Origin of the sequence: Flavobacterium aureirubrum, from assembly GCF_038739835.1 — a bacterium.
Classification (GTDB): Bacteria; Bacteroidota; Bacteroidia; order Flavobacteriales; family Flavobacteriaceae; genus Flavobacterium; species Flavobacterium aureirubrum.
On sequence record NZ_JBCGDO010000012.1, the window covers coordinates 1 to 57671 of the forward strand.

Annotated in this window: 56 protein-coding genes and 1 pseudogene (1 of these 57 running past the window's edge); 27 read left to right on the forward strand and 30 right to left on the reverse strand. The window is 32.3% G+C overall.

What is annotated here, in order from left to right; genetic code table 11:
- Positions 1-221: 221 nt before the first annotated feature.
- The 9 genes from WFZ85_RS09730 (at position 222) to WFZ85_RS09770 (ending at position 8130) form a co-directional block, all read left to right on the forward strand.
- Positions 222-659: a DoxX family protein gene (locus WFZ85_RS09730; RefSeq protein ID WP_342696104.1), complete on the forward strand. Its 438-nt coding sequence runs from the start codon at positions 222-224 to the stop codon at positions 657-659.
- Between the two features lie 41 nt (positions 660-700).
- On the forward strand, positions 701-853 hold the full coding sequence (locus tag WFZ85_RS09735) for a hypothetical protein (protein WP_342696105.1): 153 nt from the start codon (positions 701-703) through the stop codon (positions 851-853).
- Positions 854-1330: 477 nt separating this feature from the next.
- Positions 1331-1969 (forward strand): Crp/Fnr family transcriptional regulator, encoded by a 639-nt coding sequence (locus WFZ85_RS09740; RefSeq protein ID WP_342696106.1) that lies wholly within the window; start codon positions 1331-1333, stop codon positions 1967-1969.
- A gap of 289 nt (positions 1970-2258) precedes the next feature.
- Entirely contained in the window at positions 2259-4643 is a 2385-nt protein-coding gene (locus WFZ85_RS09745; protein WP_342696107.1) for a TonB-dependent receptor, read from the forward strand.
- 97 nt (positions 4644-4740) lie between these two features.
- A complete protein-coding gene (locus WFZ85_RS09750) occupies positions 4741-5157 on the forward strand; it encodes a cyclic nucleotide-binding domain-containing protein (protein WP_342696108.1) in 417 nt (138 codons plus the stop codon).
- A 24-nt stretch (positions 5158-5181) separates the two neighbouring features.
- Entirely contained in the window at positions 5182-5760 is a 579-nt protein-coding gene (locus tag WFZ85_RS09755) for a Crp/Fnr family transcriptional regulator (protein ID WP_342696109.1), read from the forward strand.
- Between the two features lie 2 nt (positions 5761-5762).
- Positions 5763-6335: a Crp/Fnr family transcriptional regulator gene (locus WFZ85_RS09760; RefSeq protein ID WP_342696110.1), complete on the forward strand. Its 573-nt coding sequence runs from the start codon at positions 5763-5765 to the stop codon at positions 6333-6335.
- On the forward strand, positions 6325-7500 hold the full coding sequence (locus WFZ85_RS09765) for a BamA/TamA family outer membrane protein (protein ID WP_342696111.1): 1176 nt from the start codon (positions 6325-6327) through the stop codon (positions 7498-7500). The genes WFZ85_RS09760 and WFZ85_RS09765 overlap by 11 nt, the downstream gene beginning before the upstream one ends.
- Positions 7501-7668: 168 nt before the next feature.
- Complete coding sequence (locus WFZ85_RS09770) at positions 7669-8130, forward strand: hypothetical protein (protein WP_342696112.1); 462 nt, start codon at positions 7669-7671, stop codon at positions 8128-8130.
- A 3-nt stretch (positions 8131-8133) separates the two neighbouring features.
- On the opposite strand, the gene WFZ85_RS09775 is transcribed toward WFZ85_RS09770, so the two are convergent.
- From WFZ85_RS09775 to WFZ85_RS09785, 3 genes are read right to left on the reverse strand one after another with little or no spacing between them, the layout of a single operon-like run.
- Positions 8134-8349, reverse strand: a complete 216-nt coding sequence (locus tag WFZ85_RS09775; RefSeq protein ID WP_342696113.1) for a hypothetical protein — start codon at positions 8347-8349, stop codon at positions 8134-8136.
- A gap of 7 nt (positions 8350-8356) precedes the next feature.
- A complete protein-coding gene (locus WFZ85_RS09780) occupies positions 8357-8776 on the reverse strand; it encodes a nucleotidyl transferase AbiEii/AbiGii toxin family protein (RefSeq protein WP_413789736.1) in 420 nt (139 codons plus the stop codon).
- The gene (locus tag WFZ85_RS09785) at positions 8776-9504 is read right to left on the reverse strand and encodes a DUF6088 family protein (RefSeq protein WP_342696114.1); all 729 of its coding nucleotides are present in this window, start codon (positions 9502-9504) and stop codon (positions 8776-8778) included. Before WFZ85_RS09785 ends, WFZ85_RS09780 begins: the two co-directional genes overlap by 1 nt.
- A gap of 1436 nt (positions 9505-10940) precedes the next feature.
- Between WFZ85_RS09785 and WFZ85_RS09790 the strand changes: the two genes are divergently transcribed.
- The gene (locus tag WFZ85_RS09790) at positions 10941-11363 is read left to right on the forward strand and encodes a DUF6943 family protein (protein WP_342696115.1); all 423 of its coding nucleotides are present in this window, start codon (positions 10941-10943) and stop codon (positions 11361-11363) included.
- A gap of 127 nt (positions 11364-11490) precedes the next feature.
- Here the strand turns inward: WFZ85_RS09790 and WFZ85_RS09795 are convergent, their stop codons facing one another.
- The 7 genes from WFZ85_RS09795 to WFZ85_RS09825 form a co-directional block, all read right to left on the reverse strand.
- Complete coding sequence (locus tag WFZ85_RS09795; RefSeq protein WP_342696192.1) at positions 11491-12246, reverse strand: ATP-binding cassette domain-containing protein; 756 nt, start codon at positions 12244-12246, stop codon at positions 11491-11493.
- A gap of 21 nt (positions 12247-12267) precedes the next feature.
- A complete protein-coding gene (locus WFZ85_RS09800; protein ID WP_342696116.1) occupies positions 12268-13356 on the reverse strand; it encodes a serine hydrolase in 1089 nt (362 codons plus the stop codon).
- A gap of 101 nt (positions 13357-13457) precedes the next feature.
- Positions 13458-14003 carry a DUF4199 family protein gene (locus WFZ85_RS09805; RefSeq protein ID WP_342696117.1) on the reverse strand — a complete coding sequence of 182 codons (546 nt, stop codon included), beginning with the start codon at positions 14001-14003 and terminating at the stop codon, positions 13458-13460.
- A 262-nt stretch (positions 14004-14265) separates the two neighbouring features.
- Positions 14266-14622, reverse strand: a complete 357-nt coding sequence (locus tag WFZ85_RS09810; protein WP_342696118.1) for a DCC1-like thiol-disulfide oxidoreductase family protein — start codon at positions 14620-14622, stop codon at positions 14266-14268.
- On the reverse strand, positions 14594-15502 hold the full coding sequence (locus tag WFZ85_RS09815; RefSeq protein WP_342696119.1) for a hypothetical protein: 909 nt from the start codon (positions 15500-15502) through the stop codon (positions 14594-14596). The genes WFZ85_RS09810 and WFZ85_RS09815 overlap by 29 nt, the downstream gene beginning before the upstream one ends.
- 3 nt (positions 15503-15505) lie before the next feature.
- Positions 15506-16135, reverse strand: coding sequence for a hypothetical protein (locus tag WFZ85_RS09820; protein ID WP_342696120.1), 630 nt, complete (start codon positions 16133-16135; stop codon positions 15506-15508).
- Positions 16136-16141: 6 nt separating this feature from the next.
- Positions 16142-16465: a hypothetical protein gene (locus WFZ85_RS09825; protein WP_342696121.1), complete on the reverse strand. Its 324-nt coding sequence runs from the start codon at positions 16463-16465 to the stop codon at positions 16142-16144.
- 243 nt (positions 16466-16708) lie between these two features.
- Between WFZ85_RS09825 and WFZ85_RS09830 the strand changes: the two genes are divergently transcribed.
- Positions 16709-17083 carry a helix-turn-helix domain-containing protein gene (locus tag WFZ85_RS09830; protein ID WP_342696122.1) on the forward strand — a complete coding sequence of 125 codons (375 nt, stop codon included), beginning with the start codon at positions 16709-16711 and terminating at the stop codon, positions 17081-17083.
- A 279-nt stretch (positions 17084-17362) separates the two neighbouring features.
- Positions 17363-17758, forward strand: coding sequence for a DUF6943 family protein (locus tag WFZ85_RS16470; RefSeq protein WP_413789737.1), 396 nt, complete (start codon positions 17363-17365; stop codon positions 17756-17758).
- Between the two features lie 42 nt (positions 17759-17800).
- Here the strand turns inward: WFZ85_RS16470 and WFZ85_RS09835 are convergent, their stop codons facing one another.
- From WFZ85_RS09835 to tpx, 11 genes and pseudogenes are all read right to left on the reverse strand, one after another.
- Entirely contained in the window at positions 17801-18322 is a 522-nt protein-coding gene (locus tag WFZ85_RS09835) for a hypothetical protein (RefSeq protein WP_342696123.1), read from the reverse strand.
- Positions 18323-18422: 100 nt separating this feature from the next.
- Positions 18423-18599 (reverse strand): hypothetical protein, encoded by a 177-nt coding sequence (locus WFZ85_RS09840; protein ID WP_342696124.1) that lies wholly within the window; start codon positions 18597-18599, stop codon positions 18423-18425.
- A complete protein-coding gene (locus tag WFZ85_RS09845; RefSeq protein ID WP_342696125.1) occupies positions 18586-18801 on the reverse strand; it encodes a hypothetical protein in 216 nt (71 codons plus the stop codon). The genes WFZ85_RS09840 and WFZ85_RS09845 overlap by 14 nt, the downstream gene beginning before the upstream one ends.
- A gap of 3 nt (positions 18802-18804) precedes the next feature.
- Positions 18805-19107 (reverse strand): DUF5675 family protein, encoded by a 303-nt coding sequence (locus tag WFZ85_RS09850; protein ID WP_342696126.1) that lies wholly within the window; start codon positions 19105-19107, stop codon positions 18805-18807.
- A gap of 132 nt (positions 19108-19239) precedes the next feature.
- On the reverse strand, positions 19240-19998 hold the full coding sequence (locus tag WFZ85_RS09855; protein ID WP_342696127.1) for a hypothetical protein: 759 nt from the start codon (positions 19996-19998) through the stop codon (positions 19240-19242).
- A gap of 914 nt (positions 19999-20912) precedes the next feature.
- Positions 20913-22046 (reverse strand): 3,4-dihydroxy-2-butanone-4-phosphate synthase, encoded by a 1134-nt coding sequence (gene ribB, locus WFZ85_RS09860; RefSeq protein ID WP_342696128.1) that lies wholly within the window; start codon positions 22044-22046, stop codon positions 20913-20915.
- 473 nt (positions 22047-22519) lie between these two features.
- Positions 22520-23929 (reverse strand): annotated as a pseudogene (locus WFZ85_RS09865) (LptF/LptG family permease); the annotation flags it as partial.
- Between the two features lie 9 nt (positions 23930-23938).
- The gene (locus WFZ85_RS09870; protein ID WP_342696130.1) at positions 23939-24589 is read right to left on the reverse strand and encodes an outer membrane lipoprotein periplasmic chaperone LolA1; all 651 of its coding nucleotides are present in this window, start codon (positions 24587-24589) and stop codon (positions 23939-23941) included.
- Complete coding sequence (locus tag WFZ85_RS09875; RefSeq protein WP_342696131.1) at positions 24582-27017, reverse strand: DNA translocase FtsK; 2436 nt, start codon at positions 27015-27017, stop codon at positions 24582-24584. The genes WFZ85_RS09870 and WFZ85_RS09875 overlap by 8 nt, the downstream gene beginning before the upstream one ends.
- A gap of 34 nt (positions 27018-27051) precedes the next feature.
- On the reverse strand, positions 27052-27426 hold the full coding sequence (locus WFZ85_RS09880) for a diacylglycerol kinase (protein WP_342696132.1): 375 nt from the start codon (positions 27424-27426) through the stop codon (positions 27052-27054).
- Positions 27427-27433: 7 nt separating this feature from the next.
- On the reverse strand, positions 27434-27931 hold the full coding sequence (gene tpx, locus WFZ85_RS09885; RefSeq protein ID WP_342696133.1) for a thiol peroxidase: 498 nt from the start codon (positions 27929-27931) through the stop codon (positions 27434-27436).
- A gap of 135 nt (positions 27932-28066) precedes the next feature.
- Between tpx and WFZ85_RS09890 the strand changes: the two genes are divergently transcribed.
- From WFZ85_RS09890 to arsB, 4 genes are all read left to right on the forward strand, one after another.
- Positions 28067-28390, forward strand: coding sequence for an ArsR/SmtB family transcription factor (locus tag WFZ85_RS09890; protein ID WP_342696134.1), 324 nt, complete (start codon positions 28067-28069; stop codon positions 28388-28390).
- A 36-nt stretch (positions 28391-28426) separates the two neighbouring features.
- Positions 28427-28900: a DUF6428 family protein gene (locus WFZ85_RS09895; RefSeq protein ID WP_342696135.1), complete on the forward strand. Its 474-nt coding sequence runs from the start codon at positions 28427-28429 to the stop codon at positions 28898-28900.
- Between the two features lie 78 nt (positions 28901-28978).
- Positions 28979-29593, forward strand: a complete 615-nt coding sequence (locus WFZ85_RS09900) for an arsenate-mycothiol transferase ArsC (RefSeq protein WP_342696136.1) — start codon at positions 28979-28981, stop codon at positions 29591-29593.
- 1 nt (position 29594) lies between these two features.
- Positions 29595-30626 (forward strand): ACR3 family arsenite efflux transporter, encoded by a 1032-nt coding sequence (gene arsB, locus WFZ85_RS09905; protein WP_342696137.1) that lies wholly within the window; start codon positions 29595-29597, stop codon positions 30624-30626.
- Positions 30627-30686: 60 nt separating this feature from the next.
- Here arsB and lpdA read toward each other — a convergent pair whose 3' ends face one another.
- Positions 30687-32090 carry a dihydrolipoyl dehydrogenase gene (gene lpdA / locus WFZ85_RS09910; protein ID WP_342696138.1) on the reverse strand — a complete coding sequence of 468 codons (1404 nt, stop codon included), beginning with the start codon at positions 32088-32090 and terminating at the stop codon, positions 30687-30689.
- A 376-nt stretch (positions 32091-32466) separates the two neighbouring features.
- Between lpdA and pckA the strand changes: the two genes are divergently transcribed.
- On the forward strand, positions 32467-34071 hold the full coding sequence (gene pckA / locus WFZ85_RS09915) for a phosphoenolpyruvate carboxykinase (ATP) (protein WP_342696139.1): 1605 nt from the start codon (positions 32467-32469) through the stop codon (positions 34069-34071).
- A 71-nt stretch (positions 34072-34142) separates the two neighbouring features.
- Positions 34143-35810 (forward strand): putative transporter, encoded by a 1668-nt coding sequence (locus WFZ85_RS09920; protein WP_342696140.1) that lies wholly within the window; start codon positions 34143-34145, stop codon positions 35808-35810.
- A 2-nt stretch (positions 35811-35812) separates the two neighbouring features.
- On the opposite strand, the gene WFZ85_RS09925 is transcribed toward WFZ85_RS09920, so the two are convergent.
- A complete protein-coding gene (locus WFZ85_RS09925) occupies positions 35813-36265 on the reverse strand; it encodes an Lrp/AsnC family transcriptional regulator (protein WP_342696141.1) in 453 nt (150 codons plus the stop codon).
- A 173-nt stretch (positions 36266-36438) separates the two neighbouring features.
- Between WFZ85_RS09925 and WFZ85_RS09930 the strand changes: the two genes are divergently transcribed.
- From WFZ85_RS09930 to WFZ85_RS09960, 7 genes are all read left to right on the forward strand, one after another.
- On the forward strand, positions 36439-37641 hold the full coding sequence (locus WFZ85_RS09930; RefSeq protein ID WP_342696142.1) for an aminotransferase class I/II-fold pyridoxal phosphate-dependent enzyme: 1203 nt from the start codon (positions 36439-36441) through the stop codon (positions 37639-37641).
- A gap of 98 nt (positions 37642-37739) precedes the next feature.
- The gene (locus WFZ85_RS09935; RefSeq protein ID WP_342696143.1) at positions 37740-39086 is read left to right on the forward strand and encodes a M28 family peptidase; all 1347 of its coding nucleotides are present in this window, start codon (positions 37740-37742) and stop codon (positions 39084-39086) included.
- 215 nt (positions 39087-39301) lie between these two features.
- On the forward strand, positions 39302-39433 hold the full coding sequence (locus WFZ85_RS09940; RefSeq protein WP_342696144.1) for a hypothetical protein: 132 nt from the start codon (positions 39302-39304) through the stop codon (positions 39431-39433).
- A gap of 68 nt (positions 39434-39501) precedes the next feature.
- Complete coding sequence (locus WFZ85_RS09945; protein WP_342696145.1) at positions 39502-39684, forward strand: CAL67264 family membrane protein; 183 nt, start codon at positions 39502-39504, stop codon at positions 39682-39684.
- Positions 39685-39745: 61 nt separating this feature from the next.
- A complete protein-coding gene (locus WFZ85_RS09950; RefSeq protein ID WP_342696146.1) occupies positions 39746-40903 on the forward strand; it encodes a DUF481 domain-containing protein in 1158 nt (385 codons plus the stop codon).
- A gap of 70 nt (positions 40904-40973) precedes the next feature.
- Positions 40974-42668: an energy-dependent translational throttle protein EttA gene (gene ettA / locus WFZ85_RS09955; protein ID WP_342696147.1), complete on the forward strand. Its 1695-nt coding sequence runs from the start codon at positions 40974-40976 to the stop codon at positions 42666-42668.
- Positions 42669-42744: 76 nt separating this feature from the next.
- A complete protein-coding gene (locus tag WFZ85_RS09960) occupies positions 42745-44952 on the forward strand; it encodes a response regulator (RefSeq protein ID WP_342696148.1) in 2208 nt (735 codons plus the stop codon).
- Here the strand turns inward: WFZ85_RS09960 and WFZ85_RS09965 are convergent.
- Both WFZ85_RS09965 and WFZ85_RS09970 read right to left on the reverse strand, forming a co-directional pair.
- Positions 44949-46199 carry a DEAD/DEAH box helicase gene (locus WFZ85_RS09965; protein WP_342696149.1) on the reverse strand — a complete coding sequence of 417 codons (1251 nt, stop codon included), beginning with the start codon at positions 46197-46199 and terminating at the stop codon, positions 44949-44951. The genes WFZ85_RS09960 and WFZ85_RS09965 overlap by 4 nt on opposite strands.
- A 146-nt stretch (positions 46200-46345) precedes the next feature.
- Positions 46346-47383: a formimidoylglutamase gene (locus WFZ85_RS09970; RefSeq protein WP_342696150.1), complete on the reverse strand. Its 1038-nt coding sequence runs from the start codon at positions 47381-47383 to the stop codon at positions 46346-46348.
- A 96-nt stretch (positions 47384-47479) separates the two neighbouring features.
- Here WFZ85_RS09970 and WFZ85_RS09975 point away from each other — a divergent pair, with 96 nt between their 5' ends.
- Positions 47480-48364: a GAS domain-containing protein gene (locus tag WFZ85_RS09975; RefSeq protein WP_342696151.1), complete on the forward strand. Its 885-nt coding sequence runs from the start codon at positions 47480-47482 to the stop codon at positions 48362-48364.
- A 54-nt stretch (positions 48365-48418) separates the two neighbouring features.
- Here WFZ85_RS09975 and hutI read toward each other — a convergent pair whose 3' ends face one another.
- The gene (gene hutI / locus WFZ85_RS09980; protein ID WP_342696152.1) at positions 48419-49657 is read right to left on the reverse strand and encodes an imidazolonepropionase; all 1239 of its coding nucleotides are present in this window, start codon (positions 49655-49657) and stop codon (positions 48419-48421) included.
- Positions 49658-49725: 68 nt separating this feature from the next.
- Here hutI and corA point away from each other — a divergent pair, with 68 nt between their 5' ends.
- The gene (corA, locus tag WFZ85_RS09985) at positions 49726-50796 is read left to right on the forward strand and encodes a magnesium/cobalt transporter CorA (RefSeq protein WP_342696153.1); all 1071 of its coding nucleotides are present in this window, start codon (positions 49726-49728) and stop codon (positions 50794-50796) included.
- 1 nt (position 50797) lies between these two features.
- On the opposite strand, the gene nhaA is transcribed toward corA, so the two are convergent.
- The 4 genes from nhaA to WFZ85_RS10005 form a co-directional block, all read right to left on the reverse strand.
- Positions 50798-51937 (reverse strand): Na+/H+ antiporter NhaA, encoded by a 1140-nt coding sequence (gene nhaA, locus WFZ85_RS09990; RefSeq protein WP_342696154.1) that lies wholly within the window; start codon positions 51935-51937, stop codon positions 50798-50800.
- A 63-nt stretch (positions 51938-52000) separates the two neighbouring features.
- Positions 52001-53944 (reverse strand): OmpA family protein, encoded by a 1944-nt coding sequence (locus WFZ85_RS09995; RefSeq protein WP_342696155.1) that lies wholly within the window; start codon positions 53942-53944, stop codon positions 52001-52003.
- Between the two features lie 13 nt (positions 53945-53957).
- Positions 53958-54869: a PorP/SprF family type IX secretion system membrane protein gene (locus WFZ85_RS10000; protein ID WP_342696156.1), complete on the reverse strand. Its 912-nt coding sequence runs from the start codon at positions 54867-54869 to the stop codon at positions 53958-53960.
- Positions 54870-54922: 53 nt separating this feature from the next.
- Positions 54923-57671 carry the 3' end of a gliding motility-associated C-terminal domain-containing protein gene (locus tag WFZ85_RS10005; RefSeq protein ID WP_342696157.1) on the reverse strand. 4784 nt of this gene lie beyond the right edge of the window, so the window shows 2749 of its 7533 coding nt (coding positions 4785-7533); its start codon lies beyond the right edge, outside the window — the gene reads right to left on this strand; the stop codon is at positions 54923-54925.

Genomic DNA, 57671 nt, shown 5'->3' on the forward strand with positions numbered 1-57671 from the left:
TTATTGGTATATCCATAAAAGTTATTACTTTTAGAATGATTTATTAACATGAAGAGCCGTATGAAGGGAGACTTTCACGTACGGTTCTGTGGGAAGGCAAGGGTGCGATTCCCTTGCCTGACCCGATTATATATTGTAGTTTATACCATTTACTAAAAAAAATCCTGTAAGAATCTAAATTCTGTTAAGGGGAAGTCAACAAATTTCAAATAATACTAATTATGATTTTATTTAAAAGTAAACGATTTTTAAAAAAGGTTGCATTACCAAAGGCCTGGTCGTATAATATAGGCCTGCTATTATTGCGGTTCAACTGTGCTTTAATGTTATTTCACGGCTGGTCAAAATTTAACAATTTTGCAAAGGACAGTGCTGAATGGCCTGATCCATTTAATTTGGGTTCAACGTTTAGTTATTCCTTTACTGTTTTTTGCGAGTTAGTTTGCACGCTTTTCTTAGTTTTTGGACTGTTTACCCGTTTTGCTCTTTTTCCTCTTATCGTTCTTCTGTTGGTGATTGTTTTATTCATTCACGAGGGCGAGCCTATAGCAGACCGAGAACATGCGATACTCTATTTGCTACTCTATGCTGCGCTATTTTTTACGGGCCCAGGCGAATACTCTCTAGATAGACTTATATATAAGAAAGATTACAAGTAACACCATAAACCCATAAATAAAGTAAAATGGAGCATCAGTGTATGAAAAAAATTTTAATATGTGATAAGAATAAAGCTTTAGCCAATTATGTTAAATCGAGGTTGAAACATTTGTTCACCATCGAAAAATATAGTAGAGACAAGGTTGAGATGATGGCAGAGTCCTATTTGGCGTGTATTTTAATTGTTTTATGATAAAGTCGATTTATTTGAGCTAATAACAATTACCAAATACCATAAAAATGTTATCATAGGCACTTCTTCTAAGGAGATAATTGAGCATTTAAAACAGGAGAAAGAAGATATAGCTTTTTTTGATTTTCGTGATACTAAGTACGATATCGGTAAAAAAATTGAGAGCATAATTCACTTATTTGACCAGTAGTAGTGCGGGATTTTTACTTTGTGGGTGTGATTACAGGACTTACGATTGCTTAACTAATTTGCTTCCTGGATTTAATGATTGAAAAGTGTTAGTAAGGTTACGTTTTTTATCAACTCTAATATATTGACTTTAGTCAATTTTGATCAAACTTTTTTCAATTTATTTTGTTAAAATTAATTCAATAAAGAGAGTCGCGTTTTTTTGATTTCTGTTTCTCAATTATTAAAGGATTTCAAGGCGCAAACAGGACCACTTTAAAGCATTTGTAATTATTAACTTATTGAAAATTGATAACAGCTATTCATACTTACTTGCATTCAATTAAAGTGGTTTGTCCGCAAGTTACGCAAATAGCACTAGATTATATTGAGAGTGGCTTGGTAGTTTCTAAAGTATCGGCCAGGCAACTATATAGTTCTCCGAATACTATGCAAAAAGAAGTTGGATTTTTGTATTCGGGATTGATTAGAGTATATTATATCGAACATTTTGGAAATCAAATTTCTGTAAAATTCATCAAGGAAAATGAATTTGCAACACACTTCTCAGCTTTTATTACAGAGAACCCAACTAAATATTACTTTCAATGTATAGAGCCGAGTATCATAGTTAAAATCCCTTTTAGCCACATTGAAGCAGGCTATGAAACGTTTCCGGTTCTAGAGCGCTATGGTCGGTTAGTTGCAGAGGAGGCATTGAAAATTCATCATCGTCGTATTGAAAGCTTTCTCTTTGATACAGCTGAAGAGCGCTACTTAAAGTTTATGAAAGAGCATCCTGATTTACTTGAGCGAATATCCATAACCAATTTGGCGTCTTACCTTGGAGTTGAGCGGCAAACGCTAACCCGTATAAGAAAGAGGATAGCTGTTACTGGGTTGTTAGATTCAAGAGAGTCTATAAAAACAGCTGATCTTACTCCTTGATTGAATCATAGAATCTGTTGTTTTGTTTGTTTATTTTGAATCTCAATTTTTTTCGAGGTATTTGTCAATGAGTAATTGTTGCGATGCTGCTAAATAATACAAATACCTGATAAGTCTTGAAGTAGTACCTGTTTTATAATTCTTAAATGTTTCCCGTCAGAGTATTGATTTACTTATTGCGATTGACTGGTAAAAGTATTGTTTAAAGTGAAAATTGTTTTATTGACTTTCATCAATTTATACCATTTCTGTTTCAAATTACTTTGCACTAATCTAAAACATACAACAAATGAAGAAGTTATTAATTTTATTTACATTATTTATTAGTGCAGTATCTTTTGCACAAACTGGAGTAATAAGAGGGACTGTAACTGATAAGCAGTCTGAAAAAAGCATTGCTGGTGCTACTATTGAATTATTAAGCTACCCAACTAAAGGAAGTACAACTGATGATAAAGGAAATTTTGAATTATCAAATGTTCCTTTGGGCAGACAAACCATAAGAGTAAGTTTTATTGGTTATGAAAGTTCGACGGTGCCAGATATTGATGTTACAACCGGAAAAGATGTTATCATTTCAGTTTCATTAATTGAAAAATTTGATACTTTAGAAGAAGTTATTATTGTTAGTGATGGTAACAATAAAGCAAAATCCATTAATAAATTAGCCGCCGTATCGGTTCGACAATTTTCTCCAGAAGAAGTTAACAGATACGCTGGTGGAAGAAGTGATGTAGCACGATTGGCTTCAAACTTTGCAGGTGTTTCTACTGCTGATGATAGTAGAAATGATATTGTTGTTAGAGGTAACTCTCCAACAGGCTTACTTTGGAGATTAGAAGGAATTCCAATTCCTAGTCCAAATCACTTTGCAACATTAGGAACTACAGGCAGTCCTGTTTCTGCACTAAATCCAAATTTATTGGCCAATTCCGATTTTATAACTTCTGCATTTCCTGCTGAATATGGTAATGCCATTGGTGGTGTTTTTGATTTGGGACTTAGAAAAGGTAATAACAAAGAATATGAGTACTCTGTTGGAGTAGCTGCATTTCCAGGAGCAGAATTAATGGCAGAAGGTCCTATGGGTAAAAAAGGAGGTTCGTTTTTAGTGGCTGGTCGCTATGGAATTGTTGGTGCATTAGGCTTGGCTGGAACGGCAGCACAACCTAATTATAATGACATATCATTTAATTTAGATTTTGGAAAAGGAAGGTTAGGTAATTTTTCTGTTTTTGGAATTGTTGGTAATTCAAATATTGACTTAATTGGAAAGGATGTTGAGTTAAGTAGTGATGATCTTTTTGCAACTAGAGATGAAGATAGTTTTGTAACTTCTGGTTTTGGTGTTTTTGGATTAAAACACACTATAGACATTGGTTCTAAATCATATTTAAAAACCATAATAAGTGGCTCTACAACTAGCGAGACTTTTGAGCGAGACAGGTATTTTAATTTAGAAACACCTGCTGAATTCAAAGTACGTTGGACAGAAGTTGACAATTCTGAAAACAGATTTACATTTTCTACACTTTTCAACTCTAAAATTTCTAAGAAAATAACATTTAGAAGTGGTTTGTTATTTGAGAATTTTTCATTAGAAAACAAGTTAACAGATAGAGATAGACAAGACGATAATGATGGCGATGGTCAACCCGATTTCGTGAATTTGATTGATAATGATGGCTCCTACTCTATTATTCAACCGTATGCCATGGGACAATTCAGATTAACTGAAAAATTAACCTTTAATGCCGGTTTACATGGACAATATTTTTCTTTAAATGAAGAGTTTGTTTTCGAACCAAGAACAGCTTTGACTTATGCCATCAATAATAAAAGTTCTTTAAACATAGGATATGGTTTACACCATCAAAATGTAGCTGCTCCATTATTATTTTTAAACGAAAACATCGGTGGAAATCTAGTCCAAAGTAATAAAGAATTGGATTTGGTAAGAAGTTCTCATTATGTTTTAGGATATGACCTAAGATTTGCAGATAAATGGAGAGCTAAATTTGAAGTGTATTATCAAGCTATTGACAAAGCAGCAGTAGAAAAAACACCATCAAGTTATTCATCACTTACCGAAGGTGCAGATTTTGGTTTTTCTACAGACAAAAACTCTTTAGTAAGTACAGGTGAAGGATTTAATCAAGGTATTGAATTTACATTAGAAAAGTTTTTTAGTAAAGGATACAACTTACTCTTCACAACTTCACTTTTCGAGAGTAAATATACAGGTAGCGATGGAATTGAAAGAGACTCACCATTCAATAACGGATATGTAATAAATGCCTTAGCAGGAAAAGAATTCAAAATTGGAAAAGCCAAAAAGAATGTGTTTTCTATCAATACCAAATTTACAACTGCTGGAGGTCGCTATTATACACCAGTAGATTTGAATGCCTCAATTGCTGAAGGCTTTGAAGTAAGAGATGAAACTAAAGCATACAGCGAACAATATGATGCTTATTTGCGTTTGGATTTAAAATTTGCCTTTAAATTTAATAGTAAGAAAAAGAAGAGCTCACATCAATTTTATATAGATTTACAAAACCTTACTGGTAACGAAAATGTTTTTTCAAAAGATTATAATAGATTAACACAACAAGTAAATCAGATAAATCAAATTGGATTTCAACCAGACTTTGGTTATAGATTCCAGTTTTAAGAGTAGTTAGTTTCATGTTTGATTTTGTTGATTTAGAGTTTGTAAGCACCAAAATGCGATGCAAGCTCTATTTCTATAATTTTTTAAAAGTAATAACATGCTTCATAGTTTAGAACAGTTTACTAAAAAATATGTTGAGTTTAATTCTACTGAATTATTTACATTGGCAAGTTTATTTAAACCTGTATCATTTAATGAAAATGATTTTATAATAAAAAAAAGTCAACGTGTATCAAATATTTATTTTCTAGATAGTGGCGTTTTGAAATCATACATTGAAAACAATAACAGAATGTACAATGTTAAATTTTATTTTAGTCCTATCTTTTTTTCAGATCTAAATGGAATAATTAACAAAAAAGGAACCAATAGAAATTTTACTTCAGTCAAAAAATCTAATATTTTTATGGCTAGTTTTGAGGACATTAAAAAACTAAATACAATATCAGAAAAACACAAACATTTTTTTAAAATGATTTTTGAAGATGACTATATGTTCAATTATATTTTTTAACAAGCTAGTTCAATTTATAATAAAATGACAGATAATTTAAGATTTTTTCTTTCACGATTTGCTAAATTAAGTGATGAAGAATTAGAAGCTTTTGTAGCAATTTTTACTCCTTTAAGTATTAAGAAATTAGACCATCTTTTTTTAGAAAATGACATGGTATCGCATATCTACTTCATAAATGATGGAACTATGAGAGGTTATTACAATAGAAGAAATACTGAAATTACTACTAACTTCTACTTTGGACCTACCATTGTGACCGATTTAATTGCTGTTCGCACTAAAGAACCTACTAAAATGAATGTTCAAGCGCTCAAATACTCGAATTGTATGGTTGCTAAATTTTCTGATTTAGATGATTTAATTGATAAATATCCAAATATAGAAACTGTTTTTTTTAAATTTTTAGAACATTTATACCTATTTGGTGTTATGAGGCAACATTCATTTATTTTTGATACACCTCAAGAGCGCTATGTGAAATTATTTGGTGAACGTCCAAAAGTTGTCGCAGAAATTCCGCAACGGTATATCTCTTCTTACTTAGGCATAAAGCCTGAAACTTTGAGTCGTATTAGGAAGCGTATCTTTAAAAGTCTGTGATTATGGAGAACTTTAAAATGTTTACCACAAATTTTGTTGAGATGTCTGAAAATGAGCTCTCCTTATTACAGGAAGTGTTTCAGCCTATAAAAGTAAAAAAGATGGATCATGTTTTCTCGGCAGGCTCCTATGTTACTGAATTGTTTTTTTTTGATAGTGGTGTTTTTAGGGCGTATGCATTGAAAGATGGTGAAGAATTTACCACAAAGTTTTTGTTTGGGCCAACCATATATGCTGAACTCTTTTCAATTCGAAAACATCAACCTACTTTTATAAATATTCAAGCGTTGAGTGATTGCGAATGTTATAAAGCCAATTTTATTGCCATTGAACGTTTAATGATTCATCATCCAGGTATAAGAAGGCTCTTTCTAAAGCTATATGAAAATATTTACATGACTGGAGTGAAAAGGCAGGTTTCTTTTATGATTGACTCGCAAGCAAAGCGTTATACTGATTTGATAGCAGAAAACCCAAAAATACTTGAGCAAGTTCCGTTGCAATACATCGCTTCATTTTTAGGAGTAAAACCAGAAACACTCAGTAGAATAAGGAAAAACAATAATGACATTTAACCTTAAAATTTCAACATATTCTTTAATAGGATTATATGTTAAACCATTTATAATCATAACTTTAATTTGTAGCGTGACAACTTTAAATGCGCAAAGTTTTTTTAAAAAATACTTTAACAATCTTATTAATAATAAAAGTGATATAGAACAACCACAACTTTTGTTATATCCTACGGTTTCTTATGCTCCTGAAACAACCTGGGAGATAGGCTTGAGTTCTTTGTATGTTTATTATGCCAAGCGTGACACCATTAACAGATTGAGTGAGATAAGTGGTTTTACTTTTTTTACTTTAGAACAACAATATGGATTGTGGTTAGACCATGCCATATATTCAGACAGCGATCGTTGGTTTTTATTGGGGAAATTACGCTTCCAAAGTTTTCCATTGTATTATCATGGAATTGGTACAAATACGCCCAAAGAATATACTGCTCGTGTAGATGCTAATCAAGTTTTCATAAAAGAAAGAATTTTAAAAAAAATAAAGAAAAATTTATTTTTAGGATTAGAAATAGATTATCAAAGTCTATCTGCTGTCGATTTTGTTTTAGCAAAATCCATGAATAATAATTTTAAATTTCCATTAGGTAGTAATGGCTCTAATAATTTAGGATTGGGAGTTGGATTAGTTTATGATAGTAGACACAATGTTTTAAATGTTAGAGATGGTTTTTTTTCAGAGTTAGGTATTCTTAATTCTAACTCAGTTTGGAGTAGTAATTATAATTTTACTTCTATTTATTCCGATACTCGTTTTTATAAACCGATGGGTAGTAAAAATGTATTAGCAACCCAGTTGTTAGGTCAATTTAATTTTGGTGATATACCATTTAATCAACTCTCACAATTAGGAGGCGAAAGTATGATGAGAGGATATTACTATGGTAGATATAGAGATAATCATCAATTGGCTGCTCAAGCTGAATATAGATTTTTACCCATTCCTTTTCATTTTACTAACAGAATTGGTGCAGCTGTATTTGCCAGCACGGGAACAGTTTTTAATAAAATTGAGAATTTATCAATTCATAATTTAAAATTTTCAGCTGGTGCAGGTCTTCGCTTTTTATTATTTCCAAAAAAAGACATTTGGACAAGAGTAGATTATGCGTTTACAAGAGAGGGAGGAGGCTTTTACTTATTTATCGGAGAGGCTTTTTAGTTTAAGCACCAAAAAATATTAGGTACCTACATTAATCTCAAAATTATATTTTAATTGTAAAAAATAAAGCTAAATTCTAAAAAAATCAGCTTTAAACGATAATAAGCTTTTAGAGTTTTCATAAAATACATGCTTCTTTTTACAAAACATCCTTTTACTAATTGACATATGATAAAAAAAGAAATAGAAAAAATAACTGAAGTTGTTGCAAATTTCTTATCAGGAATTTTGACAGAAGAATATAGCATTCTATTTGAAACCAAAGCAGCTTATTGGAATTTTGAGTATAACAATTATAAATCAAAAAAGATTTTTCAATCTCAAGTAATAGAAATTAGTTTATTAATTGAAGAGGTTGAAAAAAAGTTAGTTACACTTGATTATTTTATTACTTTTTCTCAAAATGATTGTTTTGACTATACTTCATCAGATATAAATTTTAAAAAATGGAGTAAGGTTGAAATCTTAAAAAAGAATATTGCAAAGCAAGAAAAATTGATTATTAAAGTTGATGAGTTTAAAGACTTAATTAAATATCAACTTGATGTTGATACAGAATTGATTCTACTTAATATACAAAAAAAACATAAAGAACTTATTAAGCAACTGAAAAAATCAAAAATAACTTAATTTCTAATCGATGATAGAAAAAATTAAACAATTAGATAGCGAATTGTTTCTGTTTATTAATGGAAATAATAATCCTTTTTTCGATGTAATGATGTATTGGTCTAGCGACAAGTTCGTAATTAATTCAATATTGGAAGTTGTTTTGATATATTCTGCAATCAAACTGCGAAGTGATTTAGTTAAATTAGGTTCAAAATTTCCAAGATGTGATACTTCCAAAGTAATATCATCTTTTTACTTCTCCATATTTACCTTTTACACCTACTTTGGGATAAGAATAAACTATCTTTCTCAAACTACCTTTCTTGTTAGTATTAGGATGATTAGGAACTATATCAAGAATTGAATTATCAATTATAGTGGTAACTTCTTTTAGTTTTCTTTTAAGATCATTTCCGGTGTCAGTGCTATTTTTTACTATCACCATATCAATATCTTCTGAAAATCGTTGTATAACATTATAGCATTTTGATAATGATGTACCACCTTTAAAAACAATCAAATCTTTCACATCCGAATGAAAAAGTTGATGCAAAGCATAAGTAACCCAATAATCTTTTTCAATAAAAATCTCAGGAATTTCAAAGTATTCTGCAGCAGCTACGATGGCTCCTTCAAAATTGTTTTTATCTAAATGTAAATTCATTATACTATATTCCAAGAGTTAACAGTCGAAAGCATTTTAGGAGTAATTCCATAGTCATAGCTACTCGAAGGATTTATCGATTTTTTCAATAAAGAAAGGTTGACTGTGTCAACATTCATCGCTTCCAAAAGAGCACCAAGCAAAGCCCTAACTTTGGGGGGATAAGCAACTCCATAAGTAATCAGTTTTTTTATTTCAGTGGTATCAAAATCATAAATGACCTTCTTTAAATAAACAAGGCCATCACTTTTTTGCAAGTCAGGAATAGTATTCAAATCTTTTATAACATCCAATAACTCCAAATATTTAATAGTATCAGCAGTTACTTTTACATAACTTTTCGCTGGCTTAATTACAACATTACCTACTTTACCTTTAATTTGTTTGTCCGAAGAAGCCACTCGTATAGAACTAGGGACTTGTGTCGTCAAACCCAATCTATTATACAATCTCGTACCAGTAATATAGGCAACTTGCTTGTTTTTCTCAAACAAATAAAGTGAAAGTAAAACATCTTCTCTAGGCTTTTGTTCGCCAAATACAGAAACTTTTGGTTTATAATAATAACCTTTTCTAGCTCTTTTAATAACTCCTTTATCAACTAATCTACTTAAGGCTTTAGAACCAGCAATAATCTCATCTGAAGTTAATCCAAGAGTATCATATCCGAATACATCACCTGCATCTATTCGGTTTATTTTAGCTACTATTTTATCTGTTACTTTCATACTCAGCAACAAAGATAACTATTTTATTTTAAATGTCAAGTTTTTTCTATACTTTACCTGACTTGTTATCTACATTAAAATCTATAAAATAATCATCAATTGCACCTTTACAACTATCTATACATTCATTATCTCATTCACCTGCACAAAAACTGTCTTTAGTCCACGTATTTCTGAAACCTATTCTTTGTTTTCAACATTTCACTAATTTAATTTCCCAATAACGAGAACGTACTCTTGGTTTAGCAGTAGAATGACGTTTTAATCTCCTGTTGCCACTCCTTCCCAACGCTCCAAAAAAAATTACTGTCACAATTATTGAAACAATAATACGTACACTGCGTGACTTGCGCCAGTAATTTTTTTCCCCAAGCTTCTTTACATAATGTTGCATTATAGTGCATAAGGACTATCCTGCTACTAATCAAAATCTCGGATGCACTATAATAACATTATGTAAAAAAGCCGCTCACCCAACGCTCGTGCCAGTGGCTCCAGGACAACTTTTTTTGTAGCTCCCATCGCATCACCCAGCTACAAAAAAAACCGTCCTTCACCACTGTCTTAAATAACGTTCACTATTTCATAGGAACATTTACGGTCATAATTACTTTTAAGAACCTTTACCATAACTGTCTTTACCAGCGTTGAAGTTATATAGGAAGTGTTTTCATTACTTTTGTAAGTTCAAAAAATGGCTTTGAAATTTAGTTGTTTGCCTATGGTTAAAGCCATTTTTTGAACCCACAAAACCAAATCCCCAGCAAGAGTATCGTTGTTTTATTTGCCTAGAAATACCCCAATAATTGGTTGCCGAAAAGCAGATGCCATACCAGTTCTAAACCAACAATTTAAAACATTTAAACCTTAAACTTTTATACAACAACTCGGCATCAGCTTTTCACCAAACCAATCACAACGACCACAATAAGCAAATAAAAAACGATACCCTTGCCCAAACAACGCTAGTACTACTATTCAAAATTCCAAAAAATCCTTCCACCGATTAACTATTGTCTTTCTAATGAAGTTTCTAATTAGAATTAAAAAAAATAAATAAAAAAAGGAAGCAAAGATAAGTTCCAGGTATTCAGAAAAGCAAGTTCAAGCCCTCCGGGTTTTAGAAAAAATCTCCACCCTACGAATGTAGATAGAACAATAATTATCACTTTCAGGACTGACCACTAAAAACTGAATACTGCACACTTGAGCCGGGTAGTATTTTTTCTGAAAAACTTGCTTTTTTGAAACCTTCCACTTGGACGAATGGCTTTCTTTTTTTCTTTTTTTTCTTTTGAAATGAATATTCTTCGCTTCCAATTTAAAATAACATTTGGCGAAAAAAATTTTAATGGGCGGAGCGTAGCGAGGCAAACCTGCATTCATCAGAAACACCATAGGAAGTTAGAAAAACCCTAATTTTTAAATCCGAAGCCATGATGAATTTTATCGTTAAAACCCACAAGAAGGATACCATGTACAACAAACCTCACTTTTTTGTTTTAAACAAAGGAATGAATAGCGGAAAGCCACAAAATGAGCCATTCACAAATAGCTTTGTAGTAATCTTTGACAGTGAAACTGATTGCGAAAATATTTTTTGGATTGCCTATAGCTTGTGGAAATCTAAATTCTGGCACCAGCATTTAGTAGGCTCTGTAATTTCATTTTTACGTCTTCCTGATTTCAAAAGAGAGTTTTTTCCAAAATCTCAGCTCATGATGGAGGAACACGAAGCACATTTAAAGCATGTTGAAGCTTTAAAACTTCTTGAATTAAAAGAAAAACAATTTCACGAAAACATCAATTTAATCAACGATATGCGTAGAGTTATTGTGCATCGCTACTGCAACAAGTAAAAAATTTTCTATATATTTGAATTAGTAATAAAGTCTGACGATTGTTAGACCTAACTACCCGATATTGGTTGTATAGGTCTAATTATATAAACCTTAACGTGGAGAAATCGGAGTTACACAGAAAAGCTCAATAAACTAAACTTTGCTTATTCCATAAATCAAAATATTTAGACTTAAGTTCTATTAATTCTTTATGATTTCCACTTTCTACAATTTGACCATTCTCCATAACCAAAATTGTTTCTGCGTTGGCAATTGTACTTAACCTATGCGCAATAACTATTATAGTTTTCCCATGATTTTTGAAGTCATCTATAACTTCTCTAATAATCTGTTCTGAATTGGTATCTAAAGCAGAGGTTGCCTCATCCATTAATAAAATTTCAGGATTTTTATATAAGGCCCTTGCAATAGCAATTCTCTGTTTTTGACCTCCTGACAGCATTGCCCCATTTTCTCCTAGTTGTGTTTCAAAACCATTTGGAAGTTTTTCTACAAATTCAGAAATACCAAGTTGTTTTGACAAATCTAAAATTCTTTGAATGTTTGGAAACGATTCACCAAGAGCAATGTTTTCAATAATATTTCCAGAAAATAAATTCAATTGTTGTGGTATAACTCCAATCAAGTTTCTTAAACTTTGATAATGAATGTGCTTTAAATCATAATCACCGATGTTAATTTTTCCTTCTTTTATTGGATACAAATTTTGTAGTAATGCAATCAAAGTAGTTTTACCACTTCCACTTTCACCAACAACTGCTGTGGTTTCATTTTTCTTGAATACAGCACTAAAATTTTTAAAAACCTCTGTTCTTGTTCCGTAACTAAAAGTTACATTATCGAAAACAATATTATCAATAGTATATATTATAATACTAATTTGTTTGGCACTTGTTGGTGATTAGTTGTCTCTCAAAGTTAATTCTATGGTTTCTCTAAATTTTTTGTTAGTTAATATTTTCAGTTCAAACTCTTTCATACTTTTTTGTAATTCAATAGTTTCAAATGTCGATAAATTGTTAAAGAAATATGCAAGTTCTGTTTTGTTACCTTTATTATCTGTTGAATAAAGTGCTTTTGTCAATACAAATGCGGTAGAACCGCCTTTCATACCAATATGTTCAATCCGTTCTTCATTTTTTGGATTCTCTAAAATATATTCCATTACTTCTTCTAAATGTTTTTGTGTTATTGCATCAAAGTAGTTTCGACTATTTATTTTTTCCATAATACTAACGTAATCAGAAACGGTTGAACTTGGTAAATTATCTGACCACACTTTTTGAATATCCATTCTTAAATTAACTAATTTTTTTTTATAAGTGGTATCGACTTTTAATTTATTGTGTATAGAATTTGATATTTCAATATATTTTTCTTTTGAAAGTATTTTCATTTGGCTTGTAAGTTCTTTACCTTTTAATTTTGGGTATGTATCGTTTGCTACAAATAGTGCAGAGACAAAATAATAAATAGATGAATGACTTTTTAATTTTAAAATTTTAATTCTTGAATTTATCTTATTAACGCCTAATTTTTCAATTAGCCACTCGGTATTTGCATTAGAACTATATTTCATCATTCCTTTTGCAATTTCTCTTATTGTAATTTTATTATTAAATACTTTTTTTGAAACTGATTTAATCCACTTTAAATGAGAATCACCATCAGTATTTTTAATATAATATTTATTAATATCGTTCAAGTCAACCTCTTCATTAGGATTAATAATCTCGTTCTTTACCTGACAAGCATATTCAATAGCAATTATAATCTTAACTGTGCTCGCCAAAGGCATATTTTTATATGGATTTTGAATTGCAAATACAGTATCATTTCGTTGCAAAAAAATTGCACTTCTGTTAGGATTTTTTTTAATAAAATTAAGCACAGTCATTTCGTCTGGACTTAAAATACTAGTCGCAATTGAAATAATGATTATTACTATTGATATAATTAAAACAAAAATTATCAATACTCTTTTTATCATTATCGAGGTATTATTCAAAAATTATTAAGGGAAAATGAAAAAAGACAACATAAAATGAGCTATTTATATTGTCTTCTATAATTATTTCAAATTACAAATGTTTATTTATAATAATTATCATTTTTACTTTTAAAAATTTCCCCATCTTTTTTAATAAAAGGTAAAGAAATAAGTCCTGCTATAATTGCAGAAAATATGCTAGAAAATATATTTTGAACACTAAAAGGTAACATTTCAAAATCCTTTATGTCATCAGTTTTTTCTCCAGAAGACTGTAATAGATCTTCTAAAGAACTTGCATAATCTTTTGACAAAGAATTGTCAAATAAAAAATAAATTGAATCAAGTATAGTGTATATCAAAATTGAAATTAAAATTACAATTAACACCTGATAAAGTTTCTTTAAAGGTTGCTCGGTTTTCTTAATATCTAATTTTCTAACTTTATTAATGCCAATAATATTTACAATTATAATGGTTAGAAATAAATAAAAACCACCTATTAATGGTAACATTATTACTTCGCCCATACTAATTCCATTATTTTGCAACAATGTAGTAGTTAAAAGTGTTAAAAGAAAGGTAATTACACCAATCAGCATACCTAGTTCAACTAAAGGAATTATTTTTTTAATTTTTTGAATCATTTTTTAAAATTTTATAGTTAAAGAAAAATTTTGTATAAATAAATGAAATAGCAAAAATAAATCCTGAATATTTATAGTCATCAAAATTGAATATTAAAAATAATATTAAAATTGGTATTAAAATTCCAAAACTTAAGACTGATATTGAAATTGCTTTCTTTACATAAAACATTAGTTTTGAATCGTTCATTTGCTCTAAGAAGAAATTTAAAATATAGTGATAAATCACAAAGAATAATATTATATAAATTATTTTCATTACTTAATTTAGTTTACATTCAGCATCACAATTTAATGGAATTATTTTTCTTTTTACTGAAAGCTCATTATATAAAAAACTTCCAATTTTAGTTATTTTTAAGACAAATGTAAATGGTAATAAAATCCATAAAATCACAAGCCTTTTGTTTATTTCAAAAATACTATCAAAACCATAAAAAGATAAATCATCACTTGACTTTGAAAACATTAATTTAATTTTCTTTTCATCTAAAATTTCAGAAGTCCTAATATCTTCAACTGCTATAAGATTAAAAAAATCTAATTTAGTTACAATTCTTTTAAACTTCTTACATATTGGACACCATCCATCAATGTATATTGTAAGCTTGTTTACCATATTTATTAATTTTTGATTTTAATTTTTCATAAAAACTTATCCAATCATTATTTGCAATAAAAAATCCTTGAACAAATATAAATACTAATTGAAAATCATATATCATCATAAAAACATAAATAGATATATGTAGTATTACTGCTAAAATAATAATTAACTTCTTTGTATTCTTGAACCATACTAGTGCAGGATAAAACAGTTCAATTAATATAGTTGCATATGTAGATAAAGTTACAAAAATGGCATTTTTTGCTAGTGACAAATTATAATTAGTTCCTCTAAACCTTTCTAGAGACATGGTGTAATAAGTTGCAATACCATTAAACCATAGATCAGCATGAATTTTATGTATTGCTGAAATAAAATAGGCTAAACATAAATGCAAACAAATAGAAAAACCTCCAAGATTTGATAAGAAAACATTAAACTTTAAATATTCGGGATTTTTAAACAGCTTTGGGCTAATTGAGAAATAGTTATATGAGTCAATAAAAATCATATAAATCATAATAAATTTCAATAAATTGTCACCTCCATTTAAAATACTAGGACATAAATTTTGCAAAATTTCGTAGAAAATAAACAAAATTAATGCTGTTAAATTTTTTCCAATTCCAAAAAAGTAAAATAAAATCAGAATTACGTAAAAGAAATAAAAAAATTGAAAATTCTCTCTTAAAACATTGCTATTAATATTAAAAAAATCCAAAAGTCCTGACTCTTCATGAACAAAGAATGATTTTGACATGTAAAGTAAATCTTTATATTCCCATGAAAGGAAAACTTTTTTTAGTAAATGAAAGCAAATAAATATTCTAAAAAATGCAGAATAAAAACTAAACTTATTTTCAATACTAAAATTGTCTATAATTTTTTTCATATTCTAATTTGAACTGTCAAAAATTAACTGCTCATTTTCTTTAAAGTTTTTTTTATATCTATCAATAAATTTAGGTACTTTGGTTTGTGTTATTTTTAAATAAACATTATAGTCATCATACTCTATTTTATTATTTAATGCTACCTTTTTTGAATAATTCAATAGTGTTTTAAATGGTTTTGTTGACTCTATAACTTTGTTTACTTTTTTTGTCAACTCAAATTCATTAATTTTTTTATTCTTTAATTTTGCTTCATATTCATAAGATTCTCTTACAGCTCTTATGCCATCAGTAATAAGATAGATAGAATTAGATATTAAATAATCTATCAAATCTTCATTTCCATTAAATGGTGCATTACTAGATTTCTGCTTTAATAAAGGCTCAATAACTTCATAGACAATAATCTCACCTTTATTCTCTTTTTTTTCAAAAACATAATAAAGTCTATCATTAGATTGTGGTGGTGGTGCAAAAAACCCCCATCTTTGATAAAAGAAAGTATTGAATTTTTCACTATATTCAATTAAACTGATATTTATAAAGTTATCAGGAGTTGCAAATATTAATGTTGTAATTCCATAAAATAAAAACAACCCTGAAACCAGGGTTGAAAATATATATCTAAACATATAATTTTATTTATCTAAATTATATAGCTTTTCTTTTTTTAATTCTTCATTAGAAATATCACTGTTAGCAACTCCAAAAATGGTATAAGTCATTTGTTCAACCTCTGGTGTTAAATGAGTTGCAGTTCTTACGACTATTCTTGTAAATCCTACAGCAGCTCTAACTAGTCCAGTGATTCCAACATCACCTCCTTTGGCATGAGTTTGATTACTTGAATAGACTTGAATTGCCTGACCATAATCATCTGATTTTTGGTCAAAACTCATCAAAAATGTTGCTCCAAAAGCAAATAAACTAAACATTGCGATTTTCTTACTAAATAAATTCATAATTTAAATTTTTTAATTAAACTTTTTTTGTTTTTATCAAAACTTTTTTTCTTAATATTTTGATATTGCAAAAATGCAAGGTTATGTGATAATTGTTCAGTAAAAAAGAGGCTATAAATAGTATTTATTTACATCTCTTTAGTAAATTTTTACTAAACAATTAATATTTTATAAATAAAACACTAAATTTACACACCACAATTTTATCAAAAAAATTAATCTTAAATCTATATTATAGAATATATGGTAATTGGTAATAAACTAAGAAAATTAAGAATGGAAAAAGGATATTCGCAAGAATATTTAGCAGAGGTTTTAGAAGTTTCACAAAAAACCTATTCTAATATGGAAAATAACAAATCATCGTTATCAATAGATACACTAAAAAAAATAGCTGAAGAATATAAAATTGATATAATTGAGCTTTTATCAGATGATAGAGTGATAGTTCAGAACAATAGCTCTAGAGAAAGTAGTACTTTTCAAGGTGGGATAATTATAAACCACATGTCAGAAGAACTTCTTAATCAAATGAAAGAACGAATTGAAGAATTAAAAGAAACAATATCTGAAAAGAACAAACAAATTGAACTTTTAGAAAAAAGATTAAACAATTAAACATAATTGTTGTTTCATAAATTTGAAAAGACTTTTTTATTATACTTACATATTAATAAAATATTTTTTGCTTTTTTTCTACTTAAGGCTTTTGTTTTTCAGGTAGGACTTACCCACAAAAAAACAATCATAATCCTGTAAAAAATCCATTCGGGGATAAATCTCCAAAGCGAAACATCAGGGGTTTTCTTTCTAAATTCTCCTCTTAACATAAATGGTTTTTGCAATGTTGATGTTTGAGTTGCAAGAAAAATGAGGGTATAGCCTTAAACATTTGGAATGGTCAGTTTTAAGTATGATTGCTCACATTTATTTGTACTTAAAATGGGAATGAACAGCGGAAAGCCAAAAAAAAGTTCCTTTCACCAACAGTTTTGTTATCATATTTCAAAACGAAACAGATTGCGAAAACATATATTTTGTGGCATTAAGCTTATTGCTAATAATATTTTGGTACCAACATTTAATCGGTTCTGTAATTACATTTTTACGCCTTTAAGAGTTCAAAAAACAATTCAATCCGCTAGCCAGTTTAATGATGATGGAACACGAGTAGCAATAAAAAATGTTGTAGCTCTCAAACTTCTGGAACAAAAAGAAAAGCAGTTTCACGAAAATTTGTACCTTATTAGTGATTTGCACAGAGCCATTTTATTCAGTTATTGCAGAAAATAAAAAAATGCATGGTTCAAACGGACTAGGCATTTTTACTAAAACTTATTTATTTTTTTTAGTTGAACCTATAAAATTTAAATCTCTCTCCAAACCCAAACCACAAGTAAACCAGGATGTTTGAAACCAACATCCCTTTTTTTCTTTGATAAAATTAAATCGTTTACTTGGTATCAAAACTTGAACTTTATGCTGCTGGAACATTTCGCTTCGCTTTTTCCCTTCTAAAGTTGTTATAGGAAGTAACATCATAAAAGGTTTATCCAATTCAAAAGCTCGTTTCAAGAATTGATCTTTCAGAGAATAGGGAGGATTTGTAATAATCAAATCATACTGCTGTGGTTCGTATTCAAAAAAGTCCAAACCATCTTTTATATGTGATTTAATTACTTCAAAACCATTAGCTTTTAAAACAGTGACTATTTCACTATTCTCAATGGCGGTGCATTCCCATATAATTTTAACAGTATCAGGAATATAAGGAAGAATGCACTCTATAGCTTCTTTTGGTGTGTATAATTCGTCAAAAGCACCTCTTTTTATATAATCAATTTTGTTTTGTATCATAAAGTTATTTTTAAATAAAAGAGCCCATTCCGTTAGGTTTGGGCTTTCAATTTGTTTAACCCAAAGGTCACCACTCCCGAAACTTCGGGATAGAATTAGACTATTTTTTGTGCTTCTTATTAAGGCTTTTAAGCAGTAACGAAATCGTAAAACTGACAATTGCTCCTACAGTAGCTAAGATAACCGTTTTGGCAATATCATCAGAGGAAAGATTAGGTACAATACTTAAAAATGTACCTCCAGCAGTTCCCATCAATGTGGGGTTATTTGCTGTCATCAGTTGTAGTAAGCTGACTTGTAGCCGACAAAACTCCGCCAGCTACGGTAGCATAACCACCAATGGTAGTTACAATGGCAGGCAGAGCTATAGGAGCAGCTAAAATAGTTCCTCCAACGGCAGCCAATGCCAACCCAACAGTTCGAAGCACTTTGAAAAACTTTGGCGTGGGAGCTTTTGCTCTATTTAGTATTTTTTTCATAATCTATTTTAAAGATTGAATTAGTATTTTGACACTTTCTTTATTGTCCAAAGCTTTGTAAACAAAGTTTTTTAGCTTCGTAAAAGCTTTTCTCGACATCAAACCTAAACCAGGTCCAGAAAGTTTTGTAACTGGAGCGATACAACCCTGCAATTCTTTTTGAGCATTATTGGCAGGATGAAAAAGAATAAACTTTCTATTCGCTACATTCACCAATTCCAAATGCCATTTGTATTTTGCACTGTATCGCTTTCTAATAAAATATTTCCCTTCCGGAACACAGGAAACCTTCGTTTCGTTCATCATCTACGGCAATTCAATGGTGTTACAAATAAATTTGCCTTCGCATTCGAGTTTACCATTTGTTCCGTCAGGGAAATAGGTTCTAGTTAAGTTAAGTATCATCTCTGAATACTGTCAACTGTGACTGAGCACTCATTAAACGCCGCTATCAACTTTCGCAATTGACAATGGATTAAATGCACCATTTTTCAAAGGATACATCTGCCCATTAATTTGCTGATAAAATTCAACTCCCAATGCCAAAAACAAAGGTTTAGTACTAGCAGCAGTAACAGCATTCACTTGGTTAATAACAGCTGTTGGTGCTGCATCCCACGGCAAAATTGCAGTTTCAGAAGTAGCAACAACAAACGTTTCAGCTTCAAAATCTACCTCCGCACCGCCAGAAATAATTTTAAAGTGAGTTGTTCCACTTGGTGCAGCAATCATATTAGCAGGAATAAACGAAGCAATATCAACTGAAATTTCTCCAGCAGTACGATCAATTGTTGCTACAAATGGAGCATACAAACTAGTTCCAAGTTTCCCACGAATGTTAAACTCAAAACCAGCAAGTAATTCTGCCTCACCATCAATCACATTTCTCAAACCTCTTTCGCTTACCAAATCAGCTTGGATAACTTTTACCATTCTTTGGGTTAGTCTACTTACCATTCTGCTATCTGCAGAATTCAAAAGCAAAGCTCTCAAAGAAGTTCTCAAAATCTTTCCGGCTTTTCCAGCACGTCCAAACTCAGCTCCATTTTCTCGCGTTCTCTGAAACGCAGGGTCACTAGCAATTCTGCTCGCATCAATTCCACCTTTCTCACGAGCCAAATGACCATCTTGCGTTTTGTAAAAAGTAATATCTCCGATAGTACCTTTCAATTTAATTATGCCTTTCTGTCTAGCCATAACTTCAAAATTTTGTTAAACATTCATCTAAAATCTCCTTCATTCTTTCAATCAGTTGCAACCACATTTTGAATGATTAAAACAAAGTTTACAAAGCATTTCATTAAATAAAAAGTAACAAGTGTACCATATGTCCAAAATCGACACAAGTGTCTCAAATGAACATAAAAACGGGTCATTATAACTAAATTGCACGTCAGAAGTATAGCATAGCTATATCAAAGGTATAGATAAAGTATGAAATTGAATAATCAGAGGGTTTGCATCTATCCGAAGGACATACAACGAATAACAGGCAAGAGTTATCGTCAAAGTACTAGATTAATGCAAAAGATAAAAAAAGACCTCAATAAGCTCGAAAATGAGTTTCTAACGATTGAAGAGTTCTGTACATATAGTGGCATAAAATATGAACAAGTAACTCACTTGATTTTTGGTTAAGATTGGAGAAATACAAAAACAAATTTTAATCAAAAAAAGCATATCTAAGCACCTAAATAACCAGTTCAAATTTTAGTCTTGATGCTTTAATATTCAAATATTTATGCTTATATTTGACTACTTTGAATTTAGAATAATAGTAACCTTATAAAAGAGGTGTCAGTCGAGGTGTCACTTAAATTAAATGCTTTGCGAAGTATTGATTTTATTGGTGGCTTTTGTAGCAGACAAATCCCTCTTTCTCCGCAGAATTAAAACCCTAACAATTGGATATCAATTAGTTAGGGTTTTTTTGTTTGTTATAAAATATAATTGGGTATATACTTTGTTGTTCTCGAAAATTGTAATGTTCACAAACCTAACTTGTAATGTTTATTTATAATCTAAAAAACTAAACTACATTGAAACAGTTTTTTAAATGTCATTACTGCATTAACTAAAAGTTGAAGTTAAATTAGGGTCGGAAGGCCTAACTAATAAGACACATACTCTGTAATTTCTAAGCCGTATCCGATCATTCCAACGCGTTTGGCTTGAGTAGAATTGGACACCAATCTTATTTTTGAAATATCAATATCATGTAAAATTTGAGCGCCAATTCCAAAATCCTTGACGTCCATTTTGATTTGTGGTGCTTTAATAATGCCTTTATTTTGTAGCTGCTTTAGTTCGTTTAGACGGTTAATTAGGTCTGATGAGTTTGTTTCTTGATTTATAAATAAAATAGCACCTTTACCTTCTTCATTGATTCTTTTGAACATATCATCAAGTTTTTTGTCAACATCATTTGTCAATGTATTGAGAATATCATTATTGGCTTGGGTGGAGTTAATACGTGTTAAAATAGGTTCTCCAACATTCCAAGTACCTTTAGTTAATGCTAAATGAACTTGTTTATTTGTAGTTTGCAAGTAAGCTCTAAGTCGAAATTTCCCAAATCGAGTTTCTATCTCGAAATCATCTTTCTTGATGATTAAACTGTCATGTTGCATTCTATATGCAACTAAAGCTTCGATGGAAACTAATTTTAATCCAAATTTTTTCGCAACAATCATTAATTCCGGTAGACGAGCCATAGTTCCATCTTCGTTCATGATTTCAACGATAACTCCAGCAGGTTTGAACCCAGCAAGTCGGGCAAAGTCAATTGCTGCTTCTGTATGACCAGTCCTGCGTAAAACACCGCCTTGCTTGGCTGTGAGAGGGAATATATGTCCAGGTCTGGCTAAATCGTATGGTTTTGTTTCTTCGTTTACTAAAGCAAGTATAGTTTTTGCCCTGTCAGCTGCTGATATTCCTGTTGTTACACCTTGTCCTTTTAAATCTATCGAAACCGTAAAAGCAGTTTCCATATGATCAGTATTATTTTTGACCATCGAGTGTAGCTCTAATTCTTGACAGCGTTTTTCGGTAAGTGGAGCACAAATTAATCCTCGACCGTGGGTTGCCATGAAATTAATCATTTCCGGTGTTACCATTTCAGCAGCAGCCAAAAAATCACCTTCATTTTCTCGATCTTCATCATCTACAACAATTATTATCTTGCCTTGACGAATATCTTCTATCGCTTCTTCTATAGTGTTGAGTTGTATATTATCTATTTCCATTAATGGGTATTTTTTGAGGCTAAGTTTATTTGGTGTATGAATAGTTTATTGTAAATGAAAAAAAGTGGATAAAACGGGAAACCAGCAGCTAAAATTATGAACAAATTTAGGTCAACTTTTTTATTAGCATTATCGCTAATTTTAATCAATTGTTGTTGCGATTTGAATAAAGTGAAATAGAAAATCCCAGCTATAACTAGTGTTGCAATTAAAAGGACTATATTATCAGTTATTCCATTTACAATTAGTCCAAATAAAATAAAATAACATAACATAGCAATTTTACTGAAATTATTATAATGTCCAGAAATGATTTCAATTGATTTTATTTCCTTTTCTGTTTCGGATTTTATATCAATTTTAGAGCCGATTGGATCAGCATTCACAAATGTTTTTATTTTCTCAGCATCAAGATTTTCAGCCAATCCAGCATTTGCGATTTGTGGTTGTAATGCGTCAGATGAATTTGTTGGAAATAAACGATTGAAAAAAGAGGTTATCCCATCGAAATTGATACTAAAGCCTTTATCATCAGTCGCTCTTTTAGTTAGTAGAATAGCGAATGGAGTTAGTATAAAAGAAGACATCCAACATCCTAAAAACGGTGTTAATTCATTTTGCCCAGCTACTTTTTTTCCGAAAGTATTTATAAAATGAAAGACGATAAAAATGAGAATGGCAAATACAATAGGTAATCCCAAGCCGCCTTTTCTAATGATAGCTCCAAGTGGTGCTCCGATAAAGAACATCAATAAACAGGCGTAAGCAATAACAAACTTGTCATACAATGCAATCCAATGTTGATTGATGTTTTTTTGTTTGTCTTTCATTTCATATTTAGATGTCTCTAAACTAAAATAAATAGCTTCAATATTACTACTTGCTACTTTAAGAATATTGATTTTTTCAGGATTATTATAATTTGATAAAATTGGTTTTTGACTGAAATTAGTTCCACTAGTGTTAAAAGATGATGTTTTATTACTAAAAGTTGCTCGTTGATTTATGTTTTCTGAATAGGATATTAATTCTTTTTTGTAATTTCTCTCTAAAGAGTCAAGTGTGAATTTTAATTCACCAGTAGTTAGCATTGTATTAGTATTAGTAATTTGCTCTTCATCTAAATTAGTTTTATTTAATTTCGATAAATCAATATTGATTACATACCTTTTGAATTCACTTTTAGCGAAAGGAACTTTATTTCTTTCCTCATATTTTTTAGGAATAATATCTTCATAATAGTTACCATCTTTGAGTACTAATTTTAAAACATTGGAGTCTTCATTGCTAATCAATTCCCCTGTTTTTGCTTTGATAACCGTATTGCTTCCTGCGCCTGAAACTGATTTTTTGTGTATGGTTACTTGTTTTAAAAATCTACCATTCTCACCTGATTTTTTTTCAACTTTAATATTGTAAAGTCCCACTTCGCTAAATTGTCCTTCGGCAATAGCCATTGCGGGTTTAACTTGAGCAATATTTCTTCTAAAATTAATGAATTTATATTCGGCATAAGGAATAACGTTATTGGCAAATATAAAGGCAACGATGCTTAAAACAATGATAAAGTAAGTTAAGCTACGCATAGCACGTTGAAGCGAAATTCCCGATGACTTCATGGCAGCAAATTCATAGTTCTCAGCGAAACTACCAAAGGTCATGATCGAAGCCAATAAAACGGATAAAGGAAGTACAAGCGGAATGATACTTGGCATTTTGAATAGTAAAAACTTGATAATCATAAATATATCAAGGTCTTTACCAGCTAATTCCGATATGAATAACCAAACAACTTGCAGTACAAAGATGAAAAATAGAATTACAAATACCGTTGTAAATGTAATGAGAAAGGATTTTAATAAGTACCTGTCAAGTATTTTCACCTTATGTGCTTAGTCTATTTTGTTGATGTAGTAATTTGGGTATTTACTCGCAACAAATGTAAACTGATTTTTTGATAAAGGTTGATTGGTTTTAAAAGAATTAACAGTGAGCGTTGTTTTAGTACCGTTTTTGCCAATCTCAATAACGTTGTAAATATTTTTTGTTTGAGAATCTATACCCAGTAATATTTCTTTACGTTGGTCTTTTGGGTTGTTTGGTACCAACTTTATATACTGAATTTTTCTTCCTTTTAAATCTTGCGGAATATCCCAGTAATATTTATAGCCGCTGTTAAAAAAAGTTAGCATTTTCGATGGAGTAATAGCATTCTCATCTTTATCATTTAAACTTGAAACAGTTATCTCTTCATCTTCAGGAACAATGGTGTAGCTTTTTTTACCATCGTATATTTTAGTAACGCCCATAAAGTTTAGAACATATTTATTGCCTTCCAAAAGCAAATTTCCCTTACTTTCTTTGTTGATATTTTCTTTACTGTTGTTAAGTGTATATTTAAAATCAATAGCAATATTATTATAAGATTTGATTTTAGAAGTTACCTGATCAAGTAATTCTTTAGCTTTTTTATCTTGTGCGTTACTTGTTAAAGAAAAGAGCAATAACAGAGTAATAGACAGAATGTTGAAAATTTTATGCATTGTTTTGTTCATTGTTAAAAAATTGTTCAAGCGAGGTCAAATCAGGAATGTTAACACTTCTTGCTTTGCTTCCTTCAAATGGGCCAACAATTCCGGCTGCTTCCAATTGATCAATCAATCTACCAGCACGGTTGTAACCCAATTTCAACTTCCTCTGCAATAATGATGCCGAACCCTGTTGTGCAGTTACTATTATTTCGGCGGCATCTCTAAACATACTGTCTCTTTCTGAAATATCAAATTCTAAATTAACACTACCGCCATCTTCTCCTACATATTCAGGAAGTAAATAAGCGCTTGCATACGCTTTTTGTGCGCCAATATAATCTACAATTTTTTCAACCTCGGGTGTATCAACAAAGGCACACTGAACACGAACTAAATCATTTCCATTTGAAAATAATAAATCACCTCGACCTATTAATTGGTCTGCACCACCAGTATCAAGGATTGTTCTTGAATCTATTTTTGAAGTAACTCTAAAAGCAATTCGAGCGGGAAAGTTTGCCTTAATCATACCTGTAATAACGTTTACTGATGGACGTTGAGTAGCAATTATCAGGTGAATTCCAATGGCACGAGCTAATTGGGCTAAGCGAGCAATAGGTGTTTCAACTTCTTTTCCAGCGGTCATAATCAAGTCGGCAAACTCGTCAACTACTAAAACTATGTAAGGTAAAAAACGGTGACCATTTTCAGGATTTAGTTTTCGGCTTTTAAACTTTTCGTTGTATTCTTTAATATTTCGCACCATTGCGTCTTTTAACAAGGAATAACGATTGTCCATTTCTAAACACAGCGAATTCAGCGTATTAATTACTTTGTTATTATCTGTTATGATGGCATCTTCTGTGTCAGGAAGTTTAGCTAAGTAATGGCGTTCAATTTTATTAAATAAAGTCAATTCTACTTTTTTAGGATCAACCAAAACAAATTTTACTTCTGCAGGATGCTTTTTATACAAAATTGAAGTTAATACTGCATTCAGCCCAACCGATTTTCCTTGTCCTGTTGCTCCAGCCATCAATAAGTGAGGCATTTTAGCCAAGTCAACTACAAAGGTTTCGTTTGAAATGGTTTTTCCCAACGCAATCGGTAATTCCATTTCCGCTTCTTGAAATTTAGCCGATGAGATAACGCTTTTCATTGGAACCATTGTTGGATTTTTGTTTGGAACTTCAATTCCAATAGTTCCTTTTCCAGGAATAGGAGCAATGATACGAATTCCCAATGCGGATAATGATAGCGCGATGTCATCTTCCAAGCTTTTAATTTTTGATATACGAATTCCAGCTTCAGGTACAATTTCGTATAGCGTTACTGATGGTCCAACAGTGGCTTTTATTTGAGCGATATCTATTTTATAATTTCGAAGGGTTTCAACAATTCTATTTTTGTTTTCTTCCAGTTCTTCTTGATTAATCGTTATCCCAACAGATGAATATTCTTTCAATAAATCAATAGTAGGGAATTTATAGTTGGACAATTCTAATGTTGGGTCAAACAAGCCAAAATCTTCCACAAGTTTGGCGGCCAAGTTTTCTTCCATAACATCTTCATCATTTGCAACTTCAATAACAAAGGCCTCATCATTAGTTTCAATTCGCTGTGGTTCTTGTTGTAAAACGGGCGTTTTGATGGTGGGTTCTAAATTAATTTCGGAAGCATTTTCAATCGTTGGCTTTAAGGCTTCTTTATTGATTTCAAACTGCGAAGTTTTAATTATTGGTTCTTCTATTTCTTCTTCTTCGTTGATAGCAAACTCCTCTAAATTATAGTCTGTTCCAGTCGAGGTGTTTTGCATTGAAGCTACTTCTCCGCTATTATTTTTACTTTTCTTTTCAAAAAAAGTTTTAACAGCATCAGGAGACATTTTAATTTTAAAAATAAGATAAATTATTAGTAAGAAAGCTAACAGTAGGATAGTACCTGTCTTTCCTATATAATCTTGAAAGAATAAGTTCATTTCATAGCCGATTGTTCCGCCTAATTCTGGAATCGTGGTGGCAAAAAAGCCAAAGAGTATTGAGATAATTGTGATGGCAAATAAATCCCAAAACCAAGTATTTTTGAGTTTTCGAATAGGTAAATCTAAAAGAAGAAACGCGCCACTTAGGAAAATCAGTTTTACAAAAAGAAAGGAAGCAACACCAAATCCGCGGTAAATAAAGAGGTCTGCAAGATAAGCACCAAATTTTCCCAACCAATTTTGTACTACTTCATCGCGATTTGTAATACTATCTACAGCACTCTGATCTGCTTGACCGTGAAGGAAAAAAGAAATGAAAGAAACTAAAAAAGCAATGGACAAAAGAACTAAAAGAAAACCAGCCAAAGCACGGTACTGTTTTTTAGTTTTTAGAATTTTTAAGTCTTCACTTGGATCTTTTTCCTTTGTATTTGTTTCTTTTTTAACTGTTTTTGCCATCGATAAGAAATAATGTTATAAAATGATTGAACTTTTACAAAAATTTAGGGACATAAATAAGTAAACCCACAGCAATCGCTGCAAATGCAGCAAACATAACGGCACCAGCAGCAATGTCTTTTATAAATCCTATTCGATTATGAAATTCGGGATGAACAAAATCGGCTATTTTTTCTATAGCAGTATTTAAACTTTCAATACCTAAAACTAATCCCGTAGCTAAAATTTGCATCATCCATTCAACTCTTGAAATTTCAAAAAGAAACCCAGCAATAACCATAATAAAAGCTAGGAAAGTTTGAACCATTACACTATGTTCAGTCGTAATAAGTTTAAATACTCCTTTAAATGCAAAGCCGATACTTTTGAAGCGACCCGAGAAAAAGGAGTTGTCTTTTTGAAATTCCATTTGTCGTTTAAAGCGAGTTTAAAGCCGCTTCATAATTAGGTTCGTCAGCTATTTCTGGAACTTGTTCAGCATATTTTACTGTACCATTTTCATCTAAAATGATAACCACTCTTGAGTGTAAACCAGCTAAAACACTTTCAACCATTGCTAAACCATAATCTTTACCAAAACTTCCGTCTCTAAAATCAGATAGATTTTCTACATTTTCTAATCCTTCTGCACCGCAAAAACGCTTTTGCGCAAATGGTAAATCTCTCGAAATACATAGCACTTTTGTGTTTTCCAGCGTACTTGCTTTTTCATTAAAAGTTCTTACTGAAGTAGCACAAGTTCCCGTATCAATACTTGGAAATATATTTAAAACCAATTTACTTCCAGCATAATCAGCTAACGGTGCTATTGATAAATCGGTTTTTACTAATTTAAAATCAGGTGCTTTTGAACCTACTTTTGGTAATTCACCATTGGTGTTTATTGGATTTCCTCCTAATGTTATTGATGCCATTTTATTTGATTTTTTTAGAATTCAAAAGTATGAAATAATTTCGGATTAGTTTTTTTAGATTTGAAATTAAAACAAGATTATTTAGTATAGTTTATTTATATATCGTAATATTGCAATATTATAATTATAAAAAAAATGGGAGCATCAAAATCAGGGTCATTTTCAGATAAGGACAACGAAATGGCTACATTGTTTAAAGCACTGTCGCATCCTGCCAGAATTGCTATCGTTGATTATTTATTAAAAGTTGATACTTGCATTTGTGGCGATATTGTGAACGAATTACCGCTTGCACAACCAACTATTTCTCAACATCTTGCAGCATTAAAAAATGCCAATATCATCAAAGGAACGATTGAAGGAACAGCTATTTGCTATTGCATAAATCCTGATACTATTGATAAAATTGAAAATCATTTTGGAGTTATACGTCATAAATTAAAGAACAAATGTTGCTAACTTTTTACTTTTTACTAATCACTAATTACCTATAAAATGAGACTTTCAGAAATAAAGATTCGATTAAAAAATCGTTCACAAATTGCTTTTCAGTTACCAAACGGCGAATTGGTTCCAAGTCATTTTCATGTCACAGAAGTTGGAAAAATCACAAAACATTTCATTGATTGTGGTGGCATTGTTCGCACTGAAGAAGTGGCTAATTTTCAACTTTGGGAAGCTCACGATTATGACCACAGATTGCATCCTGAGAAACTGCTTCACATTATTGAATTATCAGAAGTGAAGCTTCAAATTCCTGATTTAGAAATTGAAGTTGAATATCAAATGAAGGAAACCATTGGAAAATTTAGGTTGGATTTTGATGGAGCAAATTTTCAATTAAAATCTATGTTAACTGATTGTTTAGCGAAAGATAATTGTGGTATTCCTGATGAAAAAGTGAAAGTCAGAATAGGTGAGTGGAAACAAAAGGAAACTTCTTGTACGCCTAATTCGGGTTGTTGCTAAAAAATAGAAGTATGCATTAATAAATGCTTTGTGAACTTTGCGTAAAACCTTGTCCACTCTGCGGTTAAAAAATCTTTTATGCTAGAAAATTTATCAAAAACTATCAAAATTGTAGAAAAAATTTCTATTTCAAAAGAAAGAGTAGAAATATTGCAACCATTAGTTAATTACATTCAAAATAAAGTTGGCGCCGATGAAGAAATTCGGCTGAATTTTATTTGCACTCACAATTCAAGAAGAAGTCATTTGTCTCAGATTTGGGCACAAACCATGGCATTTCATTTTGGGATTAAAAATGTTTACTGCTATTCTGGTGGAACGGAAGCTACAGCTATGTTTTTAAAAGTTGCTGAAACATTAGTTAATCAAGGATTTCAGGTACAAAAATTAAGCGAAGAACAAAATCCTGTTTATGCGGTGAAGTTTGATTACAATCAACATCCAATTATCTGTTTTTCAAAAGCGTATTTTGATGATTTTAATCCGAAAAGTAACTTCGGTGCCACTATGACTTGCAATAATGCAGATGAAGGTTGTCCAATGGTTTTTGGTGCTGAAGCGCGATTTCCCATAAAATATGACGACCCAAAAGCATTCGACGGAACCGAACTTATGAACGAAAAATATGCCGAACGCAGTTTGCAAATTGCCTCGGAGATGTATTTTGTTTTTAGTCAATTAAAGCATAAATAGTATGAAAAAGCGATTAGGATTTCTCGACCGATTTTTAACACTTTGGATTTTTCTAGCCATGATAATTGGGGTAGGAATTGGCTATTTCATTCCCAATTCAGCCGATTTTATAAATTCCTTTTCATCAGGAACTACAAATATTCCGCTGGCAATTGGATTAATTTTAATGATGTATCCTCCGTTAACCAAAATTGATTTTTCGCAAGTGCCCAAAATGTTTGCAAAACCAAAGTTACTAGCAGCATCTTTTTTTATAACTTGGATTGTTGGCCCATTTCTAATGTTTTTATTAGCGACTTTTTTTCTTAAAGATTATCCAGAATATATGACAGGATTAATCATCATCGGAATTGCGCCTTGTATTGCTATGGTCATTGTTTGGAATGAATTAGCAGAAGGGAATCGTGAATTAACTGCCGGTTTAATTGGAATTAACAGTTTATTGCAAGTGTTTTTTTTTAGTTTATACGCCTACTTTTATCTCGAAATCATGTTGCCATTTTTCGGGATAAAAGGATTAGAACTAAATATTACCATAACAGAAATTGCACAAACCGTTGGTGTTTATCTTGGAATCCCTTTTGTTTTAGCCATTAGCAGTCGGTTTTTTATAAAAAAATATATAGGAGATAAATTTTTTAACCAAAAATTCACTCCTTTTATTTCACCAATTACATTAGTTGCGCTCTTGTTTACAATTATAATTATGTTTGGCCTAAAAGGTGAGATGATTGTTGATTTACCGCTTGATGTTTTGAGAATAGCTTTTCCATTAGTTATTTTCTTTGCGATTATGTTTTTTCTAATGTTTTTTGTGTCCAAGAAAATTGGTGCTAATTATCGCGATGCTACGGCTTTATCATTTACCGCTTCGGGCAATAATTTTGAATTGGCCATCGCTGTTTCCATTGGAGTTTTCGGCATCAATAGTGGTCAAGCATTTGCGGGAGTTATTGGACCTTTGGTAGAAGTTCCCGCATTGATAATTTTAGTAAATGTTGCATTTTGGTTGCGAAAGAAATACTACCACTAATAAAAAAAACCGTCTCAGGTTATGAAACGGCTTCTTCTTATATCAAATTAAAGTTTTTTACTAAACATGCAATGCTCTATTTTCAGTAGCGGCAAGTGCTGCTTCTTTTATGGCTTCAGCAAAAGTTGGATGCGCATGAGACATTCTTGAAATATCTTCGGCAGATGCTCTAAACTCCATCGCAGTTACGGCTTCAGCAATTAAATCGGCACAACGAGCACCAATCATGTGAACGCCCAGCACTTCATCCGTTTTAGCATCGGCTAGTATTTTTACAAAACCGTCTAAATCTCCACCAGCACGCGCTCTTCCTAATGCTTTAAAAGGAAAACTTCCTGCTTTATAGGAAACACCAGCTTCTTTCAATTGTTCTTCTGTTTTTCCAACAGCAGCCACTTCTGGCCAAGTATAAACCACCCCTGGGATTAAATTATAATCGATATGTGGTTTTTGACCTGCAATTATCTCAGCAACCATTACGCCTTCCTCTTCGGCTTTGTGTGCTAACATGGCACCACGAACTACATCACCAATAGCGTAAATGTTTGAAATATTGGTCTGTAAATGGTCGTTTACTTCAACCATTCCTCTATCTGTAATTTTAACTCCAGCTTTATCGGCATTTAATCCGTCAGTGTATGGACGACGACCAACTGATACTAAAGCGTAATCGCCTTCAAGACTGATTAGTTCTCCTTTGGCATTTTCGGCTTGAACTGCAATTGTTTTTCCTTTTCTTTCTACTGATTTCACTTTGTGTGAAACGTAGAATTTCATGCCTTGTTTTTTTAACACTTTGGTTAATTCTTTTGACAAACTCGAGTCCATTCCTGGAATAATTCTGTCCATGAATTCTACTACTGAAACTTGTGCACCTAAACGCAGATAAACTTGTCCTAATTCAATCCCAATAACACCACCGCCAATAATTACTAAATGTTTTGGAACTTCAGGCAATTTTAAGGCTTCGGTTGAGGTAATAATTCGTTCTTTATCTAATTTGATAAAAGGCAAAGTAGAGGGTTTTGAACCGGTTGCAATAATGATATTTTTACCTTCAATCGTTTCCGAAGTGCCATCGGCTTTTACAATAGCGACATGAGTGGCATCAACAAAAGAACCTAATCCTTCAAAAACGGTTACTTTATTTTTATCCATCAAAAATTTTACACCACCAGATGTTTGATCCACAACCGCTTGTTTTCGGGCAATCATTTTTTCTAAGTTGACTTTCACTTCATCTGATACCTCAATACCATGATCAGCGAAATGTTGCAATTCCTCGTAATGGTGTGAAGAGGCTAACAACGCTTTAGAAGGAATGCATCCTACGTTTAGACAAGTTCCACCCAAAGTGGAATATTTTTCAATAATTGCTGTTTTAAAACCTAGTTGTGCACAACGAATTGCAGCAACATAACCGCCTGGACCAGAACCTATAATTACAACGTCAAATGAACTCATAAATTAATTTTTGTGTGTTTTTGTTTTAGTATTGCAAAACTACAAATGTTTTTTGGTATTTTAATTTCTAAATAACTGTTTATTATTTTTTTAAGATTTGACGAATTTGGTCTCTTTTTTTTGATGTTATCTTTTAACAATTTTGATAAAATGATGTTTGAAAAATAGAAAATTTTAGTTCGCAGTCGCTGTCGTTCAGCAGTTGAATGGTGTTAACGAAAAAGCGCTGTAATCCTTGCTAGTCAAAGAAAACGTTTTCGTAGATTTATTTTTTTTATGATAAATATCAGTTTTTTCGCTAGTCAAAAGCACGAACTTTGGAGTGTAAGTTAAGTACTTATTTACGAGCAAAATAAAAACATAAAATCTATCTATTATGAAAAACATTAGAATTATCAAGGAATTACACGATTTAGGCATCACGGGTTACCATGAAGTAGTTTATAATCCATCTTATGAAGAATTGTATCAAGCTGAAGTTTCTCATAAAAGAAAAGGATTTGAAAAAGGTGCTTTGACTGACACTGGCGCTGTTGCTGTAAAAACAGGGATATTTACCGGTCGTTCACCTAAAGATAGATATATTGTAAAAGACGATATTACTAAAGATACTATTTACTGGGATGATAAAGTTAATTTTCCAACGACTAAGGAAGTTTGGGATGACTTAAAATTACTGGTTTTAGAACAACTTTCAACTTCTCCCAAACTTTATGTGGTTGATGCTTTTTGTGGTACCAATGCCGATACTAGACTAAAAGTGCGTTTTATAATGGAAGTGGCTTGGCAAGCCCATTTTGTAACCAATATGTTCATTAGACCTTCTATTTATGAATTAGAAACTTTCGGTGAACCCGATTTTGTAGTCATGAATGGTTCAAAATCTACCAATCCAAATTGGAAAGAACAAGGCTTAAATTCTGAGAACTTTGTATTGTTTAATCTAACCGAAAAAATCCAAATCATTGGCGGTACTTGGTATGGTGGTGAAATGAAAAAAGGAATGTTTGCCATGATGAATTATTACCTTCCACTTAAAGGAATGGCTTCTATGCACTGTTCTGCGAATGTGGGTGAAGCTGGCGATGTCGCTATATTCTTCGGTCTTTCTGGAACAGGAAAAACGACTTTATCTGCTGATCCAAAGAGATATTTAATAGGAGATGATGAACACGGATGGGATGATAAGGGAGTATTTAATTATGAAGGTGGATGTTATGCCAAAGTTATTGACTTAACAGAGAATAACGAACCCGATATATGGAGAGCGATCAAAAGAGATGCTTTATTAGAAAACGTAGTTGTAGATGAATATGGAGAAGTTAATTACTTTGACCATTCTATAACCGAAAATTCAAGAGTATCCTATCCAATTTATCACATTACAAAAATTGTATTGCCATCAAAAGCAGGACATGCAAGTAAAATCATTTATCTTTCTGCTGATGCCTTTGGGGTTTTACCGCCAGTATCAATCTTAGATGATGACCAAGCACAATACCATTTTTTATGTGGTTATACTTCAAAATTAGCCGGAACCGAAAGAGGAATTACGGAACCAGAACCATCTTTCTCTCCCGCATTTGGTGAAGCGTTCTTAACATTACACCCAACGATGTATTCTAAAACATTAATTGGAAAAATGAAAGAACACGGAGCAAAAGCTTACCTGGTAAATACGGGTTGGAACGGAACAGGCAAAAGAATTTCACTTAAAAATACAAGAGCCATCATTGATGCCATTATCAATAGTGAAATTGATAAAGCCGAAACAAAACATATTCCTTTCCTTAATTTGACAATTCCAATTGCGCTAACAGGAGTAAGTGAAGGTTTATTAGACCCAAGAGATACCTACAAAGACAAAGCAGAATGGGAACGTAAAGCCAAAGATTTGGCAGCACGTTATATCAAAAACTTCCAACAGTATACTGATACTGAAGAAGGAAAACGATTGGTTCCTGCTGGTCCACAAGTTTAATTAAATCTCTTTTGTAATTTCAATCGAAATAATGGTAACTTTCCATTGAAATTACTTTTAATAAAAAAACCATGAATTGGATAACAGATTTGTTTATCGAAGAGTCTATTCCGCAAACCATAATCATTTTTAGTTTGGTTATTGCGTTTGGAATTTGGTTAGGAAAAATAAAGATATTCGGAATTTCGTTAGGAGTTACATGGGTATTATTTATTGGAATATTTTTTTCGTTCATGGGTGTTTCTGTCAATCCTGAATTGAAAGATTTTTTAAAAGAATTTGGCCTTGTTTTGTTTGTTTACACGCTTGGACTTCAGGTTGGTCCTGGTTTTTTTGCTTCGCTTAACAAAAACGCATTAGTTTCAAATATTCTAGCTGGTTTGATAGTTATTTTAGGGGTGCTCACTACAATATTGTTGTTTTTTCTTTTCAATAATTCTATCGGTCTAATGACTGGCGTAATGAGTGGTGCCGTGACAAATACGCCCGGACTTGGTGCTGCTCAAACCACATTGAGTAATTTACACCACTTAGATACAGATAACTCTATGGTCACTTTGGCTTATGCAGTGGCTTATCCATTTGGTGTTTTTGGTATCATAATAGCCATGTTACTTTTAAAACGAATATTTAAAGTAAACATTGAAACTGAAACCCAGAAGCACGAAGAAATCAATAATACAAACAAAGACAAAGTAATTTCTAAACATTTGAAGTTAGAAAACAAACAACTTATAGGTTCTTCATTACATACCATTTTTGAAATGCTACCTACGCATATTGTAGTTTCCAGAATGTTTCATCACGGAAAAGTAATAACTCCAACACCCAATGAAGTATTAGCCGAAGGCGATGTATTGCTAATCGTGGCACCACAACATCTTTTTGATAAACTACATTTACTAATAGGTTCTGAAAGTGACATGGATTTAAAAACTGCCATGAACAGTAACTTAGTTTCTAGTCGTGTAGTGGTAACCAATAAAGAAATTACGCATAGACGACTAGGTGATATTCCCGAAATAAATCAACACGACTTCACTTTTACCCGATTGAGTAGAGCAGGAATTGAAATGGTTCCAAATGGTAACATCGCGCTACAACTTGGTGATATAATTAAAGTAGTAGGAACCAAAGAAGGATTGGCAAACATTACTAAAATTTTAGGAAATTCTATGAAACGCCTTGAAGTTCCCGATTTAGCACCCATATTTATGGGAATTGTTATTGGGATTGTTTTTGGTAGTATTCCTTTTCAAATTCCAAATATACCAGTTCCAGTAAAAATTGGCTTAGCTGGCGGACCATTAATTGTAGCTTTATTATTAAGCCGATTTGGGAACAAACTGTACTTAAATAATTATACTACCACAAGTGCAAATTTAATGATACGCGAACTTGGAATAACGCTTTTCCTTGCTAGTGTGGGTTTAGGCAGTGGCTCCAAAGTGGCAGAAGCTTTTGCCAGTGGCAATGGGTTTATTTGGATTAGTATGGGGATTGTTATTACCATTTTGCCATTATTAGTGGTAGGAGTTATAGCCATGACGTGGTTTAAAAAATCGTATTTCGAAATCTGCGGACTTTTAGCTGGCGCTTCAACTGATCCACCAGCGCTAACTTTTGCATTGAAGATTGCAGGAAATGATATTCCATCTTCTACTTATGCCACGGTTTATCCATTAACGATGATTTTGAGGATAGTAGCAGCGCAACTTTTAATTCTATTTTTCAGTTAGTTTTATATGAAGTAAGCTGTTGTATTTTTAACTTCACCTATCATAAAAGTACTATGCGTGCTACCTATATGTTGTAAAGTTGTTAATTTTTTAACCAAAAAATCTCGGTATTCATCCATGTCTTTCAAACAGACTTTCAGAATATAATCATAATCACCGCTAACGTGATAGCACTCTAGAACTTCATCAAGTTTTATTACTTCTTTTTCAAATTTAGTAATCAATTCTTGCGTATGTTGTAGTAGTTTTAAATGACAAAAAACAACAAATCCTTTATTGATTTTATCCCGATTTAATATTGCCACATATTTGTCAATTATTCCTTCACGTTCCAATTTTTTTATTCTTTCGTAAACCGCAGTTACTGATAGGTTGAGTTTATGCGATAATGCTGCTGTAGTACTTTTTGTGTCTTCTTGAAGTAATCTCAATAATTTTTTATCGATGGCATCCATATTTCCCCCTTTTTGAATTAAAATCTACAAATCAGTTTAATTTATGTCAAATATAGATTTTTTATCCAAAGTATAAACGTTAATTAGATTAAAAAACTAAAAATATTATTTACTATTGATTTAAAATCTAATTATTACCAACTTTGATTAAAATTGTATAAAAATCATAACAAATGAGAAAATTTAATCCAGCCGATAAAATTCAAGACTTACAATATTTTGGTGAATTTGGCGGCGTAAATCCATCCATTTCAGATAGTTCGACCTACACATTTCTTTCTGCAAAAACAATGTTTGATACTTTCGAAGGAAATGCCGAAGGTTGTTACTTATATTCCCGACATTCTTCACCCATGAACTTGTATTTAGGCAAAGCATTAGCAGCAATGGAAGGTACAGAAAGTGCTAACGTAGCAGCATCAGGAATGGGCGCAATTACACCAGTTTTATTGCAATTGTGTTCTGCTGGCGATGCAATTGTTTCTAGTAGAACAATTTATGGTGGAACTTATGCCTTTATGAAAAACATGTTGCCAAAATGGAATATTAAAACCCATTTTGTAGATATTACCAAACTTGATCTTGTGGAAAATGCGATTACAAAAAATACGAAAGTACTCTATTGCGAAACAGTGAGTAATCCGTTGCTCGAAGTTGCTGATATTGTGAGTTTGGCAAAAATTGCCAAAAAACACAATCTAAAATTAGTTGTAGACAATACCTTTTCTCCACTTTCGGTCGCGCCAGCCCAAATGGGTGCCGATGTGGTTATTCATAGTTTAACAAAATTTATAAATGGAAGTAGTGATACTGTTGGCGGTGTGGTTTGCGCAAGTCAAGATTTTATAAATGATTTGAAAAATGTAAATAATGGTGCTAGCATGTTACTTGGTCCAACGATGGATAGTTTAAGAAGTGCTAGTATTTTGAAAAATTTACGAACGCTTCATATCCGAATGAAACAACACAGTTACAACGCCATGTTCTTGGCTCAAAAATTTGAAAACGATGGATTAAAAATTGTTTATCCAGGATTGAAAAGTCATCCAAGTCATCTGTTGTATGCAACTATGATTAATCACGAGTATGGTTATGGTGGCATGATGACTATGGATGTTGGAACATTAAATAAAGCAAATGCGTTGATGGAGTTGATGCAAAATCGTAATTTGGGTTATTTAGCAGTAAGTTTAGGATTTTATAAAACGCTATTTAGTGCGCCAGGCACTTCAACTTCTTCCGAAATACCATTGGAAGAACAAATTCAAATGGGTTTAACCGATGGGTTAATTCGGTTTTCAATTGGCTTGGATAATGATATTGAACGAACTTATCAAATGATGAAACAGTGCATGAAGGAATTAAATATAATATAATCAGCAGCGTTTTTAAGTTTTAACTTAAATCGTAGCATTAGTTTATTTTGTGTCACGTCGAGCATTATTTTCGTAATTTTATGACTTTAAAAAATGTTATGAAAAAGCAACTATTAGGATTATTACTTTTTACAGGTTTACTTTCGGCTCAAACAGACAGTCGCTTATATGCTATTATTGATGGCGTTTCGGCAGAACGTATCGCAAAGGATATAAAAACTCTAGCTGATTTTGGGACCAGAAATACCTTTAGTGATACTGTTTCAAATACAAGAGGAATTGGCGCAGCTCGACGATTTATTAAAGCAGAATTTGATAAAACCAGTAAATCTTGTAATAACTGTTTAGAGGTTTTTTATCAAAAAGATTTAGTAACCCCAAAAGACGGCGATAGAATTCCAAAAGAAGCTTATGTTGTGAATGTAGTTGCCATACAAAGAGGAACCAAATATCCTAACCGTTACATTATAATGAGTGGTGATATTGATAGTCGCAATTCTGATACAATGGATTACAAAAATGATTCACCTGGCGCAAACGATAATGCTTCAGGAATGGCAGGAACTATGGAAGCTGCTCGTGTACTTTCGAAATACTCCTTTGAAAATAGTATAGTGTATCTTGGTTTATCAGGCGAAGAGCAAGGACTTTTCGGAGGTAAAGGTGTTGCCGAGTATGCCAAAGCTAATAACTGGGAAATCATAGGCGTTTTAAACAATGATATGATAGGCAATATTGAAGGCGATGATGGCGTTATTGATAATCGAACTTTTCGCATTTTTTCTGAACCAACTCCTGTTACAGAAACTGAGAAAGAACGCAATCAACGTCGATTTTATGGCGGTGAAGTAGATGGAATATCACGACAGTTAGCGCGGTACATTTACAAAACAGTAACGACCTATATGCCTGAAATGAACCCGATGATGGTCTATCGTTTAGACCGTTTTGGCCGTGGTGGTCATCATCGTCCTTTTAACGATTTGGGATATGCTGGTGTGCGAATAATGGAAGCTCACGAAAATTACAACCGTCAACATCAAAATAATAGAGTAGAAAATGGAATAAAATATGGTGATGTTATAGAAGGCGTTAATTTTGATTATGCAAAAAAGCTTACCGCCGTAAATGCTATTGTATTAGCTAGTATGGGTTGGTCTCCAATGCCACCAAAAAATGTTGCAATTGGTGGTGCTGTTGCTCCAAGTACCATCTTAAAATGGGAAATTAGCGATGATAATGACATTGCTGGTTATAAAATTTATTGGCGATTGACCACAGCTGCACATTGGGAAAACAGTCGATTTGTAGGTAATGTAAATACTTTTACTCTGTCAGGTATTGTTATTGATAATTATAATTTTGGTGTGGCTACTGTTTATAAAAATGGACATGAAAGTGTAGTGGTTTTTCCATCTTCAGTAATTAGAAGTACTGCGAAGTAATAGCATTAAGACATTATTTATTCGGCTTATTTTCTAGATAAGACTTGAGTTTTTCTTCAATGTTGTGCAAAGGAGCAGTACTAGCATTTTACACTTATATTGTAATTTTCAAGTCGGTTGAAAATGACAAATATTTAATTTACATATCAGTAGCTGGAGTGTCACTGATGAAAACGCTTTCGTCCGCAACTATTAGCAATGCATAACTAGTGAACATGGACAAAAAAATCGGTGTAATTGAGCTTAAGTTTATAGAAGATATTAGTACTGATTTTGAGCCAACAGAAAAAAATAGCACAGTTACAAATGTTGTTTTTGTAATGAAAGATGGCATTAATGATAAATAATCAACATCAAATTACAATTCATAATTTTTTATTGATATTTGCAGTTCCAAAATTAAATTTCACAAACTATGGGAATGAATAAAAACACCGTTTTAGGATGGGCAACCTTTATTATGATCATTATGGGATTAGTTTTAATAGGTTTAGGAATATACCGCTATGCAGATGTTGCAGGATGGGGATTTGCGACGGTTGGTGTAGGTTTTTTAGCCAACGCATGGGTATTTAGTTCGCTTAAAGGAAGAGTTTAGTAACTTTACGTTAAAGTTTCATCAATTGTTAGATGTTTTATAAGATTGTTTTTATTCGGTAATGATAAAATATATAAAAGTATCGATATTATTAATTTTGATTTCCCCCGAACTCCTATGTGCTCAAAAAACTGATGCAAGCAACAATCATAAGAATTCTAATCTTACTAATAGATTAATAATAGACTCTATTTCTGATGAAAAGCCTGATGAATCTCTACAGCTTATTTCGAATTTAGATAAACATGAAATTGAAACTCCTGATATTTTATATCTAACGAATGGTGATAAACTATCTGGTAAATTTATTTCTTTTGAACAGGGACGGATGCGTTTTGATGCTCAAGGACCAGGTATCATTTATGTTAAATGGTATAAGATAAAATCTATTGCTTGTGGTAGCAAGCTCTATCGTGTAGAAACTACCCGCGGAGAAATTTTTAAAGGAAGAATTATCGAATCATCTAATAGTGGTGAAATCACAGTGCTAAGCACACCTAAACAACATTTGAAATTTCAAAATATTTCAAGGATTTATGCACTTGAATCGGAATGGTATAGACGATTTAAAGGTGATTTAGGTGGTGGTGTGAGTTATACTAAATCTTCGGATGTGCTTCGAATAAATGCAGAAAGTAATTTGTACTATGTTATTCCACGATGGCGATTTATCAACACCTTTTCTTATATATCTACTTCCACTGGTAATACAGATTTTTCAGAAAGAATTCAGTTCTCACTAGAGGCATTTTATGCCTTGCAAAAAAAATGGTTTGTCTATGAGCAAAGTTCTTTTAACAGAAATGATGAATTGGGTATTGATGCTAGGTTTTCATTTGGTATTGGTGCAGGTAATAATCTTGTATTAACCGAGATACAAAAGTTGCAAGTTTTTACAGGTATTCTTCAAAACTTCGAAAAGAATATTCAACTAAATGAGTTTAACTCTTATCTTGAATGGCAAGCCACTTTACATCATACTATTTATAGTTTTCTAAAGCCTAATTTAACTGCGTCAACAAATCTTAGTTCTTTTGTTGGAATTACAGAAACGAGCAGATACCGATTTGATGCTACTACTGATCTAACATGGGAGTTTGTAACCAATTTTAAGTTGCAACTCTCTTTCTACTTCAATTTCGACAACAAAAGAATCCAAGGAAAGAATAGTGAAATCGATTATGGTCCGATACTTTCCTTTTTACTTGATTTAAAATAAAATCATTTTTAAAATTCTTTTTTTTAAAACTATCTTTGTAGACTTAATTTTTTAAATAATACCCAATAATATGTCGGACGATAAAAAAGTAATTTTCTCAATGCAACGCTTGAGTAAATCCTATCAAGGTAGCGATAAGCAAGTACTAAAAAACATATATTTAAGTTTCTTCTATGGAGCAAAAATTGGGATTTTAGGATTAAACGGCTCAGGTAAATCCTCACTTTTAAAGATTATTGCTGGTGTGGATAAAAACTACCAAGGTGATGTGGTTTTTCAACCAGGTTATACGGTTGGTTATTTAGAGCAAGAACCAAAACTAGATGAAACCAAAACTGTAATTGAAATTGTAAAAGAAGGAGTTGCTGAAACAATGGCTTTGCTTGATGAATTCAATAAAATCAACGATATGTTCGGTTTGCCCGAAGTTTACGAAGATGCTGACAAGATGGATAAACTAATGGACCGTCAAGCGGAATTACAAGACCGAATTGATGCTTGTGGTGCATGGGAAATCGACAATAAACTTGAGGTAGCTATGGATGCACTGAGAACACCAGAAGGCGATATGCCAATAAGTGTTTTATCTGGTGGAGAAAAACGTCGTGTGGCTTTATGTCGTTTGTTATTGCAACAACCTGACGTGTTACTTTTAGATGAGCCAACGAACCATTTGGATGCCGAAAGCGTGTTGTGGTTAGAACAACATTTAGCTCAATATGCTGGAACTGTAATAGCAGTTACTCACGATCGATATTTCCTAGATAATGTGGCAGGATGGATTTTAGAACTCGATAGAGGTGAAGGTATTCCATGGAAAGGAAATTATTCTTCTTGGTTAGACCAAAAAACAAAACGTATGGAACAAGAGGAGAAAACAGCGTCCAAACGTAGAAAAACATTAGAGCGCGAATTAGACTGGGTTCGTCAAGGCGCAAAAGGAAGACAAACGAAACAAAAAGCGCGTTTACAGAATTATGATAAACTTTTAAATGAGGACCAAAAAGAATTAGACGAAAAATTAGAAATCTATATCCCAAATGGTCCGCGACTAGGAACCAATGTGATTGAAGCTAAAAATGTAGCCAAAGCTTTTGGCGATAAATTGCTATATGATAATTTGAATTTTACGCTTCCGCAAGCAGGAATTGTGGGAATTATTGGTCCTAATGGTGCTGGTAAGTCTACTATTTTTAGAATGATTATGGGAGAAGAAAACGCAGATTCTGGAACATTTGCTATTGGTGATACGGTGAAAATTGCTTATGTTGATCAATCACATTCCAATATTGATTTAAATAAATCAATTTGGGAAAACTTTTGCGATGGTCAAGAGTTAATCATGATGGGTGGAAGACAAGTCAATTCTAGAGCTTATTTATCGCGTTTTAATTTTGGCGGAAGCGAACAAAACAAAAAAGTAGCGGCACTTTCTGGTGGAGAGCGTAACCGTTTGCACCTAGCAATGACTTTAAAAGAAGAAGGAAATGTTTTGTTACTCGATGAACCAACAAATGATTTGGATATTAACACACTTCGCGCCTTGGAAGAAGGATTAGAAAATTTTGCTGGTTGTGCTGTAATTATAAGTCACGACCGTTGGTTTTTAGATAGAGTTTGTACTCATATATTAGCTTTTGAAGGTAACTCTGAAGTTTATTTTTTTGAAGGCAGTTTCTCTGAATATGAAGAAAATAAAAAGAAAAGATTAGGTATTGATGTTACACCAAAACGCATCAAATATAGAAAGTTGATAAGAAATTAACAGTAGTAAAATAAAAATCCTGAGTAATCAGGATTTTTTTAATATATATTTTATATTTGAATACTAAACACAACCAATGATTAAAAGTAAGTCTACTTATTTAATTTTCATTTTTCTTTTCTGTTCGGCGCTACTTTTTTCCCAAGATAGAGATTCAAAAAAAAATGAAATTGAAAATCTAATAAACGATGCGGTTGTTAATTATTCTTCTTTTAAATATGATAAAGCATTAGAGATTTCAAAACAAGCTTTAATGAAATCATTTGCTATTGACGATAATTTACTAATATCTCAATGCTATAACACTATTGGAGTTATTTTTAATGAATGTTCAGATAGTGAAAAAGCAATCGAATTCTATGAAAAGGCAGTGTTCTATGCAAAGAAAGTTAACAACGATATTTTGTTTAACTGGATTTATGGAAACCTAGGCAGTGTTTATTATTTCAACAATATCGATGTCAAGAAAGGTATTAATTACTACAAAAAATCCTTGTTTTACGCAGAAAAAATTAAAGATTCTGCCCAAATACAATATACCAAACTTAATCTGGCAAGTGCCTATTTCGCCATTCATGATTATAAATTAGGAAGTAAGGAAATTAACGATATTCGAGAGAAAATAGTAAAGGAAGACAATGATGAAGCCAAAATGTCGTTGAATTTATTACTCGGAATTTATGCATCAAATAATAATAAAAAACTTGAAGGGGAACAGTATTATTTCAAAGCAAAAAAAATTGCTGAAGCCAATGATTTTCAATCAAATTTGATAAATATCTACGAAAATTTGGTTAGACATCATACATTACATAACGAAGCTGATAAAGCAAAAAAGTATCAACAAAAGTTAGACTCTCTCCATGAAATAGTTTATTCACAAGATAAACTGGAAAATATAAAAAATGCAGCCAATCAAATTGAATTAGATGAATATAAAATACAGCTAGAACGCATTGAACAAGTTAATGAAGAACATAAAAGAAGTTTAAAAGACTCCAAGTTAATTGTTATTCTTTTTCTTGTGATACTAATTATCTTATTAATGTTTTTGCTAACGCTATATAAAAACATCAAAATTCGTGAACATTCCAACCTAGAGTTACAGCAATCTAATGAGGCTTTAAAAGTTGCCATAGAAAAAGCTGAAGAGGCATCAAAATTAAAGTCACAATTTGTTTCAACCATTACACACGAGTTAAGAACACCTTTGTATGGCGTTATTGGAATTACCGATATAATTCTTGACGAACATAAAGAATTAGCTAGGAGTCCGCATCTAAAATCGCTAAAATTTTCAGCTAAATATCTACTTTCGTTAGTTAATGACATTCTTCAAATGAATAAAATTGAAGAGAAACGTATTGTTTTAGAAAACTTAATATTCAATTTAACGGATGAAATTACTACAATAAAAAATTCAGTAGAATATATTGCTGATAAAAACAACGATAAATTATCAGTAGAAATAGATACTGCCATTCCCGAATTTTTGATAGGCGATAAACTGCGCTTATCTCAAATCATCATGAATTTAGTGAGCAATGCTCTTAAATTTACCAAAAATGGCGAGGTGATACTCAGCGCTGATTTAAAAAGAGTTGAAAATAAAACCTATTTCATTGAATTTAAAGTGAAAGATACAGGTATCGGCATTGCCAAAGCTGACCAAGAAAAAATCTTTGACAAGTTTGTTCAAATAGAACGCAAAGAAGAAGATTATCAAGGTACAGGTTTAGGTTTATCAATAGTTTCAAGACTCGTTGAGCTTTTTGATAGTGAAATTCATCTTGAAAGTGAAGAAAACGTGGGTACTACTTTTTTCTTTACCATTGGTTTTGAATATGACGAGGAAAAATCAAAAGAAATTATCAATAATATAGAAGTAGACCTTTCAATAAATGACAATTTCTATAATATTTTGGTCGTTGAAGATAACAAGATTAACCAAATGGTTACAAAAAAAATTATCCATAACAGCAATATGACTTGCACAATTGTTGACGATGGTTATGCAGCTATGGTTGCTATAGATAGAGAGCGTTTTGATATCATTTTAATGGATATTAATATGCCATTAATCAATGGTTTCGAAACTACTCGAAAAATTAGAGAAAAAGGTGTTACAACTCCAATTATTGCTTTAACGGCCTTTGACAAACAGGAAGTAACAGAAGAAGCTCTAGCTGTAGGAATGAACGACATCATGGTGAAACCCTTTGAGCCGTCAAAGTTGTTTCAGGTTATTAACAATAACATAAAAAAAAAAAAGAGCGTTGATTAATACCAACGCTTTTTATTTTTCTTTGAAGCTTCTGATTTTCTAGAAGTACTTCCTTCAGGCTTCTTTTTATTTCTTAAATCAGGTTTTGCATCTGGATTGGGTTCACCATCTTTCCATGGAAAAGGGTGATCCTTAATTATTTTGACATTTACTTTTATCAACTTTTGAATGTCCTTCCAGTAAGGTTCTTCATCTCTTCCGCAGAAAGAAATTGAAATTCCACCATTACCCGCGCGACCTGTTCTACCTATCCTATGAACATAAGTTTCGGGAATATTGGGTAAATCAAAATTGATAACATAAGGTAAACTTTCAATATCAATGCCTCGTGCAGCAATATCTGTAGCAACTAGTACTGTGATTTCCTTGTTTTTAAAATGCTCTAAAACACGTTGTCTTGCCGTTTGCGATTTGTCTCCATGAATAGCCTCTGCATTTACTCCGTGTTTTTTTAACGCTTTAACAACATTATCAGCGCCATGCTTGGTTCGCACAAAGACCAAAACATTGTTGAGATTTTCATTTCTAATCAAATGATATAGCAATCCACGTTTATTTTCTTTGTCAACAAAATAAATTTGCTGCTCAATAATTTCTGCCGTTGATGAAACGGGCGTAACCGATACATATTCAGGTTTATTTAAAAAAGTATCTGCTAATTCGCGAATAGCCATGGGCATGGTTGCCGAAAACAATAAGGTTTGTCTATTAGTTGGAACCAGTTTCACGATTTTTCTAACATCGTTAATAAAGCCCATATCAAGCATCAAATCTGATTCATCTAATACTAAATAATGCAAGCTGTCAAAATTCACAAAACCTTGTTTGTGCAAATCTAAGAGTCTTCCTGGCGTTGCAATTAGCACATCAACACCTTTTTTAAGCTGGTCAACTTGCGGTACTTGTGAAACTCCGCCAAAAACGGTTAGTTGTCTAATATTGGTATATTTTCCATAGGTATCAAAACTTTCACCTATCTGAACCGCTAATTCACGTGTTGGAGTAACTACCAAGCAGCGAATTTCTTTGGTTTTTTTTGATGAACCTATCATTCTATGTAAGTTGTGAATAATAGGAATGGCAAAAGCCGCTGTTTTTCCCGTACCAGTTTGGGCACAACCTACTAAATCTCTACCAGATAATATTATCGGAATGGCTTTTTCTTGAATCGGCGTTGGGTTGGTATATCCTTCTTCAAAAACGGCTCTTTGAATACTTTTGGATAATGATAAATCTTCGAATAACATGAAATCTTGTTTAAGTGGCAAATATAGCCAATTACAAGGTACAAAATACGAGTTACGAAGTAAAGGATAGAGTCTCTAGCAAACTAGACATATTCAAGAGATACTGGTAGTTTATCACCTCTAATTTCGTACATTTAACTTAGTACCTACAAAAGTTCCTTTCGTGATTTAATAAAATCAGTAACCAAGTAACCAATTAATTTCCCAATGAGGTGATTGTTTTTTTCTTCACCCAATTCTGGTGCGCCTTCACAGATATGAAGATAAGCTGCATTTTTATTTTTACCAAAAAAATAAACAAACTGCCGCAATTCTTCGATAGAAAAACCACTCATGGTCATGGCGCTAGAGGCAATGTTAGGCAATGCATCAAGATCTATTTCAATTCCATACGGGTCATTTTTTATAAATTCAAATGCCGTGTTGAGTTCTTGTTGAAAATTTTTTTGTTGCCTCACTTTAATCTCATCATAAGTATTGTAGCAAACTCGGTCTTCTATTTTCTTTAAATTATCCAAAACATTTTTTGAAGTGTAGTTTTCGTGTAATCCAAAAATGAAATATTTTTTCAAAAAACCTTCCTCGTAGGCATAAGAAAAGCCGTTACCGCTGTGTCTTCCTTCTAAAATTCTAAAATCGGAGTGCGCATCAAAATTAATTGCATTAATAGGTTTTCCCAATCCCAGCGCTGTACCTTTTATATTTCCGTAGGCATTGTTATGTCCACCACCAATAATGATTGGAATTTTACCGCATTTAATGATGCTATTAACAATGTGAACTACTTCTTTATCTATTTTTTGTACCAATTCTCCCAATTGTTTTCGATCCTCAGTTTTATGGAAATCTAATCCTTTGGCCATTTCCATTTCTTCTGAAACATCAATCGTTCCCATCACAATAATTTGACTTCCTTTACAAAATCTATTGTGTTGAATATTGGCAATACTGCTAATGGCACTTTTCCATGCTGTTGATGCACCAGGACGACCATAATTAGCGCGAATACCTACATCTTCTGGAATTCCTAATAGGGCATATCTGGCTTCTGAATTTTTTAAAAAGGTATTATAGTTTTCTCCTTTTGGGAAAGTGAGCATTTTTTCACCAAATTTAACTTCACCACTTCTGTGGTTAGTGACTTTCGCCAAATCGGTGATTGTAAAAGGAATTAGTCGTTCCATTTGAGTTGTAATATTTGGTCAAAAATATAATATAATTGGTTATTTACCGTTACTATGTTAATTATTATTACTTTTGAACTAATAAAATAACAACACATGGAAAATCAAAACAACAATTCAAAACTTAAAAGTATAATCATACTATTGGCGGTATTGCTGGTTGGTAGCTTGATTTATATCTTCAAACTTACTTCTGATGCTAAAACATTAGAAACGACGGTTTCAACAGTTAAATCAGAAAAAGAAGATGTAATGAAAGATTTAGCTGAACTAAAGTCAACATATGACGCAGCTATTGCAGAAAACACTACAATGTCAGACGAGTTGATAGCAGAAAGAGATAAAGTTGTTAAATTGATGTCTGAACTTAAAAATGCTAAAGGTGATAACGCTTCTTTGCGAAAGTATAAAGATCAATATAAATCGATGGAAGCAAAGATGAAAAATCTGATGCAAGAAGTTGAGGTTTTGAAGAAAGAAAATCAACAACTTACTGCTAATCTTGATAGCACCAAAGTGGTTTTAGATGACTCAAAAAAATACAACCAAGTTCTTGTAGGGCAAAACGAGGAATTGGCAAAAACAGTTGAAAAAGGTTCTAAACTTTCACTTACCAATTTAAAAACCGCTGCATATAAAGTTAAAAGTTCAGGTAAAGAAATAGCTACTGATAAAGCAAGTAGAGCAGATATGTTGAAAATTAATTTTACCATTGCTGAAAACAAGATTGCTAAGTCAGGTGATAAAACATACTATGTTCAAGTTATTGATTCAAAAAACAATGTTTTAGGTGATAAGGCAACCATTTCATTTGGTGAAACTTCATTAACTTATAGTTTTACAACAACAGTTAAGTATGAAAATAAAACAGTAGAAGTTTCAGAACAATTACCAGGAAAAGATTTCCAAAAAGGAACCTATTTTGTAAATGTTTTCGATAAAGGCGAATTGGTTTCTAAAAGTAGTTTCTCGTTAAGATAATAATTTATAAATCTGAATTAAAAGTCCTATCAAGTTAAGTTGATAGGACTTTTTTTATGCCAATATCTTTCCGTCCAAAATAATTTGTTCAATCAAATTGCTGCCAAAAGAATAAGGTAATTCATAATAGGAGTGAAGCGGTTTTGTAATAATTAAATTGGCTTTTTTCCCTACTGTGATGCTACCGTGAGTTTCAGAAATTCCCATAGCATAGGCACCATTAATTGTTGCTGCATTGATGGCTTCTTCGGGAGTCATTTTCATTTTGATGCAAGCGGTTGCCAACACAAAATTCATATTTCCCGATGGAGAAGTTCCCGGATTAAAATCGGATGCTAATGCTAAAGGTAATCCGGCATCAATCATTTTTCGTGCTGGAGTATAAGGTATGCTGATAAAATAGGAACAACTCGGCAAAGCTACAGGCATAGTTTCACTTTTCTTCAAAGCCATTATATCTTCATCGGTTACAATTTCGAGATGATCAACAGTTAGTGCGTTATGTTTTACACAAGCAGCAATTCCATTAATGGCTGTAAATTGATTGACATGAATTTTGGAACGTAATCCATATCTTATTCCAGCTTCCATAATCCGTTCTGTTTCTTCCACAGAAAAGTAGCCAGTTTCACAGAATGCATCGATGTAATGTGCGAGGTTTTCAGCTGCTATTTTGGGTAACATTTCGTTGATGATTAAATCAATGTAACCATTGTGATTTTCTTTGAACTGTTTAGGGAAAGCATGTGCTCCGAGAAAGGTAGCTTTAATAGTTATAGGATAATTTTTAGCTAGTTTTTTGATGACACGAAGCATTTTTAGTTCACCTTCAACCGTTAAACCATATCCTGATTTTATTTCAACAGCTCCAGTTCCTTGTTTGATAATTTCTTGTAATCTTTTTTCAGATTGATTATAAATTTCTTCTTCTGAAGCATCATTTAATTGTTTTGCAGAGTTTAATATTCCACCACCACGATTGGCAATTTCTTCATAAGTTAGTCCATTAATTCTGTCTACAAATTCTTGCTCACGATTACCAACATAAACAATATGGGTGTGGCTGTCGCACCATGAAGGTAAAACAATTTTACCATCAGCATCAATAGTTTTATCAGCATTAATTTTGGGACAATCTTGCATCACACCGTAAGAAGCAATTAAATCATTTTCTATTAAAAGGAAAGCGTTTTTTAAAGTGGGCAAATGAGCCATTTCGCTTCCTGAAACTTTTTCAACTGAACAAGTTCTTACTTGTAAAAGTTCTTCAATATTGATGATTAATGTTTGCATAGAATGATTTTTGGTAAAAATAGTTTGAAAAAAATAAATATGCTTAAATTTAAACAAATTTAGAATTCGTGAGAAAAATAAAGTACAAGAAGGGAAGAAAAGTGCAGCCAACGCTTTTAGAATATACGGGTGTTCATAAACAGATTAAAACAGAATTGCAATTATTTGTTTATGATACTAATGATTTGACTGAGTATAATGAATTTAGAACTGAGCAATTACAAAAGTGTTTTGACAGTTCAAAAGTAAATTGGTTGAATGTTCATGGGATAAATGATATTGAAACTATTAAATCAATTGGAGATTTTCTTACCGTCGATAATTTTATGCTTAGTGATATTTTAAATACCACAAAGCGAACAAAACTTGAAGAATATCATGATGTTTTGTTTTTTAATATAAAATCATTGTTACCCATTGAAAACTCTGATAATATCAACATGGAGCAAATAAGTTTCTTGTTGAAAAATGGAATATTAGTTTCTTTTCAAGAAAAGCGAAGTGATTTTTTTGCCCATATTAGGGAACGAATTAGAACTCATTCGGGTATTGTAAGAGATAAGAAAGCGGATTATTTATTGTATTTACTGCTTGATGCGGTGATGGAAAATTTTTATATAACTATCGAAAGTGAAGAAGATAGAGTAGAGGACTTGATTAATTTATCAAAATCAAATACAAATCCAGAAATTTTGATACAAATTGAAAAACATCGCGACAACTTTAATTTTTTGAAGCGTTCAATAATTCCTTTGAGAGACTCATTGTATTCTATAAAAAGCATGAAAGATGATAATGTTTTTAACGCTGTTGAACATGATAATTACAGTTTTTTTGCTCGCTTGCATCAAAAAAGTTTAGAGTTGTTAGAGCAAGTTGAATATGATATGACAACGCTTGATAGTGCATCTAATTTTTATTTTTCTTCACAAAATCATAAAATGAATGAGGTGATAAAAACACTAACGGTGGTTTCTGTTTTCTTCATGCCATTGACTTTTATCGTTGGAATTTATGGGATGAACTTTGATGTTATGCCAGAGCTTCGTTGGCGATACGGTTATTTCATGATAATGAGTTTTATGTTTTTCTTACTCATAGGTATGATACTCTATTTTAAGAAAAAGAAATGGTTTTAAACTATATTCTTCGTTTTTTTAAAATTGATTTTAGGTAAAGTAGTCCAATGGCTGCAGCAATTAGCGAAGAAAGTAAAATCATTATTTTAGAATTATCAATATGCTCTTTATCAGTAAACGCAAGTAGCGTTATAAATATTGACATGGTAAAGCCTATTCCTCCCAAAAAGCTTACTCCCAAAACACTTTTCCAATTCAAATCTTTTGGATGTTTACTTATTTTTAGTTTCACTGAAAGAAAACTAAAAAGCCAAATTCCAACCGGTTTTCCGACTATTAACCCTAGTGCAATTCCCAAAGTGTAGCTCTGACCAAGCATAAAATGCCAATCTGAATTGATTACAATCGCAGTATTAGCCAATGCAAATAAAGGTAGGATAAGGTAGGCAACGGGTTTGTGTAAAAAATGTTGTAATATATAGGAAGTAGATTTTCTATCTCCTGAACCAAATGGAATAGCAAATGCAAGTAAAACTCCCGTTATGGTAGCATGTACACCGGAATTCAACATAAAATACCACATTACAATCCCACTAATTAAATAAGGAATGAGGTTACGAACTCGTAACCTGTTTAAAACTAAAAGAAAAACAAAAATAGCGAGTGAAATCAATAAATTATTCCAAACAATAGTTTTAGTGTAAAAAAAAGCAATTATCAAAATAGCGCCTAAATCATCTATGACTGCTAATGCCGTCAGAAAAATTTTGAGTGAAACTGGAACTTTATTTCCAAGTAAAGATAAAATTCCAAGTGCGAATGCTATATCGGTTGCCATTGGTATTCCTGCTCCAGATTGAGTAATTGTTCCATGATTTAATAACAAATATAATCCTGCTGGAACAATCATTCCGCCAACTGCAGCAGATATTGGTAACAATGCATTTTTTATATTGGATAATTCTCCAATGTAAACTTCACGTTCAAGTTCGAGACCGATCATTAAAAAGAAAATCGTCATCAACCCGTCATTAATCCAATATTCCAAAGGTTGACTACCAATTTGCGTGTGCCATAAATGCAGGTAGCTTTCGCTAATTGCTGAGTTCGATAATGATAACGAGATTATAGTACAAATTATGAGGAGAAAACCAGCAGCTTTTTCGTTTTCGATGAAATCTTTGAAAAGTTTTGTAATCATTTTACAAATATAAAAAAAGCATCCTGTGTAGGATGCTTTTTTATCTTATAATATACTACTAATTTATAAACTTGTAATGATAAATTCACTTCTTCTATTAAGTTGGTGTTCGGCTTCTGTACATGGTACATCATTTGAACATTTGTTAACTAGTTCAGTTTCTCCAAGACCTTCTGATGCTAACCGGTCAGCAGCAATTCCTTGTTTTATCAACCAGTCTTTTGTTGATTTTGCTCTTTTTTCAGAAAGTTCTTTATTGTAACTATCAGTAGCTCGACTATCGGTGTGAGAGCGAATATTGATTTTCATTGTTGGATTTTGGTTTAATACATCTTGTAATTTAGCTAAATCTACAGCTGCATCAGGTCTAATATTCCATTTGTCTAAATCAAAATAAATAATATTGATTTTGAAACAATTGGCTAAATCATCTCCAATTTTCACTTTACAAACCGTTGTTTTATGCTCGATGTTAAGTTCAGTTTTACCCGATTTTTTACCAATAAAAACAGGAGATTCTTTAGTTTCATATTTATCAAGAGAAGTATTTACATAATATTTTGAGCCACACTCTAGCTCAGTAAATTGATAATTACCATTAGCATCAGAAACAGTTTCTTTGATTTTATTAAACTTTTCATCAAACAAAACTACTTTTGTGTTGGGCAATACGGCTTTAGTATCTTCATCCGTAATTACACCAAAAAGAATTTGATCACAAAAGATAGGTGTTTTTTCCAAGAATTTATAGATGTCATCATTTCCTTCACCACCATCTCTGTTAGAACTTAAGAAACCTCTTTTAGTTTTAGTGTCTATAATCAAAGCAAAATCATCCTTAGGACTATTTGCTTCTTCACCCACATTTAATGGTTCTTTGAAAGCTCCGCCATCTTGGGGTATTTTTACTATAAAAATATCCAAACCACCAAGACCAGGTTGACCATCAGAGGCAAAATACAATTCATTTTCATCACTCACAAAAGGGAAGGTTTCTCTTCCTTCAGTGTTAATTGTATTACCTAGGTTTTCTACATTTCCAAAGCTTCCATCTTCATTTATTTTTACTTTAAAAAGATCCGACTGGCCGTGCGTTCCTGGCATGTCTGAAGCAAAATATAATGTTTTGCCATCAGGCGATAATGCAGGATGTGCCACTTGATAACTATCACTATTAAAAGGTAGTGGTGTAATATTTGTCCATTTACCTTCATTGTCGAGAGTGGCTTTGTAAATTTTTAGTAAAGTAACTTTGCCTGCGTCATATCCGCGACCATCAAGAAAATTGTTTCTAGTAAAATATACAGTTTTTCCATCTTTACTAAACACTGGGGTTGACTCATGAAACTTAGTATTTATTTTTTTACCATATTTTTCTACTTCAGCTAATGATCCATCTTCACCTAAATTAGAAGAGTATAAATTAGTAAAATATTGTCCTGTCCAAGTATGAATTCTTTTTGAAAAGTTTCCTGTATCGCGGGCGGAGCTAAACACTACTTTAGTTCCCATGTAAGTTGGTCCATAGTCAGAATATTTGCTATTTACACCGGCATTTTCAATTTTATAACGACCAGAATTATTTTTAATGATAGTTAGGTAATCTTTCTTACCAGAAAATATTTTTGCTCTAGAATCATTGCCACTTTTTTCATTGAATTTGGCCATCATAGCATCTGCTTTTTGATACTCTTTTGTGGCTCTTAGCGATTGCGAATAGCGATAATAAAATTCAGCTTCTTGTTCAGGATTTGTGGCGTATAATTCACTGTACCATTTATTTGCTTTTTCTAATTCAGCATTATAGTAGTAGGCGTTCCCAATTTTAAGTAACATATCAGGAGATTTATACCCTTTTTCATAAATTCGTTCATAGGTTTTAATAGCATCTATATAAGCATACTTGCCAAATTCTTTATCACCTTTTGCTTCTTTTCTATTTCCTTGGGAAAAACTATTCCAACAAGTTAAAGCAACGAATACTAAATATATAATTTTATTTTTCATAATCAATTTATTATTAGAAGAATCTAGGTGAAACCATTTTGCTTACTCTGTTAAACAACTCAAAACGTAAGAATACCTCGTGTGAACCTGAGTTATAATTTTTTAATTCTGTAGTTTCCATGTCATAACTGTATCCTATAAATAGTCCGTCAGATATCTGAAAACCTGCCATTGCACTAAATGCTGCACTCCAACGATAAGCTGTACCAAGAGTTAATTTATCAAACAATAAAAAATTCGCTGATACATCAACTTGTAGAGGTGAACCTGTAACAGCTTTGGTTAAAAACGCTGGTTTAAATTTTACAGACTGTGAAAGATCAAATACATAACCTCCAATAAAGTAGAAGTTCATACGTTCTTGAAAGACAGCAACCGCATTATCATTAAATTTAGAGTCTTGCAAAAAATTTGGAACAGAAAGCCCAAGATATAACTTATCAGAGTGTAGATAAATACCAGCTCCGAAATTGGGAGAAATTTCATTATTAAAATTTTGAAGATTTGGGTCATTGGCATCTGCTGGATTTAACAAGGATGTATCTAAATTGAACATATTTGCCGAAGCTTTTAGACCAAAAGACAACTTGTATGTTTCAGATGTTTGAATTGTATAGGACACATCTGCTGAAAGCGTATTGTCTTTAGTTGGCCCTATTTTATCACTCACAACTGACAAACCTACACCTATATTACTATTGTTGATAGGAGTGTTGATAGAAAAAGCATTCGATGTTGGTGCACCATCTAATCCTACCCATTGGGTACGATGTAAACCAAAAACACTCATTACCCCTCTGGATCCAGCGTAAGCAGGATTAATATTGATGGTGTTATACATGTATTGGGTAAACTGAGCATCTTGCTGAGCAAAACCAGTGAAACATGTCAACATTAAAGCGAAAATTAAAATCTTTGTTTTCATATCTTCTTTTTTATCCTGAAGGCTTTTACACCCTCAGGAGTTAGTAGGTAGGTTTATCTAGTTAGGTATAAATATCCGTTTTTATTGATGGTATTTCCATCAGAAGTAGTCCATTGAATGATGTAAAAATATGTTCCAGAAGGTAACTCAGCATTTTTATCAACCGTAACTCTTCCATCTGATATACCCTCAAATTTTCGGGTACTATTATCATAATTTTTAGTTTCATAAACCAAAACTCCCCAGCGATTGAAAATTTCTACTTTATTAGTTGGACGACATTCTTGATTAATATTTTCAATATAAAAGTACTCATTTGTCCCATCTCCATTCGGTGTGAAAGCATTGTGAATGATTATATTATCACATGGAACAACTATACAATCAGTATTTACCGTCATTTTAATTTCAAAAATTCTAGGGCATGGTCCGTTAACAACTGTATAAGTGAATGTATATAATCCAACAGGGATTTGCCACGCATTAAACTCAGTACCTGTTAATCCACCAACATTATCATCATTTGTCCACGTTCCATTGGTTGAAGTTCCAGCTGGTAATAATGAATTTAAATCAATTGTATCAAATTGAGCTTTATTACAACTTTCACTTTGTATAACAATTGGGTCACAAGGATTAACACAAGTATCATCAACTGTCATATCAAGATTGTATGTAAGAGGACACGGGAGATGATTGTTTATAAAATAACTGAACCTATAAACCCCTAAAGAAATGCCATTAGCATTGAATGAATTGCCATTAGTGAAACCGCCTACATTATCTACATTAATCCATACACCGCCAGTTGTTCCTGTTGGTAATAAAGAATCTAAATTAATTACTAAATCTTGATATGTGCAACTTCTTGAAAGTATTAAAGCTGGTTGTACAGGTTGTGTACCTTGGTTTACCCAACTACATGAAGTAGTATTAAATTGGTAATTATCCCAACAGTTTACAGTTGGTGGTTGTACTGGTTGTGTACCTTGGTTTACCCAACTACATGAAGTAGTATTGAATTGGAAGTTATCCCAGCAATTTACAACTGGTGGTTGTGGCGCTTGTGAACCTTGGTTTACCCATGAACAGCTCGTTGTGTTGAATTGGAAGTTATCCCAGCAATTTACAACTGGTGGCTGTGGTGCTTGTGAACTTTGGTTTACCCAACTACATGAAGTAGTATTGAATTGGAAGTTATCCCAGCAATTTACAACTGGTGGTTGTGGCGCTTGTGAACCTTGGTTTACCCATGAACAGCTCGTTGTGTTGAATTGGAAGTTATCCCAGCAATTTACAACTGGTGGCTGTGGTGCTTGTGAACTTTGGTTTACCCAACTACATGAAGTAGTATTGAATTGGAAGTTATCCCAGCAATTTACAACTGGTGGCTGTACAGGTTGTGTACCTTGATTTACCCATGAACAGCTTGTTGTGTTGAACTGGAAGTTATCCCAACAGTTTACAACTGGTGGTTGTGGCGCTTGTGTACCTTGATTTACCCATGAACAGCTCGTTGTGTTGAATTGGAAATTATCCCAACAGTTTACAACTGGTGGCTGTGGCGCTTGTGTTCCTTGATTTACCCAACTACATGAAGTAGTATCGAATTGGAAATTATCCCAACAGTTTACAGCTGGTGGTTGTACAGGTTGTGTACCTTGGTTTACCCAGCTACATGAAGTAGTATTGAACTGGTAGTTATCCCAACAGTTTACAGCTGGCGGTTGTACAGGTTGTGTACCTTGATTTACCCAGCTACATGAAGTAGTATCGAATTGGAAGTTATCCCAACAGTTTACAGCTGGTGGTTGTGGCGCTTGTGTACCTTGATTTACCCATGAACAGCTCGTTGTGTTGAATTGGAAATTATCCCAACAGTTTACAACTGGTGGCTGTGGCGCTTGTGTTGCTTGATTTACCCAACTACATGAAGTAGTATTGAATTGGAAATTATCCCAACAGTTTACAGCTGGTGGTTGTACTGGTTGTGTACCTGTTACATCCCATACACAAGTTGTTGTATTGAAAGTTGCTGTTTGGTAACAAGCTACAGTTGGTGGTGTTGGTATTATACCACAAGGGCCAATTCCACAAGTATCATCAACTGTCATATCAAGATTGTATGTAAGTGGACACGGGAGATGATTGTTTATAAAATAACTGAACCTATAAACCCCTAAAGAAATGCCATTAGCATTGAAAGAATTGCCATTAGTGAAACCGCCTACATTGTCAACATTGATCCATACACCGCCAGTTGTTCCTGGTGGTAATAAAGAATCTAAATTAATTACTAAATCTTGAAATGTGCAACTTCTTTCAAGTATTAAAGCTGGTTGTACTGGTTGTGTACCTAGGTTTACCCAGCTACATGAAGTAGTATTGAATTGGAAGTTATCCCAACAATTTACAACTGGTGGTTGGACAGGTTGTAAACCTTGGTTTACCCATGAACAGCTCGTTGTGTTGAATTGGAAGTTATCCCAGCAATTTACAACTGGTGGTTGTACAGGTTGTGTACCTTGGTTTACCCATGAACAGCTCGTTGTGTTGAATTGGAAATTATCCCAACAGTTTACAGCTGGTGGTTGTACAGGTTGTGTACCTTGGTTTACCCAGCTACATGAAGTAGTATTGAATTGGAAATTATCCCAACAGTTTACAGCTGTTGGTTGTACAGGTTGTGTACCTTGGTTTACCCAACTACATGAAGTAGTATTGAATTGGTAATCATCCCAACAATTTAAAACTGGTGGTTGTACAGGTTGTGTACCTTGGTTTACCCAACTACATGAAGTA

Bases quoted from the DNA above. Each gene is read 5' to 3' on its own strand.
- WFZ85_RS09730 (WP_342696104.1), top strand. From the start codon at position 222: ATGATTTTATTTAAAAGTAAACGATTTTTAAAAAAGGTTGCATTACCA.
- WFZ85_RS09735 (WP_342696105.1), top strand. From the start codon at position 701: ATGAAAAAAATTTTAATATGTGATAAGAATAAAGCTTTAGCCAATTAT.
- WFZ85_RS09745 (WP_342696107.1), top strand. From the start codon at position 2,259: ATGAAGAAGTTATTAATTTTATTTACATTATTTATTAGTGCAGTATCT.
- WFZ85_RS09750 (WP_342696108.1), top strand. From the start codon at position 4,741: ATGCTTCATAGTTTAGAACAGTTTACTAAAAAATATGTTGAGTTTAAT.
- WFZ85_RS09755 (WP_342696109.1), top strand. From the start codon at position 5,182: ATGACAGATAATTTAAGATTTTTTCTTTCACGATTTGCTAAATTAAGT.
- WFZ85_RS09760 (WP_342696110.1), top strand. From the start codon at position 5,763: ATGGAGAACTTTAAAATGTTTACCACAAATTTTGTTGAGATGTCTGAA.
- WFZ85_RS09765 (WP_342696111.1), top strand. From the start codon at position 6,325: ATGACATTTAACCTTAAAATTTCAACATATTCTTTAATAGGATTATAT.
- WFZ85_RS09770 (WP_342696112.1), top strand. From the start codon at position 7,669: ATGATAAAAAAAGAAATAGAAAAAATAACTGAAGTTGTTGCAAATTTC.
- WFZ85_RS09780 (WP_413789736.1), bottom strand. From the start codon at position 8,776: ATGAATTTACATTTAGATAAAAACAATTTTGAAGGAGCCATCGTAGCT.
- WFZ85_RS09785 (WP_342696114.1), bottom strand. From the start codon at position 9,504: ATGAAAGTAACAGATAAAATAGTAGCTAAAATAAACCGAATAGATGCA.
- WFZ85_RS09790 (WP_342696115.1), top strand. From the start codon at position 10,941: ATGATGAATTTTATCGTTAAAACCCACAAGAAGGATACCATGTACAAC.
- WFZ85_RS09800 (WP_342696116.1), bottom strand. From the start codon at position 13,356: ATGATAAAAAGAGTATTGATAATTTTTGTTTTAATTATATCAATAGTA.
- WFZ85_RS09805 (WP_342696117.1), bottom strand. From the start codon at position 14,003: ATGATTCAAAAAATTAAAAAAATAATTCCTTTAGTTGAACTAGGTATG.
- WFZ85_RS09810 (WP_342696118.1), bottom strand. From the start codon at position 14,622: ATGGTAAACAAGCTTACAATATACATTGATGGATGGTGTCCAATATGT.
- WFZ85_RS09815 (WP_342696119.1), bottom strand. From the start codon at position 15,502: ATGAAAAAAATTATAGACAATTTTAGTATTGAAAATAAGTTTAGTTTT.
- WFZ85_RS09820 (WP_342696120.1), bottom strand. From the start codon at position 16,135: ATGTTTAGATATATATTTTCAACCCTGGTTTCAGGGTTGTTTTTATTT.
- WFZ85_RS09825 (WP_342696121.1), bottom strand. From the start codon at position 16,465: ATGAATTTATTTAGTAAGAAAATCGCAATGTTTAGTTTATTTGCTTTT.
- WFZ85_RS09830 (WP_342696122.1), top strand. From the start codon at position 16,709: ATGGTAATTGGTAATAAACTAAGAAAATTAAGAATGGAAAAAGGATAT.
- WFZ85_RS16470 (WP_413789737.1), top strand. From the start codon at position 17,363: ATGGTCAGTTTTAAGTATGATTGCTCACATTTATTTGTACTTAAAATG.
- WFZ85_RS09835 (WP_342696123.1), bottom strand. From the start codon at position 18,322: ATGATACAAAACAAAATTGATTATATAAAAAGAGGTGCTTTTGACGAA.
- WFZ85_RS09840 (WP_342696124.1), bottom strand. From the start codon at position 18,599: ATGACAGCAAATAACCCCACATTGATGGGAACTGCTGGAGGTACATTT.
- WFZ85_RS09845 (WP_342696125.1), bottom strand. From the start codon at position 18,801: ATGAAAAAAATACTAAATAGAGCAAAAGCTCCCACGCCAAAGTTTTTC.
- WFZ85_RS09850 (WP_342696126.1), bottom strand. From the start codon at position 19,107: ATGATGAACGAAACGAAGGTTTCCTGTGTTCCGGAAGGGAAATATTTT.
- WFZ85_RS09855 (WP_342696127.1), bottom strand. From the start codon at position 19,998: ATGGCTAGACAGAAAGGCATAATTAAATTGAAAGGTACTATCGGAGAT.
- ribB (WP_342696128.1), bottom strand. From the start codon at position 22,046: ATGGAAATAGATAATATACAACTCAACACTATAGAAGAAGCGATAGAA.
- WFZ85_RS09870 (WP_342696130.1), bottom strand. From the start codon at position 24,589: ATGCATAAAATTTTCAACATTCTGTCTATTACTCTGTTATTGCTCTTT.
- WFZ85_RS09875 (WP_342696131.1), bottom strand. From the start codon at position 27,017: ATGGCAAAAACAGTTAAAAAAGAAACAAATACAAAGGAAAAAGATCCA.
- WFZ85_RS09880 (WP_342696132.1), bottom strand. From the start codon at position 27,426: ATGGAATTTCAAAAAGACAACTCCTTTTTCTCGGGTCGCTTCAAAAGT.
- tpx (WP_342696133.1), bottom strand. From the start codon at position 27,931: ATGGCATCAATAACATTAGGAGGAAATCCAATAAACACCAATGGTGAA.
- WFZ85_RS09890 (WP_342696134.1), top strand. From the start codon at position 28,067: ATGGGAGCATCAAAATCAGGGTCATTTTCAGATAAGGACAACGAAATG.
- WFZ85_RS09895 (WP_342696135.1), top strand. From the start codon at position 28,427: ATGAGACTTTCAGAAATAAAGATTCGATTAAAAAATCGTTCACAAATT.
- WFZ85_RS09900 (WP_342696136.1), top strand. From the start codon at position 28,979: ATGCTAGAAAATTTATCAAAAACTATCAAAATTGTAGAAAAAATTTCT.
- arsB (WP_342696137.1), top strand. From the start codon at position 29,595: ATGAAAAAGCGATTAGGATTTCTCGACCGATTTTTAACACTTTGGATT.
- lpdA (WP_342696138.1), bottom strand. From the start codon at position 32,090: ATGAGTTCATTTGACGTTGTAATTATAGGTTCTGGTCCAGGCGGTTAT.
- pckA (WP_342696139.1), top strand. From the start codon at position 32,467: ATGAAAAACATTAGAATTATCAAGGAATTACACGATTTAGGCATCACG.
- WFZ85_RS09920 (WP_342696140.1), top strand. From the start codon at position 34,143: ATGAATTGGATAACAGATTTGTTTATCGAAGAGTCTATTCCGCAAACC.
- WFZ85_RS09925 (WP_342696141.1), bottom strand. From the start codon at position 36,265: ATGGATGCCATCGATAAAAAATTATTGAGATTACTTCAAGAAGACACA.
- WFZ85_RS09930 (WP_342696142.1), top strand. From the start codon at position 36,439: ATGAGAAAATTTAATCCAGCCGATAAAATTCAAGACTTACAATATTTT.
- WFZ85_RS09935 (WP_342696143.1), top strand. From the start codon at position 37,740: ATGAAAAAGCAACTATTAGGATTATTACTTTTTACAGGTTTACTTTCG.
- WFZ85_RS09940 (WP_342696144.1), top strand. From the start codon at position 39,302: ATGGACAAAAAAATCGGTGTAATTGAGCTTAAGTTTATAGAAGATATT.
- WFZ85_RS09945 (WP_342696145.1), top strand. From the start codon at position 39,502: ATGGGAATGAATAAAAACACCGTTTTAGGATGGGCAACCTTTATTATG.
- WFZ85_RS09950 (WP_342696146.1), top strand. From the start codon at position 39,746: ATGATAAAATATATAAAAGTATCGATATTATTAATTTTGATTTCCCCC.
- ettA (WP_342696147.1), top strand. From the start codon at position 40,974: ATGTCGGACGATAAAAAAGTAATTTTCTCAATGCAACGCTTGAGTAAA.
- WFZ85_RS09960 (WP_342696148.1), top strand. From the start codon at position 42,745: ATGATTAAAAGTAAGTCTACTTATTTAATTTTCATTTTTCTTTTCTGT.
- WFZ85_RS09965 (WP_342696149.1), bottom strand. From the start codon at position 46,199: ATGTTATTCGAAGATTTATCATTATCCAAAAGTATTCAAAGAGCCGTT.
- WFZ85_RS09970 (WP_342696150.1), bottom strand. From the start codon at position 47,383: ATGGAACGACTAATTCCTTTTACAATCACCGATTTGGCGAAAGTCACT.
- WFZ85_RS09975 (WP_342696151.1), top strand. From the start codon at position 47,480: ATGGAAAATCAAAACAACAATTCAAAACTTAAAAGTATAATCATACTA.
- hutI (WP_342696152.1), bottom strand. From the start codon at position 49,657: ATGCAAACATTAATCATCAATATTGAAGAACTTTTACAAGTAAGAACT.
- nhaA (WP_342696154.1), bottom strand. From the start codon at position 51,937: ATGATTACAAAACTTTTCAAAGATTTCATCGAAAACGAAAAAGCTGCT.
- WFZ85_RS09995 (WP_342696155.1), bottom strand. From the start codon at position 53,944: ATGAAAAATAAAATTATATATTTAGTATTCGTTGCTTTAACTTGTTGG.
- WFZ85_RS10000 (WP_342696156.1), bottom strand. From the start codon at position 54,869: ATGAAAACAAAGATTTTAATTTTCGCTTTAATGTTGACATGTTTCACT.